22 protein-coding genes and 1 pseudogene are annotated in these 42,689 nt (G+C 57.4%); 7 read left to right on the top strand and 16 right to left on the bottom strand.

The window, feature by feature from the left end:
* Positions 1-542: 542 nt before the first annotated feature.
* Complete coding sequence (locus tag XI04_RS09665; RefSeq protein WP_271623629.1) at positions 543-3,710, bottom strand: metallophosphoesterase family protein; 3,168 nt, start codon at positions 3,708-3,710, stop codon at positions 543-545.
* A gap of 734 nt (positions 3,711-4,444) precedes the next feature.
* Here XI04_RS09665 and XI04_RS09670 point away from each other — a divergent pair.
* From XI04_RS09670 to XI04_RS09680, 3 genes are all read left to right on the top strand, one after another.
* A complete protein-coding gene (locus tag XI04_RS09670; protein ID WP_271623630.1) occupies positions 4,445-7,669 on the top strand; it encodes a hypothetical protein in 3,225 nt (1,074 codons plus the stop codon).
* A gap of 70 nt (positions 7,670-7,739) precedes the next feature.
* Positions 7,740-9,149, top strand: a complete 1,410-nt coding sequence (locus tag XI04_RS09675) for a hypothetical protein (protein ID WP_271623631.1) — start codon at positions 7,740-7,742, stop codon at positions 9,147-9,149.
* Between the two features lie 72 nt (positions 9,150-9,221).
* On the top strand, positions 9,222-11,477 hold the full coding sequence (locus tag XI04_RS09680) for a di-heme-cytochrome C peroxidase (RefSeq protein ID WP_271623632.1): 2,256 nt from the start codon (positions 9,222-9,224) through the stop codon (positions 11,475-11,477).
* 397 nt (positions 11,478-11,874) lie between these two features.
* On the opposite strand, the gene rpoN is transcribed toward XI04_RS09680, so the two are convergent.
* The 3 genes from rpoN to XI04_RS09695 form a co-directional block, all read right to left on the bottom strand.
* Positions 11,875-13,326, bottom strand: a complete 1,452-nt coding sequence (gene rpoN / locus XI04_RS09685; RefSeq protein ID WP_271623633.1) for an RNA polymerase factor sigma-54 — start codon at positions 13,324-13,326, stop codon at positions 11,875-11,877.
* A 2,020-nt stretch (positions 13,327-15,346) separates the two neighbouring features.
* Entirely contained in the window at positions 15,347-16,132 is a 786-nt protein-coding gene (locus XI04_RS09690; protein ID WP_333915172.1) for a helix-turn-helix transcriptional regulator, read from the bottom strand.
* A gap of 1,137 nt (positions 16,133-17,269) precedes the next feature.
* Positions 17,270-17,893: a J domain-containing protein gene (locus XI04_RS09695; RefSeq protein WP_271623634.1), complete on the bottom strand. Its 624-nt coding sequence runs from the start codon at positions 17,891-17,893 to the stop codon at positions 17,270-17,272.
* Between the two features lie 1,469 nt (positions 17,894-19,362).
* Here XI04_RS09695 and XI04_RS09700 point away from each other — a divergent pair.
* From XI04_RS09700 to XI04_RS09710, 3 genes and pseudogenes are all read left to right on the top strand, one after another.
* Positions 19,363-20,718, top strand: a complete 1,356-nt coding sequence (locus XI04_RS09700) for a hypothetical protein (protein ID WP_271623635.1) — start codon at positions 19,363-19,365, stop codon at positions 20,716-20,718.
* 838 nt (positions 20,719-21,556) lie between these two features.
* Positions 21,557-21,976, top strand: coding sequence for an SET domain-containing protein (locus XI04_RS09705; protein WP_271596584.1), 420 nt, complete (start codon positions 21,557-21,559; stop codon positions 21,974-21,976).
* Positions 21,977-22,446: 470 nt separating this feature from the next.
* Positions 22,447-22,887 (top strand): annotated as a pseudogene (locus XI04_RS09710) (IS66 family transposase); the annotation flags it as partial.
* Between the two features lie 172 nt (positions 22,888-23,059).
* On the opposite strand, the gene XI04_RS09715 reads toward XI04_RS09710, so the two are convergent.
* The 7 genes from XI04_RS09715 to XI04_RS09745 form a co-directional block, all read right to left on the bottom strand.
* Positions 23,060-26,053, bottom strand: coding sequence for a Ulp1 family isopeptidase (locus XI04_RS09715; protein ID WP_271623636.1), 2,994 nt, complete (start codon positions 26,051-26,053; stop codon positions 23,060-23,062).
* A gap of 880 nt (positions 26,054-26,933) precedes the next feature.
* Positions 26,934-28,067: an aminotransferase-like domain-containing protein gene (locus XI04_RS09720; RefSeq protein ID WP_271623637.1), complete on the bottom strand. Its 1,134-nt coding sequence runs from the start codon at positions 28,065-28,067 to the stop codon at positions 26,934-26,936.
* A gap of 7 nt (positions 28,068-28,074) precedes the next feature.
* Positions 28,075-29,664, bottom strand: a complete 1,590-nt coding sequence (locus XI04_RS09725; RefSeq protein WP_271623638.1) for a class I tRNA ligase family protein — start codon at positions 29,662-29,664, stop codon at positions 28,075-28,077.
* A 1-nt stretch (position 29,665) separates the two neighbouring features.
* Entirely contained in the window at positions 29,666-29,995 is a 330-nt protein-coding gene (locus XI04_RS09730; protein WP_271623639.1) for a cupin domain-containing protein, read from the bottom strand.
* A gap of 24 nt (positions 29,996-30,019) precedes the next feature.
* Positions 30,020-30,799 (bottom strand): phytanoyl-CoA dioxygenase family protein, encoded by a 780-nt coding sequence (locus tag XI04_RS09735; protein ID WP_271623640.1) that lies wholly within the window; start codon positions 30,797-30,799, stop codon positions 30,020-30,022.
* Positions 30,793-32,070, bottom strand: coding sequence for an MFS transporter (locus XI04_RS09740; protein WP_271623641.1), 1,278 nt, complete (start codon positions 32,068-32,070; stop codon positions 30,793-30,795). The genes XI04_RS09735 and XI04_RS09740 overlap by 7 nt, the downstream gene beginning before the upstream one ends.
* Positions 32,067-33,392, bottom strand: coding sequence for a lysine N(6)-hydroxylase/L-ornithine N(5)-oxygenase family protein (locus XI04_RS09745; RefSeq protein WP_271623642.1), 1,326 nt, complete (start codon positions 33,390-33,392; stop codon positions 32,067-32,069). Before XI04_RS09745 ends, XI04_RS09740 begins: the two co-directional genes overlap by 4 nt.
* A gap of 928 nt (positions 33,393-34,320) precedes the next feature.
* On the opposite strand from XI04_RS09745, the gene XI04_RS09750 reads away from it, so the two are divergent.
* Entirely contained in the window at positions 34,321-34,401 is an 81-nt protein-coding gene (locus XI04_RS09750) for a hypothetical protein (RefSeq protein ID WP_271623649.1), read from the top strand.
* A 173-nt stretch (positions 34,402-34,574) separates the two neighbouring features.
* On the opposite strand, the gene XI04_RS09755 is transcribed toward XI04_RS09750, so the two are convergent.
* The 5 genes from XI04_RS09755 to XI04_RS09775 form a co-directional block, all read right to left on the bottom strand.
* Positions 34,575-35,099, bottom strand: a complete 525-nt coding sequence (locus XI04_RS09755; RefSeq protein WP_271623643.1) for a HipA domain-containing protein — start codon at positions 35,097-35,099, stop codon at positions 34,575-34,577.
* A gap of 53 nt (positions 35,100-35,152) precedes the next feature.
* On the bottom strand, positions 35,153-35,341 hold the full coding sequence (locus XI04_RS09760; RefSeq protein WP_271623644.1) for a HipA domain-containing protein: 189 nt from the start codon (positions 35,339-35,341) through the stop codon (positions 35,153-35,155).
* A gap of 21 nt (positions 35,342-35,362) precedes the next feature.
* Entirely contained in the window at positions 35,363-35,818 is a 456-nt protein-coding gene (locus tag XI04_RS09765) for a HipA N-terminal domain-containing protein (protein ID WP_271623645.1), read from the bottom strand.
* 91 nt (positions 35,819-35,909) lie between these two features.
* Complete coding sequence (locus XI04_RS09770; protein ID WP_271623646.1) at positions 35,910-36,215, bottom strand: helix-turn-helix domain-containing protein; 306 nt, start codon at positions 36,213-36,215, stop codon at positions 35,910-35,912.
* Positions 36,216-38,224: 2,009 nt separating this feature from the next.
* Positions 38,225-40,348, bottom strand: coding sequence for a prolyl oligopeptidase family serine peptidase (locus tag XI04_RS09775; RefSeq protein WP_271623647.1), 2,124 nt, complete (start codon positions 40,346-40,348; stop codon positions 38,225-38,227).
* Positions 40,349-42,689 lie beyond the last annotated feature (2,341 nt).

Below are 42,689 nucleotides of genomic sequence, written 5' to 3' on the forward strand. Positions count from 1 at the left end.
GTCCGTCCTTCTTCGGGCCGGACTCTAACTCCTTCTGGAGGAAATACGCAGTGGCAGGTCACGAGGGCCTGACGGAACCGGTGCTTGACACCATGCTGGACGGAATCTCGGCGCGCGGCAAAGCGATCGTGCAGCAATACTCGGCGTGAACGCGCCGCGCTCGGGACCCTTGAGGCCGACGGACGCCGTCGAGGCCCGTTCCGGACGCTGAATCAGATGATCAAATAGCTGATATGACCCGCGGGCCCGCCCCCGGTCGATCAACGACGGATCGACTGGTGCGCGCATCCGCACCTGAAGCGGCGGTTCGATCTGGTCAAGGCAGGCGGGGACGTATCCGGCCGCAGCGGCGTTCATCGAACCATGATCGGCGACCCTAACGATTGTCAGCTGGGCGCCGTATGGTAGCCTTTCGGTTGCCATGCGCGACGCTTGAGGTGATCCATGGCCACGATCGAGTCCGCCGCCCCAAATCCCGCCGCAAGTCCAGCGTACATGGCTCGATCTTTGACTGTAGGTGGCGCTTCATCCTGAATAAGAGTTTAGGACTTTGGTTCTTTGAATGCCTTCTTCTTCAAGGCGGATAAATAATTTCCTCGAACTCTTGGCCGAGATTCACCGGCCAAGCGCATTTCTAGCGTCACAACAAGTTCCTCAAATTTTTTGCGTGTTGCGCCCGCCAGAGGTCGTTGCCGATAATAGCTGTACAGGCGCTCCGTTATCACAGCTGTCACCCACCGTGGCGTATCTTCCGATCCGTAAAACTCACTTATCCTGGTTATAGCTAGGGACGAGTCGATCTCGAGCAACATGAAAGAGCAGAGCAGCGTGCGAATTGCAGATGTCCTTTCGCTGCGTATCTGCTCATCGATAAAATCAACCAGCTTTTCGCTTCCAAGGTTTTGATAAGCGATCTCAGCAACGATGGTCGGCATGACATGCTTGATCGTACCCTCGATGAACCTAAATAGCTGGGACAGCTTTTCAGGGGAGAGCGTGCTTCCTTTCTTGCTCACTTTGGCGGCGACTTCGCCTCCATTATGTATATCGTGAACTAGATCATCGATTGCCTCTTTGAGGCCGGAAAGAAAGCCACGGAGAATTGTTTCCCAGCACGTCAAGCAATGTTCCAGATGAGCTGTCTTTACTTCCTTATCGACAAACTCAAGATTTCGAATGAACTCACTGTACATCTCCACTGCCATAGAAAATTTGATTACGCGATTGCTTCGGACTTCGACCCCAGTCTTGGCTTTGTCACGCGCCTCTTTCTCGCGCTTTTCAGCGATGCGCTGGTCGGTCTTATCCATCAGCTCGTCGATTTTCTCGGCCGTCATGCGTTCTTTGCGCATTTTGCTGAGCTGCGCCTGCGTAAAGTCGAGGTTCTGGCCTTCGGAAAGGTAGTCTTCGAGCTGCTCAACCGCGAGTGGCGGCTCGGGGCGGTTGATGCCTTCGATTATCTGTAGCCCAAACGCGAGAAACTGCTTCTCGTGACGAAATCGCGCCGTGTAGATATCAAGCTCCTTTGTGTAATCTAGCCAGCGTTCCCCTTTGCAGATATCTTGGATTTCAGCAGGGTTATCTCGGAGATACCCAGCAAAGAAAAAATCCTGAAAGCGTCGGTAGCGGAATGAGAGGGTTTCAGAGACCTCGTACAAGACGCCGCACTTGATGAACGCGCGAACAATCTCGGCTGCGTCATATCTAAGTCCTTTACGTTTGAGCAGGCCGATCACAAACTCGACCACGTCGTTTTTGGATTGGACTTCATTGGTCGTCTTAAAGTGAAAAGCTAGATTCTGAAGGACTAGCGACTTCATGGTGAAGTCAAATTCACGACGAAGCGCTCCCGTGTAATCCATGCGGCCTAAAATGTGATCGATCAGATTTTGTAACAAAACGGCTTCGTTTAGCAGTTCGCCCTGGGACCTATTCTTCAACGCCCAAAGGATAAGCGAAACGATGTAGCCACTTCTTGGAAGGCCGATACGCTGCAACTGCTCCATCAAGCTCTGATAGCGCCGATCTTGTTCGTCTTTGCTTACGAAGTAGGTATCAGATAGGGCTCTGATCGCTCGCCGACGTAACTCTCCGATGACGTACTGCTCGGTGTTTGGAAAGGCATTGCCGGAAGCCTTCGAAAGAGACTCCGTGCCGGTTGCTGCCCGGACAAATATGCACCAACGGACATTCTTGTGTTTCGTGATCAGCAAGCCGAGAGCCTTGACGCGGGGCTCGTCAAACAAATCTACGTCGTCAACAATTGCGAATACCGGATTGGTTTCAACAACGGCCCGCGTCGCGGCACCATCTGACACTTCATTTGCATAACTGCGGAAAAGTCTCCACAGACTGCCATCCTTCGAGTCGAGCTCAGCAAACTTTCCAATCAAGGGAAAGCGCGCTTGATCGCCAAAGCCTTCTGAAACCTTAACGGCGATATAGTGAGCAACGGTGGTTTTCCCAAGCTCCGACCGCCCCACGATGGTGACGTTTTCTTTGCTTTTCAGAATGCCCAACAAGTTCTCGCGGTCATTCTCTGGAGAATCATTGACCTGTGAGGTGGGGATTGCCTGTGAAAGCCTGTTTAGCGGTGGGCAAACAAAGTGTTCGTCAATATCTCTACTTTGTTCCGCAATGCCCGCGAGTGCTATCTGGTCATTTGCTAACCTTCGGATATTGGGGCGGGCTTTGCGCAGTGTTGTTGAAAGTGTGTTTGTAGAGGCGCCTCCAGAAGAGGAAAATGGGTATCTGACAATGCCCTCGTCCACAAGGCGCGTGGCTGGCAGGAATTTTCGCCGTTGATCTGAAAATTCGTATAAGCGAACGATTGCAGTGTCGCTGCTGTCAGTCTCCACAATGCTGTAGCCGTTGAACCATTCACGGCTTCCATACAGGCAGCCGGCCTGTGAAAGTATCGCATCGCCCATTGTTGTTTTACGCAACTCGGGTCCTGGACGATGAATGTGACCGCAAGCGAGTAAGTCAAACGCAGCTTGGAGCCGCCCTTCGACAGCTACTTGGTCAGATTCGTTTAACCAATAGAGGGGATGGTGGAAGACGCCGATCTTTATGCGAGCCGAACGCAAGAGTTCGATAGCGTGATCGACGACTCTTTCGCCCAGAATCAGGTTTCCCTTGTCAACGTCGCCCGCTTCGCCCGTGCAGCGCCATGCCGTGTTGAAGCAGGCGATACCTATGTCGCCATCGCTTTGTTTGACGATGTAGGCTTTCAAGAAAAGATTGGTCGATATGCAGCTATCTGAATCGGCTGCCCAAACATCACGGTAGAATCCCGACAATCGTGCAAATGGAGGGGGAGCAGAGGAAATCGGGTGAGACCAATGATCGTCGACGAACTTGTTAATTTCACTCCGATTAGTAAGTGTCTTGAGAAGGCCGGCTTCGATGTAGCCGACTTTTCGGACGACATCACGGTCAATGTCATGATTGCCGGGACATATAACGAATTGGCTTTCAGAAGCGCCGGCAGCGTTCAGAAAGCGATTGATGAACGTCGATCTGGCCGTTTGAAAAACGTTTTCGTCCCCGCCGCGATTCACGAGATCGCCCGAAAAGATCACAAGATCGAAAGCGCCAGCCTCGTCCCGGCGAGCTTCGATTGCTTCTATTGCAGCCTTTAGGACAATTTCCTCGTCGTGCTGGTGTTTCGCCGAAAGATGAAGGTCAGAAAGGTGCAAAACTTTCATAGCAGTGCGGGTTCCGTGGATCACGAGTTGGTGGAGCGAGCTATGCGCGGAACGCCGGAGGGAAAGTTACAGCCTTTCGATAGCGACAGCCATTTCTCTGCGGCCTACGAGTCGCAGCAGGCACTCCTCAATCCTAGGTCGGCATCGCTCCTGCTATTGCTGATAGCGTCGGCAGGGTGCGCAGCAGCACCCACACTCCGGGACTTCGTAGCCTCACAGACTACAGCAGCGGCGCTGCCGTTTTTTTGCGTTTCCGCCCGGAGTCATGCCGAACAAGAGCGCGAGGCCTCTCTTTCAAGCAGCAAGACGTCGCCATCGCAGGCCATTCCACCGCATCTTCGTCGCGGGGCATCTGGCACCCTGGCCTGGCAAGCGCGTAATCCTCCTGTAGGCAACGGCGCGGTTTCTGCTCAGCGTTTGTGATCAGGCTGTGCCACCCCTCTCAAGAGGAGTCATAGGAAAGCGATTTGCCCGACGATGAAGAAGTTGGCCAGCCGAAGGAACACTCTCCGTTCGCCGCGCAGAATATATCGACAAAGCCGGCACACTCCTGTAGGGAAAGCACAATATTTGACGCGCCAGCTAAGAGCGTGTCCTTAAAGTCAATCTGCTTCAAGTCGCCCGTACGCTACGGGCTGAACAATTTCAACGTGAGCTGGCGCGAATGCCGAGTACCAGAGCCTGTTTCAGTGGCTTGCCAGCAATCTCCATAAAGATGTGAGGGAGATAACGCGATGAGTGTGCGCGAGCAGCTGTTTACCTTGTTGCGCAACCTTCGATGGATAATTGTTCTGTCCGCAGCTATCTCGGTGTTGCTCTATCTGCCAGATCAGATTCAGGAGCTCTATCGGATAGCCGCGGACGACCTTGGTTGGGTGACGTTCAAGGAGTTCGCTGCCTTAGGTGTGATTGCCATCGCGATTTGGGCCAGTGCGTTTCAGCTCACAACTGCATCACTGCCGCAAATCCCTAAGCCTTCGGGGCGCCTGGCCTTGTATATAAGACTTGCTCCCATCCTGCTTGGAGCACTGCCGATCATCGCCGCCACAGCAGGTCAACTCGCATCACGGCCGGCGCGAAAGACTGGGGAGGTCGAGGAAGTCGGCAGTATCTTCCGCATCCAGGACCAGGCGCTCGCGTTTGAGCGGAACATGTTGATCATTCTCGCGATCGCCATGCTTATCATGCTCGCCTGTTTCGTGGCATTTACTTGGCGAATAGGATCAAGAGATCGCTCGATTGATATCGCGAGCCGCGCCAACAACGCTTACTTCATCCGATACAGGTTTCTCGCGCTCTCGATTGGCGGCATCGTGCTGTTGACAACAGCATTCATCCTGCTGCCGGATAGGCTCGCACAATTTCTTGGATCGTTCGGCGTGATCGCTCTCTTTGCGATTTGCGTCATTGGTCTCACGGTCCATTTTGCTCTCTTGACGATCAGATTTGCGTTTCCGTTTATTCCGGCGGTCTTTGGCGGCCTGTTTCTGCTTGCCTCCTTATTTGGAGGTGACAACCACGAACTGCGTACCGTCTCTGAAGCAAACAGCCCGCCGGAGAAAGTGCGCACGTCTGCTGCCGCCGCATTCCGCGAGTGGCTTTTACAAAAACCGCGGGTGGAGGAAGCCAAGAGGCTCGGCGAATATCCCGTCTTCATTGTGGCGACTCAAGGCGGAGGGATCTACGCCGCCAATAATGCGGCGCGGTTCCTTGCGCGGCTGCAGGATCTCTGTCCGGCATTTCGCCAACATCTGTTTGCGATAAGCGGCGTGTCCGGCGGCAGCGTCGGTTCGGCAATCTTCGCCGCTGCGCTCCACGCCGAAAATGCGTCCCTTGATTCGAATGCCGTCGACGGAAAGACATGCCCCAAAATCGCAGATTTCCTTGCCGGGGTTGGGCGGGTACAAGATATTGATGCTCCCGGCCCGGTCGAGCAGCGCGTTGCAAGCGTCTTGACCACGGATTTTCTGTCGCCTTTGGTCGCCGGCCTTCTGTTTACTGATTTCACTCAAATGTTTTCACCCGTCGCGATCCCCGCATTCGATCGCGCGCGCTTTCTCGAACACACCTTGGAGAACGCCGGTGACAGAATGCTTGGCAGCCGCAACGGCGGGGACGATCGATCCAATCTGCTAAAAGCCGACTATCAGTCCCATTGGGCGCCCGGCAACAACATGCCGGCCCTCTTGTTCAACACGACAGATGCTGGAAGCGGCAAACGGGCTGTCATCTCGCCCTTCGATTTCGATCCGCTGCACCCGAAAGACACGGACCTGTGTGTTCTTGCAGCGGTTGAACGCGCTGGCACCGGGGCCGACCAAACGGTCAAGAGCCACTCGCTTCGTATTCCGCTCAGCACAGCCGCTTTCACGAGCGCCCGATTTCCGTGGGTGACGCCGGCGGCGAGCGTCTCGGTCAAGAATGACTGCATAACTTCTCATCCGCAGGCGCGCCTGGTGGACGGCGGATACGTGGAAAACTCTGGCATTGAGACCGCTCTCGACCTGATTGAGAAGCTTAACACCATCAAGGGTACCTCCGATGCGCCGAAATTCAGGATTTACCTGCTGTCGCTCGTCAGCGGGCAATTCGGTGATCATGGGTCATTCCTGTTCGGTGAGCTCATGGAGCCGGTACGCGCGCTTCTGAGCACGCGAACCTCCCGAACCTATGTCGCGCTCAATCATGCCACCAGCATTGATCGTCGTCCCGAGGTCGAAGTGACTCCCAGTGTGCAGCGCTTTCCGACTTTCGGCCGGACGGACATAACAGGCCTGTTTTACAGCCTTCCACTCGGCTGGACGTTGTCCCAGAAGACCGAGGATATCATCTCATTGAGCAGCGGTCGCTTTTGGGATTGCGTGCCGAAGGACGACTTCGATCAGTCCCGCGACAGGCAGAGCAACGCTGATTGCCTGCAGGTAAAGTTATTCCATCTTCTGAATGGATCGGTCGCGTCCGCATTTGAAACGCTTAAGGACGCCAAGCTCGCACGGGCTGCATACGCCGGCGAGTTAGCGAAGGAATATCAACCATCTCCAAAGATCAAGCCGCAGCCGTTGCTTGCCTGCTATGAGAGCAATTGGCTGCAGAAGCGCGGTTATGAAAACTATCAGGAAAAACTCGCCGCCTACGAGCACCAGCTGGCCGAATCGAGCAAGGACCATTCACCGGCTCCTCCACCTGTTCCGCCATATCGTAAGAGCTACATGGCCTATTATCAGGCCGAGCAGGTGAAGGCCTTGTTGCAGGAATGGGATCGCGTCGAGGAGACGGATTCTCGTATCCTGGCCTATATTCTTGGGTCGGTGTCCTACGACAGCGCCGACTTTACGCGCAGCAGCGAGAATTTCTCGTACAGCGCGGGTTCACAACTCCCACAGAAATGGCGCGATCGCATCGACCAGAATAACGCAAAGCTTGCGGCCGCAAACAAGCCCGCGGTCGACATTAGTTCACTACTCAACCATCCCAAGGAATTGGCCAACTTCGTCCTTGGCTACGACGCCAATCTGTTCGGCAACCAACCCGGAACGGATGACGGTTGGCTGTTTCGCCCGCGAGGAATGTATCAACTGGTCGGCCGCGAGCAATATCAGGAAGCCCAGAATCAAATGCAGCAGCTAGGCGAGCTCGAAGGGTTCGATCTGCTGACGCTTCCCGACGCGCTCAGGGATGCCAACATCTCGGCCAAGGTCACTTTCGCCCACTTCCGATTGCACCGGTATAGGGACGACCAATTATCTCCGCCCAACAATCGCCGAACACTGTTCGAGCTGCTCAAGGATCGTGCGAACGACTGGACGGCCGTGCGCGCGTTGCAAACGGACATGGCACATGCGCCGGTCGACAGAGCGCGGGTCAATACAAGAAGTGAGATGTTCCTCGGCTGTATCGAGGAGGCCTTGCATCCGACGAAGCTCAAGACCTTGCAAAGCCAATTCTACGGTGAGGAATGAGGAGTTTGATCCCGTAGCTCGCATTGCCGTGGCGGAGAGCGTAGCGGCGGACCGCCGCTTTTGACAGCTGATGTTTGAAGTTTTTGGTCTTACAGGGGGACTTCCAATGGTGGCGAGGGGTGAAATGCACAGACCGATGCTTCGTCGGCGGCTTGCACGATTGTTTGCGGCGGGAGTGATGTTCGCATCGGCTTTGGATGTAGCAACCGCGCCGGCGCAAGCCGCATCAAAGCCGCTTGCGCCTAATGATGTGTCCATTCTCTTTCCTCCGCCGAAGTCGGCGGGCGACCTCGCCAATCTGATCGCGGTGTCCGATCTCGCCGGCCCCTCGGGATCCCCCCGACGGCTGTTTTCCGACGCGGATTTCGCGCGATTTATAGCCAACGCCGAAAATCCGGAGCGTCCGGGCGTGCCTGATTCGGGTGTACGTCACATTCAGTTGCCCGATGCAGTGAAAAAGATCGACGCCTGGTTTGTGGCTGGCATCCGTATCGATCCGGGCGCGCCGGGATTGGCGCCGGATGTCATCGCCCAATTTGGCCGGCAACCGCAAATCCGCCTCATCATTCAGCCGGTGACCAATGGGCAGGACGACTTCAAAGTTCACGACACCGCGGGTCACCTGATCTTCAGTTTCACTCTCGAGGCGGATCCGCCTCTGGACGGTTGCGCGCCGTTCCCGCGATTTCAACCGGACGACGAGGCCTTCAAGGCGATCGTTCGTGACGTCGCGACCTTGCGCGATCAGCTTGCAGCCGGACATTTTGGTAAAGTCAAAGTCTCGACTTCCGGTGATCTGAACGTGCATCCGGGTCTTGTAGGAGCATCGGCGAAGGCGTTTCGCGATGCGCTCAAGACCTTACTTGAGAAGCATCTCTCGCCGCAGCGCCTCAACACCATGGCGGTCATGGGCATCGCACCGCCCGAGCCCTGGATTTTCGTGTCGATGTTAAGGGTCCCGCAAGCAGGCCTGATACCTGTGCCCGGCCCGACGCTTGATGGCCTGCACGCAGCACAGATGTTCAGCATCATCGGCGGAAAACACGTCCTCCCGCAACCGGGTACGAACAATCAAAATCCGATCACCTGTCGACACGCGGCGTTGCAAAACCCGCCCTTGCCCGCCGCTGATCGCAAGGGTGTTTCGACCTCCGAGTTTATCGATGGCAACGTGCCCAACAGCCGCATCATCGAGATCGTCAATACCATTGCCGATCCGAACAAGAGCCACTTCTTCAATACCGATTGCGTCAGCTGTCACACCGAGACAGCGCAGCCACTCGCCAGGAAGATTGCAAACTTCGCAGTGCTTGGCGTGAACCGCGCGGTCGGGCCGAAAGAAGATTGGAATGTTCGCAATTTCGGTTGGTTCCCGTCGTTCTTGCATGGGGGCCCGGCGGCGGCGACAATAACCCGGCGCACGGCAGCGGAGACGGCCGACGTGGTCGCCTTCACCAACAGCCGACTGCTGAACAAGTAACAGACGCCGTGGCCGTTTGCGGCAGTCTGCCGGCTCGGCTCGACGCACGGAAAGATTGATGGAGTGCTTGTTATGGGGAGACCTTCTTTTGGCTCTCGTTTTTATTCCCGGGTGATGCGCTGGCCTCATATCACCGGGCTGTTGTTGGCAATCGTTGTGGTCGTGATCGTGGCGGCCAGCCTGGTGTATTTCGCGCCGGAGAAGGTTCGAGATGCAGCCCTTAAAATCAAGAACGACGCAAATCTGGTCGCTCAATTATTGCCTGCGACCCTGCCGGAGCCATCAAAAATCGAAAGCGCTTATTGGCTGCCGCAAAACTGGAGCTCCCGTCAGCGTTACTGGTTTCACCACACGTCCCAGGGGACCGCGACCATTCCTGTCCCCTATCAGTGGTTCTTGGCCCTGGAACGCCCGGAGCTGTCCTTCTCTTACACGAGCTTGAGCGACGAGGACTATCTGCGCCGCCTGGGCTTCATCCCGAGTCCTGGCTCAAAGGGCTTTGCCGGTACTGCGCCCTCATATGGTTATCACGACGATGCACCGAATGGGGGTACCGCGACGTCCGGTTGGGCTCCAAGCGCGACCGACAATCCGAACGCTTTGCCGGTCGGTTTTGCCATCCTCAAGGGCGGTGTCGATCCGACGACGGGCGCCCCATATGAAGATCAGATCGGACTAACCTGCGCCGCCTGCCATACGGGGCATCTCGAATACAAGAATGTCAGCATACGGTTCGACGGTGGGCCGGCGATGGTCAATCTCGGCGAAGTTGAAAGAGTCATTGGGCTATCGATCGGCTACACGCTGATGTTGCCATGGCGATTTGAGCGTTTCGCCAGCAAGCTGGAGCGGATCAAAGGGCAAAGCGTCGATCGAAAGCAGATTCGAGCTGATCTGGAGCTTGCACTTCAAAAGATCAAGAATCAAAAGGCGGCGACCGACAGACTTTTGACGGGACAGGGAGTGGCGGATCTCGACGAAGGGTTCGGTCGACTTGATGCGCTGAACCGTATCGGGAACCAGGTTTTCTATACGAACCTACTGGATCCCGTGACTGGCGAACTCCGGGATCCACTCCTCAAGGGCAATTTCGCGCGGCACGATGCGCCCGTGAGCTTTCCGCCAATCTGGGACACGCCGTATTTCCTTTGGGCACAGTATGACGCCTCTGTTCTCAACGAACTGGTTCGCAATTCCGGCGAGGCGCTCGGTGTCAGCGCGAAAATCAATATGACAGCGGCCGCGCCCGGACGGCCGCTTTTTGCCTCGTCGATACATCTATCCGAAATCGCGCGGTTCGAAGAGCTTCTTCGCGGCGCCGATCCCTTTTCGACGGGCGATGCAGGCCGCAGAAAATTTACCGGGCTCGTGGCCCCCCAATGGAAGGACGCGCAGGAGAAATTCCGCGGTGACCCGGCCTGGGCGATTGATGAAACGCTCGTCGAACAAGGTCGCGATCTTTATCGCGCTCACTGCTTTGAATGTCACCGAGGCCCGGTCAACGATACCGCCTTCGACAAGAAGTGGCCGGAAGATTCGTTCTGGAGCCCAGAAAACCCCGATCGCTCATCCAAGAACGAGAAGAATTGGGTGGAGATCGGCGGACGGCATTATTTCAACGTGGTCCAGATGCCGATCACCGCGATCGGCACCGACCCCCAACAATCCAGCGTCCTCACGACGCGGCGCGTACACCTACCCGAGTCACTCGGATTAAATCCTGCAGATGACCTCAACAAAGCCGGAGGTTGTGGCCTTCCGGCAGATAAAGGGGCAGATCCTCTGTTTGTACTCGCGCTCATGGACGTGGTCGGCAAGACGATTGACCAATGGATGACTGCGAACGGCACTTCTGAAGAAACCAAGCATCAAACGTGGGGCCCGAGAAAGAACTGCCAAAACCAGCGAGTCTATGTCGGGGCGCGCGCAAGCCGCAACGGCAAGGACGAAGTTGTTCTCGCTCTTGAACCTCAGTACCGGGCGCGTCCGTTGGACGGTGTGTGGGCGACGGCTCCTTATCTGCACAACGGGTCCGTTCCGACGCTGAGAGACATGTTGGCACCGCAGGGCCAGCGGCCGCCGTCGTTTTGCGTCGGCAGCCGCGCGTTCGACCCGGTCAATGTTGGACTTCTTACGAAAGCACAGTCGGCCGACAGCTGTGCGGCCGGCTTGACGAACTTCGACGTTTCGCTGCTTGGGAATAGCAATCGTGGACATTCCTTCGAGGGCAAGGAAACCGACTTAAGGAAGCTCCCGCCTGGCGTGATCGGACCAGAATTGACCGACGCCGAACGGCGAGCGCTTGTCGAGTATCTCAAGACTCTATGAGCAAGGCGTTGCCCGCCGACCTGTACGTCGGCACAGCTACGTTGGATCTTCCGCCGAACCGATTCATCCCTCTGTCGGCGGCGTGCACCATCGCCGCGAGAGCGAGGAGGTCGATGCCGACTTCGCTTGGATCGACTCCGAGCATTTCGAGGCTTCGGATGACGCCGCCCCTCGCCTATCCTAGAGCTCGATTGCCGCTCAGAACGTCGACGCAGAATTCGGCTTCCCAACGACCAGCGAGATCCGGTGCCTGGTCGGCTGGCCCATGCAACGGTCAAACCATCGGAGGCGTCGAGTGCCTGGCCGATTGCGGCGCAGACCGCACCAACAATGGATCACACGAATGTCGGCCACTCTAGAAGATGGGTCGCAAAACTGTGTCGCACTGTGTGCACCGTCACGCCTGGCCAGTTCCTGCCGATGCTCGACTGTTGATCATTGACCACTGCTTGTCACGGCGGCGTTGCACCGAGCAGGGAATGCGCATGGCTTCGCGGTACTTCGCGACCGTGCGGCGGGCAATATCAATGCCCGAGGCGCGCAAGCGTTCCACGATGGTGTCGTCCGACAGGATCGCGGAGGGCACCTCCGAATCGATCAGCTGCTTGATGTGGTGACGCACCGCTTCCGCCGAATGCGCTTCGCCGCCGTCGGCCGAGGCGATCGAGGCCGTGAAGAAATATTTCAGCTCGAACGTGCCGCGGTTGGTCGCCATGTATTTGTTGGCGGTGACGCGCGACACCGTGGATTCATGCATCTGGATGGCGTCGGCGACGGCCTTCAGATTGAGCGGGCGCAAATGCGCGACGCCATGGGTGAAGAACCCGTCCTGCTGGCGCACGATCTCGGTCGCCACTTTCAGTATGGTGCGGGCGCGCTGGTCGAGAGCGCGCACGAGCCAGGTCGCGTTCTGCAGCGCGTCGGTGAAATAGGACTTGTCGCCGTCCTTGCCGATCTTCTTCGACAGCTCGGAATAATAGGTCTGGTTGACCAGCACGCGCGGCAAGGTGTCGCTGTTGAGCTCGACATGCCAGCCGCCGTCGGGACCCGGACGGACATAGACGTCGGGCACCATGGTCTGCAGGCGCGCCGAGCCGAACTTCATGCCGGGCTTGGGATTGAGGCGGCGGATCTCGCCGATCATGTCGGCGATGTCTTCGTCGTCGACGCCGCAGATCTTGCGAAGAGCGGCGACGTCGCGCTTGGCGAGCAGATCGAGATGCTCGACCAGCGCCTGCATCGCGGGGTCGTAGCGGTCGAGCTCGCGCAGCTGGATCGCCAGGCATTCGCTAAGAGAGCGCGCGCAGACGCCGGGCGGATCGAATTTTTGCAGCACGGCGAGGACGTTTTCGACCTCGGCCTGCGACGCGCCCAGACGCTCGGCGGCCTGGCCGAGGTCGGGTGGCAGATAGCCGGCCTCGTCGACGAGGTCGATCAGGTACTGGCCGATCATGCGCTGCGCGGGCCCGGTGAAGGCGACCGAGAGCTGCTCGGCAAGATGATCCGACAACGTTGTCTCGGCCGCGACAAAAGCTTCGAGATTGTAGTCTTCGTCACCGGAGGCGCCGCCGCCCCATTCGGTATAAGTGGTCGGCGCGGCATCCTGGGCGTTCCGCGAAGCTGCCTCGGCCAGCTGTTCGCCGCTGACCTGATCGATTTCGGTCGGGGCCTCGGCGCCAGCTACATGCTCATTGGCTCGCTCGAGCAGCGGGTTTCGCTCGAGCTCCTCTTCCACGAAGGTCGTGAGATCGAGATTGGACAATTGCAGCAGCTTGATCGCCTGCATCAGCTGCGGCGTCATGATGAGCGACTGCGACTGCCGGAACTCTAATCTCTGCGTGAGCGCCATGAAGCAAGAACCTTTACTGAAGTTGGCCCGCGTTTTGCTCATCTAGTCAGGAGCTGATCCACGCGTATTTGATGTCGCGCAAAAGTAGATGCGAGGTGAGATATTTAATGAAGGCAGCCAACAGCTGGACACCGAAACACTTGCGGAATTCCTTCGCTAAGTTCCATTGTCCGTGAGACCTAGAGATTAGGAGGTGGCACTTTGACCCGAGGACATGAACCAACAGGACAGTTTCACTTTGGCGTCACTCCGATGAAGGACTTGACAGTCCGCGGCAGTTTCGGTGACTTCTGAGAGTAGCCGCGATCCTACACCATCCCGTAGGACTACCGGAAAAGGGTGCGCTGGGCTTAGGATCGGTGCCTGCCCGCCACTCTGATAGCCCATTAACAAAGAGCCTTGCTGCACGCTCGGAATTGGCACGAACGGCGAAGCCAATCATGGAAGAACGTCGCCCAAACGGATTGGCACTAAGGCTGGCAGTCAAAACAGTTGAGGTGGCGGGTTGAATTGGCCGGAGATCGGCTTCGCGCCAAAAGAGATTGCGAGATTACGTCGCGTTCGGCTCTAAAGCCCGCCACTTGTTAGCGCAGCGCCTGCCCCATGTGCGTCAAAAACAAGGCCCTTCCTCAAGTTGCTGAGGCCTCGGCGGAAGATCCAACAGCGGGCACTATTGTGCCTGCGCTTCGGCTTATCCTGGCGAAGGGTCCAACGTATTCGCGATGTCGCTTCTGGGCCTCTCACGCATCTGGATCTGGGAAGGATGGATACCTTTCTCCTCCAAATTGGCCGGCGTGACCGGTACGATCTTGTCGGTTCGTCGAGAGCCTGCGCGAGTTGCTTCGCTTGCAGCGGACTGCCGACAATCACACGGGGGCGAAAGGCGTCCGCACGCGCGTAGACTGCCAAGCTGTTGCCTATGACCTCGAGCACCACCTCATCGCTGGCCAGCAGAGTCTCGCCAGCGCTTTGACGCACTCCGCGTCATATCAGTGCTGCCGGCGGAGCCTGCTGCCACCCCAAACATCCCGCCGAAGCTTCCCTGGATGCCGAGTCCAATCACTCGTCTCATCGGCATCTGAGCTGCGGCGAGACGACAAGTGCGAGTTAGGGCTCTTGCTACAACGCAGTGAGTCGCAGAGGTGGCCAGCTCTCAACTCGAACTCCCGGCTCATTGTCTGTATCGCCGGACCCGCAATTCGTGCCTCTGCGCCGATGGTACTACATATACCACGCTGGTAGAACACCGCAGCGGAACGTTGACACCGGCAGATCTCATACCGGTTACTGACACCATTGAGCGGCCAAACGAAAAGTTCAAGCGGCGGATCAAGATCAGACCGTTTGTCATCAGCGGCCGCCACGGCAATATTGTCCTGGGCTGCTCACCTCCTGCTAGATCAACATGCGGCAAGGTCGTTGCGCTGGAGAATCCTTACCACAATGCCTAGATAGGCGATTGACCTCGCTGCACGAGCAGGTGGCTTCACGTTGATGGAAATCGCGCCACAATTGTAAGGCGGCGCTGCCCCCCCCGGTGAAGCGCACGGCTTCGCGACATGGCTTCGTCCACCGGCAAGCCGCTGCCATAAGCGAACCACCTTGCCTCGGCGAATCGCATCAGGCAGCGGCACCTCGATTGCCTGATCGATAAGGCCGGGACGGCAGGCGCGGTCTCGATCGCCTCGGGACGGTTGCTGGAGAGAATGAAGATCATGTCGGCGTCTTCCGCCGTCTCGTTGAGCCGCCTGTTTAGCAACACTAGATCCCTTGAGAGGCGGATTGAGTCTGGCGCAACGAGACTTGCATGCAACGACGACGCCTCAAGTCCACACCGCGTGTTGAGGGACCACCGCATACGCGCGCCTGATGGCGCTTGCCTGCCCAGCTATCTGGTTTGAGCCGCTTCCGTTGAAGTACATCGTCGAGCCCACTTGAGATCGGTTGTCCCGATCGGCGGCAATAACGGAAGAGCCCGCCCGAGGACGGCCTTTGATCGTGCCTTTGAACGGGCGCGGAGTTAAATCAGGCGGCGTCGGGTTGCTTTGTGTACAGCATTTGTCCGGTTCGCCGCCCCTAGCTTTCTGACGACGTTCTTCATGTGAAAGTTGACGGTATTCTCGCTGACCTTGACAATTCTCCCGATTACCCAGGCTGACTTTCCTTCTGCGACCCAGTATAGGCACTCTATTTCTCGCTCTGTTAGCGGAATGTCCGTCTCGCAATCTTCATCAAGCGGCTGTGTAATCTGCGCGACAGCGCTGTGAAATGCCAACGCCAATGTCGTGAGATGAGCCATGCGATCCCGTGGATCGGCATCGTCGAAGGGAGAGGCAAACGAAACGAAAGCCAATCGGCCTTGCGATCCAAACAATGGCACGCTTATGCCATGCTTAAGACCTGCTTCTCTGGCCTCGCGTAAGACGCGCAGCTCACGGGGCTGCAGTTCATATCGACGGGTTAGTTCATCCCAAAGAAAGGGCCTTGGCAGCATTGCTGTCCGCCGGACTACCGGGTCGATCGCTCGATACTCTTGCTCAGCATAGCGTTGGCACCAATCAGACGGGAAGTTTATAGTTGGCGGCGGCGGCAGATAGTCCAGCAGACGACGCTCATTCGAGCAGGTGAGTGCTCCGTACGCGACTTTATTAAAGCCTTCATTGCTCGCGCAATTTACAAGAAGATCGAACAGCGCTTTGATTGATCTGGTCTGTGTAGCACATTCGACGAAGCTGAATAGGTCTGGCCCGCGGCTTTCCCGTCTGATTGAGGAGAGTGGCATTGCGCCGTGCGATTGGTCATCCATTTCCATTTCCCATTTTACTTGTACAGATGTTGGCTCTGCTTCTTGCAGCTGGACGCGCGCGCGAAGGAAAGCGCCGGGTCCCAAATGTTTGACCCGGTCCCGGCGCGCACCGAACAGATAGGAGCAAACCGATGCGCGCCGCCCGCAGGTTGAGCCAACGCGGAGCTGTCTTCGTTGTTGCCCGCCGGTCCGGTTGCTGTCCGAGCTGCCGAATCCTCGCATGCGTATCCAGACTCTCGAAAGAATGGCTGGCAAATGATGCTGCAACGGTTGCGGCGGACAAGGTCAGAACTTCTCGTAAGAACACACCGACGTCTCGAGCGCCGACGTAAAGAAGTGCGCTCGGCACGGAACTCTTCCCGCAGCTCGGCACACCTCAGGTCACGGACCGGTGCAGCCCCTCTCAGGCGCTTGCGCATGTTAGGCCGCCACTCGCGGACATTGACAACCAGCTGCTTGATAAGGACGACAGCGTGCATGCGATCCTCAGGACTTCCAAGAACCAGCATGGTGGGCACAGCAATTCTCGTACCACCTTCCGATTTGGCAAAATGCCCCTTAAGAGAGAGGCACTCAGAGAAAGACGGTCTCATCTGAGGTGTTTCGAGCGGATGCGACATACGTCGAACATGCGACAACGTCTCAGGCGCGACATCGAATTGATATAAATCAAGAAAGGCCGCTTGCCTCACCTGCATTGACGCGAAGCGCGGATGAGCGCTGCCTGTGAGTGGGTCCTAAGGCGCAAGCCAAATCGAGTAAGGGCCTTTCCATCCTTGAATTCGAGCAGCGGAGCAGCAGGTTGGTCTAGCGGCGTCTTTGAGCAGACGAGGACCGGCGCTTTCGGCGTTTCGCTGTGGCGCGCCTTTGCGAACCGCCCCTTCGGCGTCGCAAGGACTTGCCTTCTCCTTGCAAAGCCGCGAAGCGAGCGAATGAAAGAGGAAAGCATCACGGAAGGCTCGTCGTGAATTGATCCGGGGCGCGCTTGGACTCCGGCTGACGCGGCGAAGATGCTGCGCCTCGCCGGCGTAGGCGTCGCGGTCTGAAGCGGATTACACGCCAGCTCGGATGCAGCCTTCACACGATGAAGGGCTACGTAGCGGCGAGTGGGGTGAAGCCGTTCAAATCGTGGCCGGCCTAGCTCTCGCGCACCACGTTCTTCAGGTAATGGTAGGCCTTGATGATCTCGACCAGGCGATCCTCCGTAGAGCGGTCGCCGCCATTGGCATCGGGATGGTGCTGCTTAACCATCGCCTTGTACTTCGCCTTGATATCGCCGAGCGTCGCATTGGAATTCAGGCCCATCACCTGCAACGCTTTCCGCTCGGCATTTAAAATCTTGCGCGCCTCAGGCTTGGTCTCCGCGCGGGGGCGGGCACCGGCGCGTCCGTTCAGCTCGAGTTGCGTGCAGAAGGCATGCCAGTCATCCTCGAAATCGGCCGCGCTGCCGGCCATTTTGCCGGTGCTGATGTTCTCGCCCATCTTCCAGGTCGGGCGATGGCCCGTCAACGCCTCGTTCTGGTAGCGCGCGACCGCTTCCGGGTCCATTCCCGAGAAGAAATTGTAGGACTCATTGTATTCGCGAACATGGTCGATGCAGAAGTGCCAGTATTCGCGCGCGTTGTCGCGGCCCTTGGGCGCGGGATGGGTAGCCTTGTTCTGGCAACCAGGCCATTCACATAGCGCCGCGGTCTGGCGCTCCCGCGCTTCCTTCTTGTTGATGCGAATGGAATCGAAGATTCTGGAGGCGTCGATCAGCATGACTGGCTCCGTTAGCGGAGCGGTAGTTAACAGCGCCGCTTGTCTGCTAGAGAATTGGTTTGGACGGCGAGTTGGATCTGTCTCGGGCTTTGCGTCTGGTTAGTGGCATGATGTAGCAGGCGGTTCTTAGCAATCGACGTGCCAGGACTGCGAGCTTGGTTCAGGCAAGCATCTCTTTGCGATTCAGATCGACTCAACTGCCATTTGCTGTCGGGTTCTGCACATAGAGGTCTTGAACGGAACCGGCGGGTGAATACGAAGAAAGCGGGAGCTTCGCTGCAATCTGGGTGATAACGCGCTCGAAGAGTCAGCGTATCCAGGGCGGATGGCGAACCTGCGAGAACTTCTTCAAGGAGCTGATGCGGCCCGAACGGGGCGATCAAAATCCTGCCCTTTGGTCAGCCGTCTGCGGTTGATCATGCACTGCTACAAATTCTCCGCAACATAGCGCATGATCTGTTCGTCCGAGCGTCCAGACGGAATTGCCGCGTTTCGGAGACGCTAGCGAGCTGAAGCCGGCGCGGATGGTCGCGCCGGGCCGTGCGGCACGGCCATGGCCCGGCGCGCAACATCGCAACGGATATCGGCGCAATCGAGATTGCCAGGCTCACTCAAGGTGAGGACCGGCGCGCGAGCGGCTCGCGTTGGATCGGCTTCACCTCGATGATTTTGCCAGTCTGAGCGCGGCGAACTAGGAGCCTCGATCCTCTGCTGCCCCCCCCTTAGCTGCGCGCTATGTCGACAGGCGATCCAGGAGGCGCTCTCGGCCCTGCTGGAGGGGATGCACCGAACCTTTCGCCTTCGATGATTTCGGGCCTGAATGACCAATCGCAGGGGGGAATACGAGCGCCGGTAGCACAAGACCGTCAGCATGCTCAACGAAATCGCGAACTGGTTTGGAGTGGCAAGAAGGCTATGCAGGATTTCAATGGCGCCAAGCCGGGGCGGTCGCGGAGCATGCACTTGATACCTTCGCCGAAAGCCGCGCCAAACATGCGCGTGACTTTATTACCGGACAAGGATGGCCAATCTAGAGCCCATTGGCTTTCTATGACTTTCCCGCCGAGCACCAGAGCCAGCTGAGAACTGCAATCCAATCGAGAGCATCCGCCGCGGTGCAGCACACGAGCGCGAGCCAAGGAAGCGTTGTCGCCACAAGCCGTAAGATTGATGGTGCAAGCTGATGGGGGGCGTCGAAACGCTGCGTTGACTGAAGAACCACAATCAGTTGCCGAGATCGTCGCGGCGTCAGAGTGCCGACGCGATTGTGCTCGTCCCGAAGACGCAAAGCCATGCTGCCTGCTCGGTTCCGTCACGAGTCGTGGTCAAGAGCGGCGAAATGATTGATCTGAGATCGCAATCTGTAAGTCTCTAAACGCGTCAGCTTTTCGACAGCTGATCTCAATAGAACGAGAGAGAGCGTCACTATCGGCTCGGCATTGCGAATCGCTCAAAGACCTGGAGTTGAAATGGACCCATTTAACACCATCAACCCATCCGACCGTGACCACGCCGCAGCGTCACAACCGCAAGAGCAGCAAGCGGAGTTTGAGCCGTACTTGGATGGAGTGCCGCAGCTTGATGCCCCTGCCGTTGCAGAGATTCCTGCTCCTTCAGATCCCTACTATTTTCCTCTGTCTGAGGAAGAGCGTAGCCTCATCGAGGCCTTGGAACTTGGGCACCAGGGGGCCCACGGTCCTCATCCCGAAGACGCCCTCACCAGACACCTCGGGGACACCGCTGCCTGGCACAGCGCGCCGCGGGAAGCTTGGACTTGGCCGAAAGAGCTACCTGCGGAAGGGCACGATCAGAACCCGCTGCGGGGGATGATGGGCGAACCCGCCCTGACGGCGGCTCTCCCAACCGTGCGCGATCACCAGGGACCGGATCGCGGAAAAGCCGTTCGCCAGTTCAACTGGAGCGACGGCTACCAACCGGCTCGGAACGAGCTGACCGGGAGCTCTCCCTCTTCAAGTCACGAGGTCCTCACGGGTGAGGATTACACCGGGGAGTTGAGGCCTGCGAAGCGGCAAAGAACACTAAGCCATACGGAAGGGGATGCTATCGAACGCCAGGTGAGCGAGCCCGGCAGTTCAGTCGTTCGCGAGCCGATGGAAGACGCTGGCGCACCGTTTCAGGCCAGCGATCGGCTCGTCCTTCCTGAAGGCTACGATCAGGATCTACTGTGGGCTATGGTGGGAAACGCCGGCCCATCGGCGTCTCTCGAGCCAACCGAGGGTCATCACCACGGCATGGGTTCAGAACCGGCCGTCATTCCCTTCAATTTCCGGCAGGGCTACCAGCACGCGTCCGCTGCGCTTGACCGTAGCAACGTCCCGCCGAGCCATGACAGCCGACCCAACAGTTTTATCGTTCACAATGACCGCTACACGGCGCTGTTCGTGCCCGCGGCAACGATAAGGCCGTCAGGCGCTGCCATTCCTCAATTTCGACTGGAAAACGGTACGCAGCCCAGCGCGCAGCCAGCGAATCGAGCCTCATCATCGCGGCTTGGACGCTCGATGGAGCAAGCCGCTCCGGCGTCCTCCTCCAGGGCTGAGAGGACGTCCCCTGCGCCCCGCGAGATTTATGCTGCATCATTCGCCGTTCCCGAGAATTTTTCGCACGGCGACCAACCAGCCCCGGACACGATGCTCTCGAAGCTCCGCCGCTGGGGCCACGTGCCGAACGAGGCGCAGCCGGCAATAAACTACGACATTCGCGGCGAGCGTTACACCGCCCTCTTGGGGCCTGGAGGCCCCAATGACGTTCGGCTCATCCATGGCACAAGCAATGTAGATGCCGAGAGACAATCCCCACGCTAAGAATTAGGAACCCGACCACATAGCTCCGGTATTGGACTTGCTAAGCTAGCGTAGCTTGCTCCAGCGAGCTTGGCGCGGTTCCGGGGGGCCCGGGTGAGCGCTACCCGCCCGATTAACTTGCGCGAATCATCGCTGTGCGGCTCCTCGTTGAGCCGCACAGCGATCTTCTTTGATCTTCCGAACGCCAAAGCTGCGAAGAACACCTACGGTGTTATCGCCGTTGCGTTTTACAGCATTGCCATTGATTGGGGCCGCGGCCCCAAGACAGGAAAGCATCGTCGGAGTAAAGAGGCTGCTTCCTGCCCCCATCGAACACGCGTCGGACTGAGCTTAGCTGGCTGCAGATGGGTGTGGTCGTCCATCAGTCCCAGATGCACATCCTGGTCGTGGCGTTCCGCAGAAAGCTCCTCTGGCCAACGAGGCGCTGCCCAGCACCTCGTCGATCCGCCTCGAGCCTTTCAGTACATATCTCAGGGGTCCGCAATGGTCCGGGATACCGTGCGCGATCTTCATCGCTTAGCCCAGCCGACGTGTTCCGTCACACAGTGCTATCTCGACGCTGCTGCCAACGCCCTTGTCCTACCGGTCACGATCGCACGACATGAACTCGCCGCCTTGATCGACGCGGATCTTTGCTCGCAATCCCACTGACTTGCAGCCCCCTTTTAGCACCGCCAAGATGGCGGTACCGCGAAAGGCGATCCGTCAGCGGCTGCCGCAACGAATGCGAAAAAATCCAATTTGGGACGGAGGCGCGATTAGACGACCCTACCGATTTGTGCAGGAGATTTCGGGGCTCAAGTCAGTTAGTTTGCCGCGTGTTAGGGAGACTTCTTCAATGTTGATTATCGAAACTGTTTTAAAGCCAGACCAGTTTGGCGGTATTGGACTTTTCTCCGCTGCCCTTTTGCCCAAAGGTTCGCTGATTTGGATTCACAACCCAATCGTTGACATCGCGGTGACGCCTGAGCAGTACGAAGCTCTAGCTCCAACATTTCGAGCTCTACTTGATAAGCATGCCTATCCAAGAGACTACAAGTCTAATGATGGTGTTATAGAGTACAATGCTGACAATGCCCGCTTCATGAACCACAGCAGTCAGCCAAACACATATCAGGACGATCATTGCCGAATTTTAACCGCGCGTGACGTACAACCTGGTGAAGAACTGACTTGCAATTACTTGTTTTTCGATCCGACGTGTGACTTATCGTGGGCTAAAGAACCATCGGTGAATGTTGATGCCCCAACGGGCTAGGCGGCAGTGGATTGAATTCGCGCTCTGACGACTTGATTCGGCGGCGAACTTTACGGAAGAGTTTCGCCGAACTAATTGCAGCCATCGACCGACCCAGCTTCTTGCGGCTGCCTCCTCGAGCCTAAAGGTTATTGCGAGCGCAGCCTTGTTCGACATCCCTGGCGCACAGAGTGCGGTGGCCCGCGGCCGGAACGTGCCTTCGATGACGTAGCCGCGACGTGGAGTTCCCAACATCTGTAGAGCTTACCCTAGGCAAGATCTCCGCAGATGCCCCTGATCTCGCACTTACTTCAGAATCTGACGACGCTCGATCAGTTCCCAATCTCTTGCTGAGATGGCGCAGGAGCTGAGCCTGATAAGTATCTTAGCATGCGCTGATTGCGCAAATTCAGAGTCGCAGATGTGCTGTTCACAAACGCATTTGATGAGATCGCTTGCGGCTCGATCTTTGCCCCTCGATTTACGTCCGCGCGCAGCGCAGACGAAAAAGCAAGCCGCTTCTCGAGGACATGCACGCCTGGTTGTTGCGCGAGCGCGAACCCCTCCCGCGCTCCCTCCGACGTCCTGAAGCCTATGAACTACATGCCCAAGCGCTGGGACGACTTCGCCCGCTTCCTCGATGATGGCAAGATCTGCTTGACCAATGCGCTGAGCGCGCATTGAGTGGCAGGGAAGGCACAACTAGACCTTCGCTGGTAGCGAGCGTGGCGCCGACCGTGCCGCCATCATGCTGACAATGATCACGACCCGTCGCCCAACCACGTTGATCCCAAGGGCTGGCTCCCCAAGGGCTCCCCAAGGTCCTGTCCCCGCTCGCCGATCGTCCCGCGTCGCGCCTGCACGAACTGCTGGCCTTGGAATGGAAGCTCCTGCGCCAGACCGACAAGCCCGCCGGGTCAGCACGCCACTGACCTTCACCCGGCCAATCATAGAGCTCGCTGTGCCCGCGCGCATGCGTCAATCAGGCGGTCTTCGTCGTGCGTACTCAGCTCCTCACGTGAGACACTATGATGCTCTGCAAACACACGGATTGCCGGATCTTCGATCATGCAGAACAGCATTTCACTCGGTCGCGCAACCTGTTCAGTTGAAGCCGACATCAGCGCCTAGTCGATCCCGCAGATCCTGCCGACTGATGACAAGATTGTTGAGGTTCAGGTCCGGTCGTCTTGCTGCCAATCGCCTAACCAGTTCCCGGGTGCCGTCCACGACAAAGACGCCGCAGTCGTAACCGTTCTGCTGCTGTCTTATCGGGGCCTGTTGCACGTAAGCGTCGAGCCGTCCTGCGATCTCCGCTGCGGGCCTGTCATTGTATCCCTGGGTAGAGTCATAGTGATACGCGACCGGCCGATCACGATCGCGACGATCAACCAGCAGCAGCGACCAGTGACTTCCGCGCTGATGTCTATCCGTAGCGCTGGCATCGCTTACCGGCAAGAATAGGAAGTCGGCTGTATCATGGCGAACCCACCCTAATGCTCGTTCGGCGACTTCCTTGGAGGGAGATCGCAACATTTGGGCTATCAGGGGATCCACGAACCGCGTCCGGGCGGCGAGATCTGGATTGTTCTGCTGCAACTCCTGCGCCAGGAGCTGATAGTCCCACTGGATATGCTTGTCACCCAGCCACTGCGTGGGCCCCAACACGGGTCCGCTGCGGTGGCGGGAAGAGGCAACGGTAGCCAAGGGGGCGATCTGAGCACCCGGGACAGGAGACGGGCGAGGATGATCGATGAATTGCGCACCGGAGCGTCCTCGCGGTCCCAATGTGATCGAGTAGGTCTCACCGCTGATGGGGACTTGGGCTGGGCCGCTGAACTTGGCCGGCAGGACCCCGATGTTGTTCAGGACATCGAGTAATAAATCCGACACCGGCTGGGAGCCATCCTGCCGATCCTCGTGGATTCGGTATCCGATGTGCTCAAGCTCTTGAAGTACGCCCGACCGCCCGACGAAGAACGTGGGTTCACCGGCAGGGCTGAGCACCTGCGCTGACTGAGCATCGTCTCGCATCTGCTGCGGTGTGTACGGCAGATCAACGAAAGAGTCGAGACCGCGGTAGATGTCGGACGACTGAGCTAGCGCATCTGATGGTTCGGTGAAGAGCGGCGGTCTGGCAGCCGAACCCACCGGCGCTGACTGAGCATCATCTCGCATCTGCTGCGGTGTGTACGGCAGATCAACGAAAGAGTTGAGACCGCGGTAGATGTCGGACGACTGAGCTGGCGCGTCTGATGGTTCGGTGAAGAGCGGCGGTCTGGCAGCCGAACCCACCGGCGCTGACTGAGCATCATCTCGCATCTGCTGCGGTGTGTACGGCAGATCAACGAAAGAGTCGAGACCGCGGAATATGTCTGACGACTGAGCTGGCGCGTCTGATGGTCCGGTGAAGAGCGGCGGTCTGGCACCAGCCCCACCCATCGGCGCTGACTGAGCATCATCTCGCATCTGCTGCGGTGTGTACGGAAGATCAACGAAAGAGTTGAGACCGCGGTAGATGTCTGACGACTGAGCTGGCACGTCTGATGGTGCGGTGAAGAGCGGCGGTCTGGCGGCAGCCGAACCCACCGGCGCCGACTGAGCATCATCTCGCATCTGCTGCGGTGTGTACGGCAGATCAACGAAAGAGTTGAGACCGCGGTACATGTCTGAGGACTGAGCTGGCGCGTCCGATGGTCCGGTGGAGAGCGGCGGTTTGGCGGCAGCCCCACTCACCGCCCGCGACTGAGCATCGTCTCGCATCTGCTGCGGTGTGTACGGCAGATCAACGAAAGACTGAAGACCGCGGAAAATGTCCGACGATTGAGCAGGCGCGTCCGATGGTCCGTTGAAGAGAGGCGGTCTGGCGGCTGCCCCACTCACCGGCGCGGACTGAGCATCGTCTCTCACCGCCTGCGGCGTGTATGGCAGATCAACGAAGGAGTCGAGACCTTGGTAGATCGCCGACGACCCATCTGGCACCGCTTCCGCCGCCGGCCCCTCAAAATCATGCGGCAGGTGCGGCGACCACGTTGAGTTCGACCCGCCGCGCCGCGGCTCCCCGCCTGCCTGTTCAGGGGAGACGCCCAGCGCAGCGTTCGCCTCGACGATTAATAAATAGTTCCGAACACGATCGAAGCCCATGTCCGCGCTTCGACTGGATTTTTTAAAGTCCTTGTAATCGTCGTTCAACGACTTTTGCTGCTCACTGGTGCCGGTGAGTCGGCTCACTATGCTCCCCCGCCCCTCCCTTTGGAGCCAAGCACCGAATCTTCGTTGGTTGCGGGCCAGATTTTGAGCAACTTTTTTCCGGCTAGTATCCTCGGGTTTGAGCATGCTCAGCTCTGCCTTTTCCAGGCCATCAATGATGCGGGCGTCATCGGGATAAAGATGCGATGTGGGCGACGGGACAGCATAACCGCTGGGCTCCCGAGACGCACCCGCGCCGGAAACGTCCTCGTCATCGCGCACCTTGCCCAACGCGAACAAAAGATGCTCATCCTTTGGGAACAACTTCTGAGCGAATTCAATGCGCGTAGCGTGGTCTAGCCCGGATATCGAGTAGCCCGCAAGATTAAGCGCGTTAGAAAATCTGCGAAGACTACGATCATGACGAGCAGCACTGCCCGGCTTCATGCCACTGGCACTAAGCCGCTCTGAGAGGGGCGCGTCTTCCGCTGAAGGGATCGTGCGCGGCCGCCCGCCAGAAGTTACATAGCTCGGATCATGATACGCACGAAGGACACCCAACCCTTTCTTCATGTCTTCGTCCTTCGGGAAGTAAGTCTTGACGTAACGGACCAGGGACTGGTGGTCCCCCAAATCAATCGTAATTCGATTAGCGCCAAGATCATTTCCAAGTCGGCGAAGCGCCTGCGTATAGCGGTTAACCGTCTTCCGTTGTGGGTTTTTCTGAGCCACATATTGGGCAATCGCTTTGTCGATAATGTCCCGATGTTCTGCAGAGAGATGGGGATGGTAGTTGCGGCCGCTGCGGCCGCCACCGGAGACAGGACCCGGATCTGGCGGGCGCGCCTCGGCCAAGTGCTGCTCAAAACCCTCTTGGCTGGCATGGCCCCCCTGGTCCTCTTCCAACATGGCGTGTTGCACCTGGGACCAAGCTGTTGGATTGAATGGATCGGAATTGTACGGGTCCACGCTAGCCTCACGTCCAAGACATCAATTGAGCTGATCCTATTGCGGATAGGCTTTCCAGAAGCTGACGAGGCCGTCGCTTCGTGAGGCAATGCATCGCGACATCTGCAGAACGAAATGGCCCCGCGGCTCTTGATCGTCACTGGGCTTCTTGGGCTTCAGGACCCGCCCTCCTCCCGGCCGATGAAGTCTTGCGGCGGCATGGGAGCCGACGACTCATCATTTTTTGGATCGCAAACGGCATCCGGCGGCGCCGCAGGTGCACGCACGGGTGTGGCCGTTACGGCAGGGACGATCAGCATGCGCGCAAAGTGCGAGATCACATCAGCCCTGGCCGAGCGTCATCGGTCGGCGCGATAAGAGATGAATCCTGGACGAGCTTTGCACCGTCAAGATGAGATCGTAAGCACGCGATCCGACCACTGTCAGTGGACGGGCATCGGGATCGGCCGTACCGCGGCGGCCAAGCCGGACGTATGGAGCTTCCATTCGCGCTGCACTGATTGTGGTATGGGACGCCCCTGACCGGCTCTTCAGTAAGCGGCTCGTCGCGAGCCGTTCTTGCTCCAAATCGGGATCGTATACTTATGCTTCCAGTGCGTGGGAACGACGCCCCCTTATAGCTCGAACATTTCTTCGAGCTTCGGACGAGTGATGGGAGGGTCGATTAGAGCGCACCAAGGCGACCTTGCCGGCGGGCAACAAAGCAGGACAGCGACTCGCGTGTCCGCGTAAGCCCGCTCGTCAGAAGTGTCGGCGCTTGGAGCTGGAGGTGCGACCCCGCGTCAGATGGGGAAACTCTGCTGAAACATACCACATGCATCTAGAGTTTAGTATGCAAATTACCTAAGCGCTCCAGCCCCTGCTCAATGAGAGATATTGGAAGATAGCTGAAACACAGGCGGATGTGACCGCCACTTCGTGGGCCATAGTTCCGACCATTTGTAAGGTGCACGTCGTGCTCGCGGCTTGCAGCGTCAATAAACCTCTCCGGATCCGTACCCGCGGTAAGCCGTACCCAGAACGAGAAGCCCCCGCTTGGCGCACTATAGTCCGGCTCGCAAAACCGGGTGCGCTGCAATAACTTATGTACGCCGTCTCGCTTCGCTCGGTAGTGCTCGCGCAAGCGTGTTATGTGCGAGTCAAGAGCGCTCGATTGCAACAAACCCAAAACGACATTGCTTAGAACCGGACTTACGCCGCCGTCGCGTTTGAGGTGCGCAAGCCTGTTGATAATGTCCGACTCCGCAAGCACCCAGCCTACCCGTAGTCCGGGCCCGGCAACTTTTGAGACGCTATGGACATTGATCACGTTGTCGCCCGGTGCCAACCAATGCACTGGACCGTTATAGGGCAACTCAGCATAGACAAGATCCTGCACCAAGAGAGCGCCACTGCGGGCTAGCAGTGCCGCCAATTTGGCCGCATGGTCGCACGACATCTGGCGCCCGGTTGGATTATGAAATGCTGGCATCGTGTAGAAAAGCTTTACACGGGCAATGGCCTGCAGCACTGCCTCCACTTCGTTCAGATCCACTCCCTCTGCGGCCAGACCTAGCTGGACCACGGTTGCACCCGCGATCGAAAACGTACGCAGTGCACCCAAGTAGGAGGGGTCCTCCGTCAGGACCACGTCACCGGGGTCAATCCAGCCATCGGCAAGCAATTGTAAGGCCTGTGAAGCTCCACTCGTAACCATGATTTGGTCATGCCGCACACCGTACCTCAGCGCGAGCTTTGTACGGAGTTCGGGTAAACCCGCCGCATCCGTATACTGGGGCAAATTGGCGAGAGCCACACCTGTACCTCCGTCAAACGCGCCTGGCCACGGCAGTTCTGCAAACATCACCGGGTCGGCCAGCCCGTAGCTGAAATTGATACCATGCTTCGCGGTTGAGAAGTCGAACGGCTCGAAACCCTGAGCGATAGCGCTGCGTTGTGAGGTGCGGGAATTCATGGCTTCGTCATTCCGATCGTCGTGATTGCGAAATCTGTTCTTTGCCAAAGCGCTTATTGTACTCTGCGACGAAGCTTTCCGGTATTGGCGCGCTGAAACGGGGAAAGTCCACCGACGTCTTTGGTTGAGCTGCTGCGCTCGAAGTCTCGAGGGAGGGCCGCCACGCACCACCAAAGTAGTGCTGGCCGTAGCCCATCGCCAACTCAGGTACAACGGGATAGAGTAGGCTTAGGAACAACGAGATCTGCGCAGCATTCCATGTCCAATCGTCTGCATGTGCAAAGCCGCCTAACTCGAAGCACTTGTCGATGATATCAAGCGCATCCCAAAAACGCAGTGCGGTCACCGCATCGGCATAATCTTCAGCGAAGCGGCGGAAATTCGGGGAGAGTTCGGTGCTCTCTACTGTACGCGCGCTTTCTGCACACCGCCGTAACGCATCTTCCCAGACCCGAATGCGGGACGCTGCCGATATGAGTCCGTCGAGATCAAAATCGTTTGCGTCGGTTCCAAAGGGCTTGGCCACTCGCGCCAGTGCATAACGGAGTACGTTTGGCCCCACGTCACGCGCCACTTCATCGGCCCAAAGAGCATGATCACGACTGGTGGAAAACTTCTCGCCTTTCAGCTTGTAGAAATCCTGGACGGAGTGATTTTTTGGAATTGGGTAGCCGCGCGCGAGCAGAGCGCCGGCCACACCTAGCGTGTAATAGAAGCGATTATCTTGCCCCATGAAGAAGAAAAGCTCGCTGTTCTGGTCGTGCAACGTCGCGTTTGCGTCCAGACCTAAGCGGGCGCATTGCTCGCGAATTCCGGTGTCGAAGCACCAGAGGCCCTCAAACCATGTAAGCAGCGTTTGGCCGGTCAGAGAGTCAGGCTGTTTTACCTCAACTCCGTGCCTAAAATGGCGGGTCATCGGCAAGCCGCGCACCTCCCGGTGTAGCCAAGCGCGCGCCTTGGCGCGCATCGGCTCGGACCACGCGCTTTCTCCAATGGCGTCGTGCAGCTGCTGAGCGAGACGTGGCATGTCGAACACGGCCTGCTTGATGGCTCTTAGCACAAGATTACGGCCGCAGGTGACGTGACGTGCATCACGAATTGTGCCATGCTGGACAGCCAGCCCGCAGTTCTCACACAGATTGCTGTCGCAGGGCGATGAGCAGGCCGGGCAACGGCCAGCTGCGAGCGAGTCCGCAACGAGCTCATCGCAACGTTCGCAATACAGTTGGACGCCCTGCCGTATGTCGACGTAGCCGGCTTCTTGCAGCTCGCGGAATATCGCTAGCGCATTTTCCTTGTGAGTCTCGCTAGATGTGCGCACGAACACATCAGGCGTAATTTGCACGGCACGCAAACACTCTAAGATCTCGTGAACGTATTGTTCTGCGACCTCGCTAAAGGATCGGCCGAGCTTTCGTGCCGTTTCGATCGTATGTGTGCCGTGCTCGTCTGAGCCGGTGATGTAATAGGCCCGATGGCCGGTCATGCGTTGGAAGCGGACGAAGATATCAGCGAGTAAATACACGCCGCCGATGTGGCCCAGATGTAGTTTGCCGTTAGGGCAAGGTGGCGCAGGGCAGACGAAATAAGTGCGCACGTCAATCCCACCAGATCGAGATGAACGTGAGAGCGCCGTCTTGGCTGATATTGCGGATAGTGTGCGTCTGATGGGGCGACATGTAGCATAAGGTCGCTTCGCTAACATTACGGACCTGGCCGTCGACTTCGAACTCTCCGCGACCAGAGATCAGCAGCCACAGCTCGTGCTCCTGATGATCGTGCGGGTCGACCGCATCGCCTGGAGCGAGCTCCACGACTGAAGCGCCAAATGCTGGGCTGAGCCCCTCCGGCAGATGCTCCAAAAGGCGCCAGACCAGAACTCCGTATTCCGATCTCATCAGAGAATGATCGAGCTGCCTCGTGTACACGTTGGTCTTCCTCGAAGGTGGCTATCAGTCGCGATAGAATATGCCATTGGGACGCTTTAGGTTTTCGAGATCGGCCACCGCTTCCTCTGGTGGGTTGTAGGCGCGCTTCATGCAGTTGTATTCGGTGCGTGTCGGCCCCCCAGTGGATGCGCGCTGGAATACCAAGTGAATCGCACGCCGCGACCGATCACTCTTGTTTGGCAAGGAGTAATGGGGCGCATAATCGTCGAAAATGAAAAGATCACCAGCTTTCAATCGCACCGGCTCCCATGTGAAGGTTGCCGCGATCTCCGGGTGAATCACGCCGCCGGCATCCATCGGAAACATTCCTTCCTTATGGCGAGCTGGCGTGAAGAAGAGCCCACCGTTACCAGGGTCGGAGTCGTCCACCGCGATGGATGCAATTGCGTGAACGATGCGGTCGGGTATCTTGTGCGGCACATGATAGATGTCCTGATGGGGGCGGTATCCGCCGCTGTCCGCATACTTGAAGATCATAAGTTCCTTCAACATCCGTGTCTTCTCATTCAAGAGTGTCTCGACCGCTGTACGAATGCGGCCATCGGCCAGGAGCGCCTCCCGTAGAGGGACATGGTAGTCTAAGAAGTTCTCGGCCTTGGAGATAATCTTCCGGCTGTCACTCGTCTTCTCGAACCACAACATCCACTTGTCGGAGCTTACATCCCAACGTGCAACTTCCTCAACGTAACGAGAAATCTTGTCGCGCGTGGCTGGATCGAAGAACCTTTCCAATCGAAGATATCCATCCTTATGCCATTTTGATTGTTGTGCCTCAGTCAGCATGTGTGAGCTCTCTTCCTAAGATGAGGCGGATCAGTTGCCCTTTGCCCGAGACGGGTTGCTAGCACCGCATTAAGAGCGGTCGCGCCCAATAGGCTCAGCAACATCACGTCAAGGCCGAATCCACGGACCAACTGCCCTCCGACCATAGGAAAGCCGAAGAGCCCGAGGAAGTATGCGAGGGTAAAGATCTGCGAGGTAGTGGGTACCGAGACGCCGTGCTCGCCGGCAAGATTGACGGCTATCGTGTTCAAGGTTGAATAACTTAACCCATAGCCGACGGCAAACAGCACTGTGGCCGCAATATAGAGTGAGGTGCTGCCAGCATTGAGAACGAACAGCACCAGAGACGCAGCAGTCAGTAGGATGAGCGTGAGCGCCAGTCGGCGTAACGGCAGGCCGCCGATGAGGTGAGCGACTGAAAAGCGTAGTACCACGCTTGCAGCAGTAAAAACGAGAAAGAACAGATCGGAATTCAAGTGACGTGATGCAGAGTACGCGCTCTGATATGTGGACAGCCCCGCGAACATGCAGGCTGAAATCGCAATCATGGCGATCGGGAGCGCTGTGCCCTGCTGAAGCAGTGCCGTAGTGGCGGCAATTGTAATCGCAATATCCGGCATAGCCAGTGCCGATAGCTTTGACATCGCGCGTCTTGTCAGGTCTACGCAGGCGGCAGCAATCACGCACGCAGTCGCAAGCACCACAAAAATCGTGGCCAACGAACCAGTGTATTTCGCAAGCAAGTGACCAAGTGGAGCCGCTAGGCCGAGCCCAGCCATTTGTGATCCGGATAGGACCGTCAAATACTGAATACGTGCCGAGGGCCGTAGATAACGAATGATCTGCAGCGGCGCCAGAATGAAGAACACTGACCAAGCAGCGCCCACCAGTAGTCCTCCAACGTACGCCGCTCGCGTATCGAAGGCAGCGCCGGCAAAGGCCAGCATGGCTACCGCCATAATGAGCGATGCGACAGTCAACGTGGGTAATAGGCCTATCTGCTTTGCCAGCCACCCAGCCAGGCAACAGGAAACAAGGGTCGTAGCCATGCCGCTGGAAATAATAAGACCCGCGGCTCCACTATCCGTTTCGAGCGCATCCATGTAGTCCGGCAATAGAAAGCTAGTGCCGTAAGCTGCTGCAATGACAATGGAGGCAATCAAAAACGGCGCAAAGGCGCGGTAGTCGAGCGTGCCTGAAAGCTGGTCGGCGGGCTTGGCCGTTCCATCCACAAACCGGCCCTGGAGCGGAGAGGTTGAGCCGCCGTTCATGTGCTACCCAATACCCGTCGGGTTGGTCGCATCGCAACCACACCGGTGTCTCGCTCAGACGTGTCTGAAGGTGCGCAAACCTCAATCATCTGCCTGTCGGATGTATTCAAATAGAACGGTCTGCCGAGGAGGCTATTAATAATTTGGCTGTTGCGGTACGCCACCAAAGATAGATTGGCACTCTGCAATCCGTGCTGCACCCGGCTTTGATTTTGTAGATAAATTGGTCCTGGCATATGCCGACCGAAGCGGACTGCGTAGTCCGGGCCGAGTACGGGCAGGCCATCTTCCATACACGCACCCTCGAGAAGCCCCTCCAGGAAGGGCGGCGTACGCGGCTGGAAGCCTGTAGCAAGCACTATACGATCGACGAGTATGCAGCTATTTCGCTGCGTTGTGATCTCATCTAGATCTACTCGCCAGCGCTTTTCGTGGGACGTGATGTCTTTCACGACTACGCTGGACAACACACGAAAACGGTCGACCAGCGTGCCATCCACGTTCCGATCGTACAGCATTTCATATAGGCGATTGCACAAATCAACCGAAATACCATCGCTCGTAAGCATTTCGCCCTCGACCAGGTCCCGACGCTGCTGAAGCGGTAGAGCGTGAAAGCGACGGCTATACGAGGGTGTGTAAGCCTCATTCACAAAGCTGTTGTCGTCGATGGAGAACAAGTTTGAACGCGACGTTGCCCACGTGATTTGGGTGGATAAAGAACGAGTAAGCATGTCCTCAATAATCTCAGCCCCGCTCTGACCACCTCCCACAACGAGCACATGCTCGTCTGCGTGCGGAAGCTGCCGCTCGAGATAGTCGGCTGCATGGTAGACAGTGTCACATAGCAAAGGTCTGGCGCAGGGAGGGATCTTTGGCTCTACGCCAACTCCCACAACAACAGCGCGCGCCAAATATGTGGTTCTAGCCGTGCTGATGCGGTAGCCGTCCCTAAACGGAACAACATTCGTGACGTCCTCCGAGAAGCGGAGCGTATTGAGTCGCCCTGCGACCCACCGGTAATAATCAATGAACTCCTGCCGGGACGTGGAAGCATTGCGCTTGTTGACAAAGCTGTAGAGCCGACCATGCAGTGCCAAATAGTTGAGGAATGAGTATGGGCTAGTAGGATCGACCAGGGTCACGCAATCCTTGAGCGGCGACACCTGCAGGCGACTGTTCGGCAGTGCGAGGCCTGGATGCCAGAAAAGTGCTTCTCGCTTCTCCAGGAAAAGTGCGCGGAGCGGAGTAGGTTCAATAAGCGCTGCAAGACTGAGGTTAAATGGGCCGATCCCAATTCCGATGACATCCAGCATTTCCATAGAAGTCTCTTTGAGGTCGTTTAAGTTCTTGTCCTTCGCGCTCGTGTAACTTCTCTCCGGGTCCTTCGCTTCATTACCGAAGCAAGTCTGCGTGACTTGGGATGGGGCAGCGGCTTGGCCTGCAGCCGCAGGAGGCGTGGTAAATGACGCATCCGCAATAGCCGCGTCTCGCAAGACGCCTGTTGAAACCGGCAACAGTTTCATACGTGTAAACACTAAAGTCCGCCTGCCACCTTCTTCACCCACCTCATCCGGTGATCTCTGTGCTCATTAGCAACGGCCGTGCCACCCACAAGATCTCGAGCTTCGACTTGTTGGACGAGAAGAACATGCCCACGAACAGCGTTTCGTGCGAAAGTTACTTCGACAGCTCCTGTCGGATTTACGACATTGAGGCGACAATCGGACATGCGCATAGGGAATACGAAGCGCGCAGGTCCATAGGAAGAAATCAACCGCCGGGAATGCTCATCTATGCCGACAATGCTCAAATCACCACGGCCTTCCACGCACTATCAGCGTTGCAGCGGTCGGACGATCTACATCGAGAGTGAACCCGCGGAATACGTCTATCACTTCATGAAGGAATGGCACGGGCCTACAAGCTGACGTCCGATGGGGCGACGCCAGATTGGCCCCTTTCATTCACCAGGTGACATTCTCGAATTCCAGAACGGTGGGGCACATCGATTTTGCCACGAAAGCCATTACGCAGAGCACTGTTCGACTGATCAAGAGGTACACTCTTTGCAATCGCTCCCACTGACGCAGTTGTCTGGCGCACCTTGCTCAGCATGACCATGGCTAGCTTTCAGCACGCGGAAAACCAAACGCTGCTGCTTGGACGTAAGACTGCTCTGGAGCGCGTTGCCACTTTGTTGCTTGAGATGGATGCGCGGCTCATGACTGCTGATGTTATGTCACTGCCATGTCTCGCCGAGACATCGCGGATTACCTTGGCCTGACCACGAGACCGCCTCACGCGCAGTGTCGCGCATTTGCACAATGATGACTTCTTGCTTTCTTCGGAAATACTCAACGCGAGATCATGCTTCTAGACCGGCAGCGGCTCGCTAGTTTCGACCTGCACAGTCGAGCGAGTGCTTGCAAGCCTCAACTCGGGACGAGCAGAAGGGGACGCGGCAACGGGCTCGTCAGGCAGCCGTTCGGCCAGCGACGATATCAGAATGAACAAGCTCGTGGTTGCGTTAGACTCCATTCAATTGATGGATGATCCGTATCATAGATCCCCTTCAGAGCGTGTTCGCAATCCTTGGCTCGCGTGCCCAATGCCGTTGCCAATCGCTCGATGAGAGCGTTTTCCAATCCCTCCCTTTGCGCGTCGGCGCGAACGTCCGCCACCAGGTCAGGCATCTGCCCGGCCATGGAGATCAGCGTAGCGATGAGCACGTCCGCATCAACACGCGTCTCTCGTGCAAATTTTTGCCACTGACGCAAGCCAATGTTATCGAGCCTGTATTCACCCCCGACTTTCATGGCGAGTTTGATCTTACGCTGATCGACGTGGTCGTAAGGAAGAATGCTGGCGATCTCGTAAAGGGGAGCGAGACGCACGAGAGGACCGCTGGCCAGAAGCAATGAATAGTTCTTGGCGTGAGCATCAGGGCCTCCAATGAGCCAGTTGAAGATCAAAGCGCTGACGAACGTCTCAACGTCAGCCCCGCGGTCTGTCGAGTAGGTCCGCAAGTGCTCGACTACATGCGCAGGCGTTGGTCCGCCCTCGTTCTGGTATTTCTTGGTCAGCGGGATGCCATGGCCTGACAGATATCTTCCTGATGGACGCGGATAACGTCGTTCCCGCTGACCTGCCGATCGTAGCGTTCAACCACGATCGCTATTTCCTGTTCGAAGGGCATCACCTTGGTTTCAGCGGCTGGCAGCCCGAGCTCGCGTGCGAGCTGCAGGCAGATATGCTCATGCGCGACCATCGAAATGACCCGTCGGTGGTTTCAAAATGTGGGTGGTCGGTATGCGCCCGGACGGAAGATGCCCCATTTGTTGTCTTTGAGGACAAGCGCGGTTTTCGGCTGGACGCCTGCAAGATTGAATTGACCCGTGTCGCGGAGCAGGCGCCAGGCAGCGTGATCCTCGCGCAAGACTCGAAGCCGATTTGCTATTTCCGGCTTATGCAGCCATTCGATCTTGTCATCTTTGTCTATTTTTAGAGCTTCCAATCGATTAGGCGTGACGAACTGGATGGCCCCGGCGCAATCCTCTCCGACGTTAGAGATGAGGGCAAACTCGTTGCGCGCCGACACCTGAAATTTCTTGGCCCAGCGCTCGAGCGCCTGCTCGTTGTCAGGAAGCAGCCCCCACAAGAAGGACTGAACAGTGACTGGACCGTGCTCCTCGGCGGCAAGCGGCCTCGAAAGCGACAGGGATAGGCCCCCTCGGCGTCGCGCCATGCATCGTCATAGACGAAGGTCAGCCCGCCCCGCGCGTCACTGCGGTCGCGACCGACTTCGGTGCCATCCAAGAATGCAATGAGCGCGGCCATTATGTCTTGCCTTTCTTGGCTTTGGTGACGATGGCATTGATATCAACTGCGGAGGTAGACCTGCGGCTGGTGGGCCCTCCACTATTGGCGTCCACCGGGATGCCGAGAACGTCGAGAGCACGGAGGACAAGAGTCAGCTCTGCGCGGGGATGACCATGCTCGACCTTAATCAGCCATTGACGGCTGACGCCGATCCGCTTCGCCAGTGTCGCCTGGAGGCGTTTGCGTCTGTCGCGAATGACGGCGCCGAGGTCGGCAGGTGTACGGATAAGCATGGCAATCCCAAATGTCAGGATCACTGACATCGTCATATGTCGCCGTTCGTGGACAATTCGATATGTCGCCATTCGCCGACATTCCGGAACGACATCGTTTGTTGACATCGGAATCCGGAAGATACTAACCTGTTCAACGACATGAAGCAGACTACCTGGCAGGTCCTACCTAGCCCCGCTCCGCCGCGGCAAGTTGCCCGGTGTTCGGTGTCTCCTTGCTCGGATGTGACACCGAGTGGCGGCTCCTCGGCCATGAGCCGCGCGCGCTCATGCGCGCCCGGATCAATCGGCATGAGCATTTCCTTCTCGCCGCTCGATACCTTTGCAGGGCTTCTTCACCGTTTTTCGCAGGGTCTGAGAAGACTATGACGCTGCGAGCCCTGCTGCCCCCTCGCCGTTCGATGCGTGGCTGCACCCATGCCGAGGCGAGCCTCGGATCCCAATTGCTCGTGGGATGCAACGCGCCGGCTGCCTTCGGCATAACGGCACGCCGACTAGTATTCAGCATTTCCAGACGCATGGATTTCGACCATTCCGGACACGCCTTAATCTAAGCCCGGCAATTTTGAGGGATATGGCTCATCGACGAGCAGCGTTACTAGCATCGCAAGTTTTGTCCGCTGATCCTCATGAATGGACGAGCCGTATTTCTCACCCTCAATGGAGGCTTACTAATTGCTTTTACATCTGGCTGGTGTTGCCGGCCGGTAGTTCGTGGTTGCTGCACGAGGTTGTGATGTATGTCCGTTGGAAAGGACTTGAAGTCATCAGGCTCGGCCTCGAGCCTTTCGCACACAAGCCGGACTGGTAACCCTCGTGGCGTGACGAGCGTCGCGAAGCATCTACGAACATCGTGGTATGGAAAGGCGTGAGCAGGGCCGTTGAGCCTCGCACGGTCGGTACGGTCGCCGCGATTGAGAGCGGGTCTCGGCTTCAAACCCGTGCATCCTCAACCAAAATGCTTGCAGCCGCCACGAATTCTAAATTTTGAGACCCGTTCGAAAATCCGCCCGGCTGTAAGTCCGATGACGCCCAGTCAATAACTTCGTCCAGAGTCCATTGAAGACCCAAGCTATTTGAAGCTAAAATGACGGGATCCAGATCGATGATTGCCGCCGCGGCTCAGGCCGCGACGAAATTTCTGGCCTGAAGCCCACGCAGGAAGTCCGCCGTCCGCCAAGCTCCGCGACCAACTCTTCCATGGCGTAGCCTTCATCGCCGAAGCGCTAGCGGCCGAACTCGCGATTCAGGCGACTCTCATGTCGGTATGTAGTGTCCAACACCACTCATTGCGCGCGCTGCGGCAGAGAAGGAAGTACGTGGCCCTCACCTCTTCAGGTGGTGTACCGATCTTCGGCAGAGTACCTGCGAAGCTTGTCGAGATAGCCGCCACGATCGGTCGGAGCGAGATGTAAAACAGTGCGGGTGCGGCTCGGTACTAACCGACCCGGGCGTGAAACCAGGCCAACTAGTCCCTACCACATCCGCACTGCCGTTGAGACTAGCGGAAAGGTGACTCGGCGCGAATCGCGTCTGGAGCAAAAGCGCTGTCCCTGCCACATCCCGTTAACCCCAAGGGCTCTGTATCTGTGATAGCTTACCGCAAGCTGACAGGCCTTTGCGCAATCGGTCAATGGTGCGTGTGGGCTATCAATACCGGTTCAATCTGCCACGATAATTCCTGCAACCACTCAGAAACATGCTCTCAATGCTGTTCTGTCACGACTTCATGAGAAAGGCGCTATCCCTATCTGCATCCGCACGGCCAATGAAATTAGCCACGGGATGGAGAGGCTAACGCACCGGTTTTGCCCTGAGGGCTGTTCACACGAAATGCCTCGTGGGTATTAACGAGAACTCGGCGTTGAGTGACCTACAGGGACTGATAGGCGAGACGGCGAACGTAGCTGATTCGTCGCATTCATCGCCAGCGAGATACCATCTCCCGCCGAGAATGAGCAAAGACCGGCTTGCTGACGCCGCTGCCGATAACGTCGTCCGTCAAGCGTCATCAATGAAGTAGATCTTCGTCCTCGCCATCACTCTTCGACAAGCCGCTGGGATAGGTACGTATATTCCAAAGCGATCCGGCGTGCCTGTTCAATTAGATTGGCGGCGGCGCTATGCCCCCCGTCGGTATTCTCATAGTAGAAGTACGGTTGGCCCAATGCAGCGAGCCTTGCCGCTGCCTTGCGGCCATGCGCTGGATGGACGCGGTCGTCCTTGGTGGACGTGAGAATGAAGGGGGCCGGGTAGGTCTTGCCTGGCACCAACCTCTGATAGGGCGAGTAAGCCTCGAGCCACTTGCGCTGATCGGGAATGCTGGGATCGCCATACTCGCTGATCCAGGAGGCCCCGGCGCCCAGCTTCGTGAACCGAACCATATCGAACAGCGGAACCCGTAAGATGGCCGCATTGAAGAGGTCGGTTCGTTGCGTGATTGCGGTCCCTACCAGGAGGCCACCTTGGCTACCGCCGACCACGCCTAGCCGGCGGGGAGAAGTGATTTTGCGCCGAATCAAGTCCTCCGCGACGGCGATAAAATCATCCCATGTCCGCTGCTTCGTTGCTCCTTGGGCAGTCTGGTGCCATAGGGGCCCGAACTCACCACCGCCGCGCAGGTTCGCGACAACATACGCGTTGCCCTGCTCGAGCCAGAGTCGTCCGGTGAGGCCGGCGTAAGCGGGGATGAGCGGAATCTGAAACCCACCATAGCCGTAGAGAAGCGTTGGAGTTGATCCGTCAAACCGGGCGCTCTTAGGTCGTAGCAGAAAGTAAGGAATGCGGGTGCCATCGCGCGAGATTGCCTCGAACTGTTCGACGACATGTCTCGAGGGGTCGAACCGAGGAGGTGTCGTCTTCAGGGTTTCAAGGCGACCGGTTACGGCGTCGAAGTACCAGAGCATCGTCGGGCTAAAAAAGCTGGAGACGGTGAACATCGCCTCGTCGGTTTGACCCGATGCCGCAGCTACACCGACACTCGCATTGTCTGGAAGCGGGATCGGCGTGGCCTGCCAGGCGCCTTGATGGTACTTGTAGACGAACGCCCTACTCTGAACATTGTCGAGAATCGTTAGGATTAACAAGTTTCTTGTGGCGGTGAATCCGCTGATCGCTTGTCGAGGCCCAGGCTTAAACACGAGGGTTGGCATGGCGCGCAGCGGATCCTGCTTCCATTCGGTCAGGTCATACGAGATGATTGAGCCCGCTGAGAACGGCGTGTCTCCGGACGGCGGCATCCATTCTTCGTTTAGCGTCACCAGCAGGCGACCACTCGCGATGCCTCCGATGGTCGACTTCTTTGGCAGATTGAGCTTAATCGGCTTGGACCCAAAGAGAACATACTCATGCTCGAACGAACTGATGCGGCGGTCGGCGCCGGTCGCATGGATCGTACCTTCACTGTCGCGCAGCACGAATGGTGTCGCCTCGACATCGGTCGGCTCGCCACGGAAGACCTCGTGCGCTTCCGCCAGCGACTGAGCGCGCTTGAGCTCCTTCACAACGAAAGGGTAACCGGCTTGTGTCATGGTCCCTTCGCCCCAATCTCGTGTAACCAGGACCGTGTCGCTATTGACCCAAGTGACCTGCTGTTTTCCCTCGGGAAGTGCGAAGCCCTTTGTGACGAAGGTTTTGGCAACTGCGTCGAACTCCCGGACGAACACAGCGTCCTTTCCACCGTCGGACAGGTTGAGCAAGCATAGGCGCTCTTCGGGCGGAAGGCAGCTCACCCCTTCAAGAACCCAGTTCTTCTTGTCCGCGTCAGCGAGAGCATCCACGTCGAGGATGGTCTCCCATCGGGGGGTTTGGCTGCGATAGCTTTCAAGCGTCGTACGCCGCAAGACGCCGCGCACGTGGTTCTCGTCCTGCCAGAAATTGTCGAGACCGCGTCGTCCCATCGAGACGTACGGAATCCGGTCCTTGGCCTGAAGAATGTGGAGCGCTTCCCCGTAGAAGCGCTGGTAACGTGGATCAGATTGGAGCGCACTGAGTGTCTTGTCGTTCTCGGTGCGAGCCCAAGCCAATGCGCGCGGCCCTTCGATTTCTTCAAGCCAAAGAAAGGGATCTTCAGCCACGCTCGCAGGCGCTGGCGTCGGGGAAAGTCCCGTGGCCATCAAACAGCTCATGGATAGCGACGCTGCGAGAAAGAGAGAATTTTTCATGGGAATTGTCCTGAAGTTAGCCGGCCTCGAGCATCTTGCTAGGTGAGTGGAAGCATTCGGAAGATGCATGCTCGGCTTCAAACCGCAGGCATGCAGGAAGTGCGTCCGCTGGCTTTCGAATGAGCAAGCAGCGTGCCGTTTGAAAGGCGAGGTTCTCCGGCGTTCCCAACCCATCTAAGTGTCGACTTTTGGACGTCCGTCTTAAACCTGACAGTCGGTTCTTGGTAAAGGCGACATGTTGCGCAGCGGCCACCTTGCTCATAGTCGCACTACGTCTTCGACAATCGTTTGCGCCCTCCGTTCGGCCACTCACAACTCGGCTAGGCATGAATTGCATTGAGCATGTGGCTCACCTCGCAAACCTTGCGGAAGGCTATCGCTGAAATCGTTGCGGTAAGGGCAAACCATGCAGCGCTTTGGGCGCGCATCCCGCAGGCATCGGCGACGCTCTCGACAAGGCCTCTGCAGTCATCCGAAATGACAGTTCGGGTTCCGGCAAAGATCGAGGTCGATTTTTTGAAAGCTAGCGCTCCATGCGCGGCCGTTCGTTCCGCTGGCGCAGCCGGGCAATCTCCGAAGCCTAATCCGCCGACATCGGCGTCTGCCTAAAGCTTCGCTGATTGGATTCACAACCCAATCTTTGACATAGCGGTGACGCCTGAGCAGTACGAAGCTCTAGCTCCAACTGGCTCTACTTGGTAAGCATGGCTATCCAAGAGACTACAAGGCTAATGATGGCGTTATATAGAGTACAATGCTGACAACGCCCGCTTCATGAACAACAGCAGTCAGCCAAACACATATCAACACCATCATCGCCGACTTCTAACGGCGCGTCACGTACAACCTTGTGAAGAACTGACTTACGACTGCTTTTCGGTCCGACGCGTGACCTATCGCGGAATAAAGAACCATCCGTGAATGTTGTGCCCAACGAGCTAGGCGGCAGTGGATTCAGTTCGCGGTCTGACGACTTGAATCGTCTGGGAAATTTACGGGAAGAGCTTCGGCAACTAATTGCGGCCATGGACCGACCCAGCTTTTCTTTTGCGGCTGCCTCCTTGAGCCTGGAGATTATTGCGAGCGCAGCGCTGTTCGACATCCCTAGCGTGCAGAGTGCGGTGACCCAAGGCCCGGAATGTGCTTACCATGACGCATAGCCGCGACGTGGATTCCAGAACATCTGTAGAGCCTAACGTAGCAAGATCTCCGCGGGAGTATGCCCGATATCGCATTTACTACACAATCTGATGATGCTCGATCAATTACCAACCGCAGCTGACATGCTGCAGGGACTGAGTCTGATAGCATCTTAGCATACGCTGATTATGCCGCGTGACTTCAGAGTCGCAGATGTGCTGTTCACAAAGGGCACTTGATAACGATCGCTTGTGACTCGATCTTTTCCCCTCGATCTACTTTCGCGCGCAGCGCAGAGAAGATCATTTCCCATCCAGGCGCGCCCCTGAGATCCGTTTGGGCCATGAGATCAGCCACTAAAGAGTGATCGAGCTCGGCCCGCGCTCCATCCGACCTTGCCGTCGTTCAGTACGCGATCGAGGACGCAACGAAGGCGACGAAAGCCGTAAGACAACGGGGCGCCACAAAAGCGGTCCGGGCACGACTCCTAGCCTTACTCGCGGCACTCACGCTCCCAAAGACTAAGACGAGCTGTACTCGCAACGACCGGCTGCTTGCCGTCACCGCAGCTGGCGCGGAGACAAGAACACTGCACTTTAGAGTACGCTGTTTCATCAAGATCGGAACGGGTCCGCGCACACTTCAATGAACAAATATAAACGTCCCACATGCGCGTGCCTTCTACGCTCGATACGCAATGTAGGACTATCGACGCTCAATTGTCCGCGTTCAAACCACCATAAGGAAGTTGACGCGACACACTCTTAGAAAACGCGCGCAGAAGATACGAATTAGTCCGGCACGCGGCTTGCTTCGTTCGGGACTTCATCACCAATCGTAGTGCGGTGATCTTCGGAGCAGCCCCGGCGCGTCATTACGTGTCTGGTCGCTCCGATGATTTGCCGTGCGGCGATACTTAGCGAGCGGGACCGCGCCTCGGGAAATGCAGGGCAATCATTATGCGATCAAGAGTTCTTTTTTTTAGTGCTACGACGGTGGCGCTCGTCACAACGGGTACAGCTATGGCGGACCGCGAGCGACAAGTACTGCCACCGGCGGTGTGGAACTGGTCTGGAGGCTACATTGGCGGGCACGGCGGCGGCGGATACGGCCGAACCTCCTTTAGCAATCCCTTTGGCCCGTCGATCTATGGCGACGTCGTCGATGTTCCATCGTTCGTCGCAGGTGGCCAGATCGGCTA

Source organism: Bradyrhizobium sp. CCBAU 11430, assembly GCF_028128855.1.
GTDB classification, from domain to species: Bacteria; Pseudomonadota; Alphaproteobacteria; order Rhizobiales; family Xanthobacteraceae; genus Bradyrhizobium; species Bradyrhizobium ottawaense.

What these genes read in the sequence shown, in the direction of transcription:
- XI04_RS09690 (WP_333915172.1), bottom strand. Translation starts at nt 16,132, where the DNA reads ATGGATGACCAATCGCACGGCGCAATGCCACTCTCCTCAATCAGACGG.
- rpoN (WP_271623633.1), bottom strand. Translation starts at nt 13,326, where the DNA reads ATGGCGCTCACGCAGAGATTAGAGTTCCGGCAGTCGCAGTCGCTCATC.
- XI04_RS09760 (WP_271623644.1), bottom strand. Translation starts at nt 35,341, where the DNA reads ATGGTCGCGCATGAGCATATCTGCCTGCAGCTCGCACGCGAGCTCGGG.
- XI04_RS09750 (WP_271623649.1), top strand. Translation starts at nt 34,321, where the DNA reads ATGTCTCGCCGAGACATCGCGGATTACCTTGGCCTGACCACGAGACCG.
- XI04_RS09775 (WP_271623647.1), bottom strand. Translation starts at nt 40,348, where the DNA reads ATGAAAAATTCTCTCTTTCTCGCAGCGTCGCTATCCATGAGCTGTTTG.
- XI04_RS09735 (WP_271623640.1), bottom strand. Translation starts at nt 30,799, where the DNA reads ATGCTGACTGAGGCACAACAATCAAAATGGCATAAGGATGGATATCTT.
- XI04_RS09720 (WP_271623637.1), bottom strand. Translation starts at nt 28,067, where the DNA reads ATGAATTCCCGCACCTCACAACGCAGCGCTATCGCTCAGGGTTTCGAG.
- XI04_RS09715 (WP_271623636.1), bottom strand. Translation starts at nt 26,053, where the DNA reads ATGTTGGAAGAGGACCAGGGGGGCCATGCCAGCCAAGAGGGTTTTGAG.
- XI04_RS09705 (WP_271596584.1), top strand. Translation starts at nt 21,557, where the DNA reads ATGTTGATTATCGAAACTGTTTTAAAGCCAGACCAGTTTGGCGGTATT.
- XI04_RS09745 (WP_271623642.1), bottom strand. Translation starts at nt 33,392, where the DNA reads ATGGAAATGCTGGATGTCATCGGAATTGGGATCGGCCCATTTAACCTC.
- XI04_RS09740 (WP_271623641.1), bottom strand. Translation starts at nt 32,070, where the DNA reads ATGAACGGCGGCTCAACCTCTCCGCTCCAGGGCCGGTTTGTGGATGGA.
- XI04_RS09700 (WP_271623635.1), top strand. Translation starts at nt 19,363, where the DNA reads ATGGACCCATTTAACACCATCAACCCATCCGACCGTGACCACGCCGCA.
- XI04_RS09665 (WP_271623629.1), bottom strand. Translation starts at nt 3,710, where the DNA reads ATGAAAGTTTTGCACCTTTCTGACCTTCATCTTTCGGCGAAACACCAG.
- XI04_RS09695 (WP_271623634.1), bottom strand. Translation starts at nt 17,893, where the DNA reads ATGCTGATCGACGCCTCCAGAATCTTCGATTCCATTCGCATCAACAAG.
- XI04_RS09770 (WP_271623646.1), bottom strand. Translation starts at nt 36,215, where the DNA reads ATGTCAGTGATCCTGACATTTGGGATTGCCATGCTTATCCGTACACCT.
- XI04_RS09675 (WP_271623631.1), top strand. Translation starts at nt 7,740, where the DNA reads ATGTTTGAAGTTTTTGGTCTTACAGGGGGACTTCCAATGGTGGCGAGG.
- XI04_RS09765 (WP_271623645.1), bottom strand. Translation starts at nt 35,818, where the DNA reads ATGGCGCGACGCCGAGGGGGCCTATCCCTGTCGCTTTCGAGGCCGCTT.
- XI04_RS09680 (WP_271623632.1), top strand. Translation starts at nt 9,222, where the DNA reads ATGGGGAGACCTTCTTTTGGCTCTCGTTTTTATTCCCGGGTGATGCGC.
- XI04_RS09670 (WP_271623630.1), top strand. Translation starts at nt 4,445, where the DNA reads ATGAGTGTGCGCGAGCAGCTGTTTACCTTGTTGCGCAACCTTCGATGG.